Here is a 57671-nt window from a genome sequence, read left to right as displayed (position 1 = left end):
CGTGCAGCCGCCGCATCGCGTGCAGGGCACGGCGGTGTTTCTCACGGCGCGGCCCGACGCGGTGCCTCACGCGTTGTTGCACAACCTGCTGCACAACCAGGTATTGCACGAGCAAGTGGTATTGCTGACGGTGGTTTACGAAGACATTCCGCGGGTGCCTGCGGCGCGGCGTTTTGAGGTGGATGCGTACGGCGAAGGCTTCTTCCGCGTCATCCTGCACTTCGGCTTTACCGATGAGCCGGACGTGCCTGAGGCGCTGAAGCTGTGCCATCTGGACGATCTGGATTTCAGCCCGATGCGCACCACCTACTTCCTCAGCCGCGAGACGGTAATCGCCTCACGCATCCGCGGCATGGCGCGCTGGCGTGAAGGCCTGTTTGCGTTCATGTTGAAGAACGCCAACGGCAACCTGCGCTTCTTCAAGCTCCCGGTAAACCGCGTGATCGAGCTGGGCACCCAGGTCGAGATGTAAACCGCTGTAAAACGGGAGCCGGCAATCGGCTCCCGCGTTCCTTTCTGAACCCTGTGCGATCCAGCGTTGTCGACTAGGCTCAATGCACTGTTGTGTAGACGAGTGCCCACAGAACGCCCAAGAGGTGCGCCATGAGTCAGCTGCTCGAACCCTATACCCTGCGTCAATTGACCCTGCTCAACCGCATCGCCGTGTCGCCGATGTGCCAATATTCATCCGACGATGGCCTGGCCAATGACTGGCACCTGGTGCACCTCGGCAGCCGCGCCGTCGGCGGCGCCGGGTTGATTTTTACCGAAGCCACGGCGGTAACGGCCGATGGCCGCATTACTGCTCAGGACTTGGGCCTGTGGAACGACGCGCAGATCGAACCGCTGCAACGCATCACGCGGTTTATTGCCGCCCAAGGCGCAGTGGCGGGCATCCAGTTGGCGCATGCCGGGCGCAAGGCCAGCACTCATCGGCCGTGGATCGGCAAGCACGGCAGCGTCAAGCCGGAAGACGGCGGCTGGGTGCCGGTCGGCCCGTCACCGATTGCCTTCGACCCCAATCACACGCAGCCAACGCAATTGGATGAAGCGCAAATTCAGCAAGTCATCGCCGACTTTGTGGCCGCCGCCAAGCGCGCTCTGACCGCCGGTTTTGAGGTGGTGGAAATCCATGCCGCCCACGGTTACCTGCTGCACCAATTTCTTTCACCGTTGAGCAACCAGCGTCGGGATCAATACGGCGGTTCCTTTGAAAACCGCATTCGGCTGGTGCTTGAAGTGACCCAGGCCGTGCGTGACGTCTGGCCTGAGGACCTGCCGCTGTTCGTGCGTGTGTCGGCGACGGACTGGGTGGAAGACGGCTGGAACCCGGATGAAACCGTCGCGCTGGCGCGGCACCTGAAAGACCTCGGCGTGGACCTGATCGACGTGTCCTCGGGTGGTACCGCCGCCAACGCGGAAATCCCCGTCGGCCCCGGTTACCAGACGCGTTTTGCCGAGCGTGTGCGCAAAGAGTCGGGCATCGCCACCGGCACCGTGGGCATGATCACCGAGCCGGCGCAGGCCGAACACATCTTGCGCACTTGCCAGGCCGACATTATTTTCCTGGCGCGTGAGCTGTTGCGTGACCCGTACTGGCCGCTGCATGCCGATGATGACTTGGGCGGGCGCAAGGCGGTCTGGCCGGCGCAGTACCAGCGCGCGACGCATCGCGATCAGCCGATTCATGAGTCTGATCTAAGGGATTGATACGACGCGCGCTGCACCCAGAAACCCACCTTTGTCCGGTGGGTTTTTTATTGCCTCTCTCGTAGGAAAAGTCTGTAGGTCATTGTTACTCAAGCGATTTATTTAAGTTAATACTCTAAAAAAATCCCACGCGTGATGAGATTGTTTCTACTCTTAGGGTAAGTCTGATTGTTGGCCCAGCAAGCAAGGCTGTCGGTAACGGTCACGCGCCTCAGGGGACGCGGGCGATGGGCGCCAGGAGTCTTTTTGTTATCAGGAGAAACAGTCCATGGCCAAGTCGTATGGTGTAGCGGGTGAACTGGTGGTCTTTTTGACCCGCAGGGTGTTCGTGCGGGCTCGACGGTTAAGTTCGGACGAGGCTGAAATGCTCGCGCAGTACCGCGCCCTGAACGTGAGCGATCAGGTGGCGATGCGTTATCTGATTGGTGCGATGAAGAGCGTGTCGCGGTTCTGAACCGCGCAGTGGTGAACGCTAGGAGCGCGCATGCGCGCTCCTAGCGTGTGTATCAGGTGTACTTGCGCTTGTCCGGCGCAGGCGGGAAGTACTGGTACAGCCAGGTCTCACTCAAGGTGCGGTCCTGGGTGCGAATAAACAGCCGCAGCTCCACCGGTTCCACGCTGTCGCTGGTCGGGTACCAATCGAACAGAATGCGGTAGCCCTTGATGTTATCGAGTACCAGCACGCTGAAGTCTTTGACTTCACCGTGGGAGCAGGTCACCACCGGCTCGATCCCGGTGCCGGCCGGCAGGCGATCCAGGCCGCCGCCTTTGAAGTCCACGGCAAACCGGCGTGCCCACACCTCGGGGTAGTGTTCGCCCGGTGCCCAACCTTCGGTGAAACCGCCCATGCCGGAACGGGTCGCGTCGACCTGCGCCAGCGGTGTACTCACCGGTGGCAGCGCGCTCCAGTAGAGCTTGTAGCCATAGTTCAGCGAGTCGCCGGCGGCCACCGGTTTTTTCGGGGTCCAGAAGGCCACGATGTTGTCCAGGGTTTCGCCGGTAGTCGGGATTTCGAGCAGGTCGATCGAGCCTTCGCCCCACGCCGTCGTCGGTTCCACCCACAGGCTGGGGGCGCTTGCTGTACCAGTCCGACGGTGTCCTGGTAGCTGGCGAACTCATGGTCGGTCTGCACCAGGCCGAAGCCTTTCGGGTCGGTGTCGGCAAATGCGTTGAATTGCAGCTTGGCCGGGTTGTTCAGCGGGCGGCAGATCCACTCGCCATTGCCGCGCCACATCGCCAGGCGGTCTGAATCGTGGATTTGCGGGTGAATGGTGTCGCACATGCGCCGCTCAGCGGTGCCGCAGCTGAACATGCTGGTCATGGCGGCGATGCCCAATTGCTCGATGGCGGTACGCGCATTGATATGCGCGTCGATGGCCATCACGACCTGGCTGGCCTGGCAGTCGATGTCGAAGCGGTAGGCGCCGGTGGCGCTCGGCGAGTCGAGCAACGCGTAGACCACAAAACGCGTGGCGTCCTTGGCCGGGGTTTCGAACCAGAACTGCGTGAAGTCGGGGAATTCTTCGCGTTTTTTCGCGTAGGTGTCAATCGCCAGGCCGCGAGCGGAGAGGCCGTACTGGCCGCTGGCATCCACCGCGCGAAAGTAGCTGGCGCCGAGGAAAGACAGCACGTCATGGCGATCCAGTTCCGGTGCCTTGAACAGCTTGAAGCCTGCAAAACCCAAGTCGCCGGTCAGCTGCTTGGTGTCCACCGTGGTTTTTGCGTAGTTGAACAGCGACGGGCGGAAATGCACTTCGCGCGCCTCACGCGTCTTGGGGTCGACACTGTGCATGCGCACCGGCGTCTTGAAGCCCATGCCGACGTGGAAGAATTGCACGTCGAGTTGGCCGTTCAATTCCTTCCACAGTGAATGGTTGCCGTCGTAGCCGATGGCGTTGAAGTTCAGCGGCGTCATGCTCGCCAGCGTCGGCGGCAGCACCTGTTTAGTGTCTTTATAAGCCGTTCCGGCGAGTTGCTTGGCCTGGGCTTTGAGCGATTCGAAATCGAAGGCCACGGCCTTGCCATCGGCGGCGCGGTTCCCCGCCCAAGCCTGCGCAGCCAACAGCCCGCTGGCCGACAAACCGGTGTAAGCCGCAATGGCCATGGACGCTTTGAGCAAATTCCTGCGGTGCATAGAGACAACCTGTCGTGAGCAAATCCCGCGCCGTTCCTGGCACGTAATGGATCAGAAATTACGGTTCGGACATGCCTTCGGCCAAACGCAACGGACTATAAACAGACGCCAGATAGCTTAAGCGGTTCGATGCTGTAGGAAAATTGCTTGATAGCAGTGTGTGGGCGATGCATATGAAACAAGATTTTTCAGGCTCGCTTTCAAAGCGGCGCACGCTTCAGACGATCTCGCAAGCCCAATGCAGTCAACTGTGGGAGTGGGCTTGCTCGCGATGCAGGCACCTCGGTGCATCAGGCGTACCGAGTTGATGCTATCGCGAGCAAGCCCGCTCCCACAGAAAGCCAATCTGCTTGGCGGGTTACATCTGGAAGCACTCTAGATCTCGGCTTTTTGGCACTTAGTTTTACGCTGGGGGCCTATTGGTCCTACGAACCCAAGTGTCTGGAGGCTGTGAATGAATACCCGTGGATTGCTTGATCAGTTGCTCAAATCTGGCCAGGACATGCTGCAAAACAAAGCCGGCGGCCAGCGAAAGTCCGATGATAAAGGTGCCCTTGGCGGATTGCTCGGCGGTGGCGGGCTAGGCAGTTTGCTGGGCGGCGCGGGCGGTGGCGCGCTGGCGAGTGGGGCCATGGGGCTTTTGCTGGGCAGCAAAAAAGCGCGCAAATTCGGCGGCAAGGCCCTGACGTATGGCGGGTTGGCAGCGTTGGGGGTGATCGCCTATAAAGCCTACGGCAACTGGCAGGCGCAGCAGGCCAATGCTCCCCACGGCGAGCCGCAAACCATCGACCGCTTGCCGCCGGCGCAGGTTGAGCAACACAGCCAGGCCATTCTTAAAGCCCTGGTCGCAGCGGCCAAGGCTGACGGGCATGTGGACGCGCGTGAGCGGGCGCTGATCGAAGGTGAATTGACCAAGCTCGACAGCGATAGCGAGCTGCAAAGCTGGCTGCATGCGGAGTTGAACAAGCCTTTGGACCCGGCCGATGTGGCACGCGCGGCGGCCACCCCGGAAATCGCCGCCGAGATGTACATCGCCAGCGTGATGCTGGTGGACGAAGAAAACTTCATGGAAAAAGCCTACCTCGACGAACTGGCGCGGCAACTGAAACTTGACCCCGGATTGAAGGCCGAGCTGGAAAAACAGGTGCGTCTGAACTAATAACTATCTGCCGTGCCACATCTACATGTGAGAGGGGAGCTTGCTCCCCTCTCACATTTTGCATTCTGTGAACGCTGCAGCAAAAGCTGTTGATTAATGAAGGCTTCTGCTCAGCTATACTCCCCCTCATTTGAATGGCACTTCGAGGAATTACTGTGAAGAACTGGACCTTGCGCCAACGGATTTTGGCGAGCTTTGCGGTCATCATCGCGATCATGCTGCTGATGGTTGTGGTGTCCTACTCACGGTTACTGAAGATCGAAACCAGTCAGGTGGCCGTCCGTGACGATGCGGTGCCAGGGGTTTACCTAAGCTCGATCATCCGCAGCGCTTGGGTCGACAGCTATTTGCTGACCATCGATGTCATCGGCTTGCGCGACGACAAAACCCTCACCAATGCCGACAAGGCGGACTACAAGTCCTTCGAAGCGCGCATTCAACAACAAATGGCCAGCTACGAAAAAACCGTCTATGTACAGGCGGATCGGGCGGAATTCGATAGTTTCAAGGCCGCGCACGTCGCTTACAACAAGGTCCTTGCGGATGTAGTCGAGCGCATCGAGGCGAAAGACTTGCCCGGCGCCCGCAAGTTGTTGACGGAAAAACTGACGCCGATCTGGACCGAAGGCCGGATGAAACTCAACGACATCATCGCCGAAAACAAGGGCGTCGCCGACAATGCGACCGCCGCCATTGATGACGCCGTTGCCTCCGCCAAAATCAGCATGTTCGTGTCCCTGGCGTTCGCCATCTTCGCCGCCGCGCTCTGCGGCTTGCTGCTGATGCGCGCGATCACATCGCCCATGCAGCGCATCGTCGCAATCCTCAGCACCATGCGCGACGGCGACCTCAGCAAGCGCCTGAATCTTGAGCGCAAGGACGAATTCAACGCGGTCGAAACCGGCTTTAACGACATGATGACCGAGCTGACGGCCCTGGTGTCCCAGGCCCAGCGCTCTTCGGTACAGGTGACCACCTCGGTGACCGAGATTGCCGCCACGTCCAAGCAACAACAGGCCACCGCCACCGAAACGGCAGCCACCACCACCGAGATTGGCGCGACGTCACGGGAAATCGCGGCAACCTCCAAGGACCTCGTGCGCACCATGACCGAAGTGTCCAGCGCCGCCGACCAGGCCTCGGTTGCCGCAGGTTCCGGCCAGCAGGGCCTGGCGCGCATGGAAGAAACCATGCATTCGGTGATGGGCGCCGCAGACCTGGTGAACGCCAAGCTGGCGATCCTTAACGAGAAGGCCGGCAACATCAACCAGGTCGTGGTCACCATCGTCAAGGTGGCCGACCAGACCAACTTGTTGTCGCTCAATGCCGCCATCGAGGCCGAGAAGGCCGGTGAGTACGGTCGCGGTTTTGCGGTGGTCGCCACCGAAGTGCGGCGACTCGCCGACCAGACCGCCGTGGCCACTTACGACATCGAGCAGATGGTGCGTGAGATCCAGTCGGCGGTGTCGGCGGGCGTGATGGGCATGGACAAGTTCTCCGAAGAGGTGCGCCGGGGCATGTTCGAAGTGCAGCAAGTGGGTGAGCAACTCTCGCAGATCATCCACCAGGTACAGGCCTTGGCGCCGCGGGTGTTGATGGTTAACGAAGGCATGCAGGCCCAGGCCACCGGCGCCGAGCAGATCAACCACGCGCTGGTGCAACTGGGCGATGCCAGCAGCCAGACCGTGGACTCACTGCGCCAGGCCAGCTTTGCGATTGATGAACTGAGCCAGGTTGCGGTCGGTTTGCGCAGCGGCGTGTCGCGTTTCAAAGTCTGATGAGCGAATTCGTGGCTAAACGCGTCGGCGCACCCGCAGCCAAACAGGTGTTGTTCCTGACGTTCCACATCGGTGGCGAACGCTACGCCCTCAAGGCCACGGACGTCGCCGAGGTGCTGCCACGCTTGCCGCTAAAACCCATCGCCCATGCGCCGGAGTGGGTGGCCGGGATCTTCGCCCATCGCGGCGCGCTGGTGCCGGTTATCGATCTGTGTGCGCTGACCTTTGGTCAACCTGCCCAGGCGCGCACCAGCACGCGGCTGGTGCTGGTCAATTATCAGCCGCAACCCTGGGTTGAAGCGCGCTGGCTGGGGTTGATTCTGGAACAAGCGACGGACACCCTGCGTTGCGAACCCGGCGAGTTCAAACCGTATGGCCTGGACAACCGCGAGGCGCCGTATTTGGGCTTGGTGCGTGAAGATGCACTGGGTTTGACGCAATGGATTGGTGTGAATGAACTGCTCACGGAGCCCGTTCGCGCCTTGCTGTTCTCCGCCGAGTTGAGCCTATGAGCAACGACGCGCGCTTGTTCGCCTTCCTCAAAGAACGTATCGGGCTGGATGTCGCGTCGGTCGGTGAGGCGATTATCGAGCGCGCGGTGCGCCAGCGTATTCAGGCCATCAACGCGCAGACCGAGGATGATTACTGGCAGCGGCTGCAATGCTCGCATGACGAGCAGCAGGCGCTGATCGAAGCGGTGATCGTCCCCGAAACCTGGTTTTTTCGTTACCCCGAATCGTTTGCGACGCTGGCACGGCTGGCGGTGGCGCGTCTGGCCGAGATCAAGCAGATGCGTGCGCTGCGCATTCTCAGCCTGCCGTGTTCCACCGGCGAAGAGCCGTACTCGATCGCCATGGCCTTGCTGGATGCAGGGCTGGCGCCGCACCAGTTCAAGGTGCTGGGGCTGGATGTCAGCCCCCTGTCGGTGGAACGCGCCAAGCGCGGGGTGTATGGCAAGAATTCTTTTCGCGGCAGCTACCTCGAGTTTCGCGAGCACCACTTCACCGAAGAGGCTGACGGTTATCGCATCAACGACCGGGTGCGCGAACAAGTGCGTCTGCAGGTCGGTAACCTGCTTGATCCTGCGTTGCTGGCCAATGAGCCTGCCTATGATTTTGTGTTCTGCCGCAACCTGCTGATCTACTTTGACCAGCCAACCCAAAAGCAAGTGTTTGACGTGCTCAAGGGCCTGACCCACGTGGACGGCGTACTGTTTATTGGCCCCGCCGAAGGTAGCTTGCTGGGGCGTCATGGCATGCGCTCGATTGGCATACCGCAATCTTTTGCCTTCAGCCGGCATGTCGAGCCGGTCAAGCCTGAGCCTGCGCCCGTATTCCCGTTGGTGCCGATGCCTGCGCCACGCAACACGCCGCCGATGCCCAAGCCGCGCCCGTTCAGCACCGTCACCGCCCACGTGGCGCCGATCAAGGCGCCGCAAACCGAGGCTGGTGACCTGCTCACGCGTATTGCCACGCTGGCCAACGAAGGCAAAAGCGCCGAAGCCCGTGCTGCCTGTGAGCATTATTTAACCAGCCACCCGCCGGTCGCCCAAGTGTTTTACTGGCTGGGGCTGCTCAGCGATGTGGCGGGCAATGCTCTGGAAGCTCAGGGCTATTATCGAAAAGCCTTGTACCTGGAACCCCAGCATCCGCAGGCCTTGATGCACCTGGCCGCGTTGCTTGAGTCTCAGGGCGACAGTGCGGGGGCGCGCCGTTTGCAGGCGCGGGCCGCGCGTAGCGAGCGAGCCGACAGTGAGTCCAAACCATGAGTAGCCCAGACGCGCTCGATACCGCAGGCCTTAACCTGACCCTGGCCGACACGCACGCCATCGACGATTGCTGGAACCGCATCGGCATCCATGGCGACAAGTCCTGCCCGTTGCTGGCAGAGCATATTCATTGCCGCAACTGCTCGGTGTATTCCGCCGCCGCCACGCGCTTGCTCGACCGGTATGCCTTGCAGCAGGATGACCGCCGCCCGCAGGCGGCTGCCGAGCTCGGCACCGATGTGCTCACCCGCTCTCTATTGATGTTTCGCCTCGGCGAAGAATGGCTGGGTATCGCCACGCGTTGCCTGGTCGAAGTGGCGCCGCTGCAGCCGATTCACTCGCTGCCGCATCAACGTTCGCGGGCGCTGCTCGGCGTGGCCAATGTGCGTGGCGCGCTGGTGGCGTGCCTGTCGCTGGTGGAATTGCTCGGCCTGGACGCAACCAGTAACGGCGCCACTGGCGGACGGATCATGCCGCGCATGTTGATCATCGCCGCGCTGGATGGCCCGGTGGTGGTGCCGGTAGATGAAGTCGACGGCATTCATGCCATCGATGAGCGCACCTTGAATGCTGCGTCCGCCTCCGGCGCCCAAGCCAGCGCGCGCTATACCCAAGGTGTGCTGCAATGGAAAGGCCGCAGCCTGCGCTGGCTGGACGAAGCGCAATTGTTGTCCGCCGTGACCCGGAGCCTCACATGACCCCCGACCAGATGCGCGATGCCTCGCTGCTGGAGCTGTTCAGCCTGGAAGCCGACGCGCAAACCCAGGTATTGAGCGCGGGCTTGCTGGCGCTGGAGCGCAACCCGACACAGGCCGACCATTTGGAAGCCTGCATGCGCGCCGCGCACTCGCTGAAGGGCGCAGCGCGGATCGTCGGGGTGGACGCCGGGGTCAGCGTGGCCCACGTGATGGAGGACTGCCTGGTCAGTGCGCAAGAAAGCCGCCTGTACCTGCAACCCGAACACATCGACGCGTTGCTGCAAGGCACCGACCTGTTGATGCGCATCGCGACCCCCGGCAACGACGTGGGGCCTGCGGACATTGAAGCTTATGTGGCGCTGATGGAGCGCTTGCTCGCCCCGTCGCAACCGACCGCTAAAATCGCGCCACCGCCAGCGCCCGCAGTTGAGCCGACTGCGGCGCCGCTTTTAGAAACGCCGCCGCCTGTGTCCCAGTCCCACCCCGAGCCCGAGCCTGCGGCGCCCGTCACCCCCTCGCCGCCGCGCCAGAAAAAACGCATCACCGAAGGCGGCGAACGCGTCTTGCGTGTGACCGCCGAGCGTTTGAACAGCCTGTTGGACTTGTCGAGTAAATCCCTGGTCGAAACGCAGCGGCTCAAGCCTTACCTGGCGAGCATGCAGCGCCTCAAACGAATTCAAAGCCACAGTGTTCGCGCTTTGGACACGCTGGACGGCCAACTCAAGGCCCTGGACCTGAACCTCGAAGCGCAGGAGGCGCTGGCCGATACCCGTCGGCTGTTGAGTGAGGCTCAGGCGCTGCTGGCGGAAAAAACCGCCGAGCTGGATGAGTTTGGCTGGCAGGCCGGGCAGCGCGCCCAAGTGCTGTATGACACTGCACTGGCATGCCGCATGCGGCCTTTCGCCGATGTGCTGGTGGGGCAAGCGCGCATGGTCCGCGACCTCGGCCGTAGCCTCGGTAAACAGGTACGCCTGGAAATCGAAGGCGAAAAGACCCAGGTTGACCGCGACGTGCTGGAAAAACTCGAAGCGCCGCTCACGCACTTGCTGCGCAACGCGGTCGACCACGGCATCGAGATGCCCGACCAGCGCTTGCTGGCCGGTAAACCCGCGGAAGGGCTGATCCGCCTGCGCGCCTCCCACCAAGCCGGTTTGCTGGTACTGGAACTGAGCGACGACGGTAACGGCGTCGACCTGGAGCGCCTGCGCGGTACCATCGTCGACCGGCACCTGTCGCCGCTGGAAACGGCGTTGCGCCTGAGTGAAGAGGAGCTGTTGACGTTCCTGTTCCTGCCGGGTTTCAGCCTGCGCGACACGGTCACCGAAGTGTCCGGGCGCGGCGTCGGCCTGGACGCGGTGCAGCACATGGTTCGCCAACTGCGTGGCGCGGTGGTGCTGGAACAGACGGCGGGGCGCGGCAGTCGCTTCCACCTGGAGGTGCCATTGACCCTGTCGGTGGTGCGCAGCCTGGTGGTGGAAGTTGGCGAAGAAGCCTACGCGTTCCCCCTCGCGCACATCGAGCGCATGCGCGACTTGGCGCCCGACGACATTGTGCAGTTGGAAGGCCGTCAGCATTTTTGGCACGAAGGCCGCCACGTCGGTCTGGTTGCCGCCAGCCAATTGTTGCAGCGCCCGCCGGGGCACAACGTGCAAGAGACGCTTAAGGTGGTGGTGATCCGCGAGCGCGATGCGGTGTACGGCATTGCGGTGGAACGCTTTATCGGGGAACGCACGCTGGTGGTGTTGCCGCTGGATGACCGGCTGGGCAAGGTTCAGGATATTTCCGCAGGCGCCTTGCTCGACGACGGTTCGGTGGTGTTGATCGTCGACGTTGAAGACATGCTGCGTTCGGTCGATAAGCTGCTCAACACCGGCCGCCTGGAGCGCATCGCCCGACGCAGCCAACAGGCTACCGAAGCACCGCGCAAACGCGTGCTGGTGGTGGACGACTCGCTTACCGTGCGTGAGTTGCAACGCAAACTGTTACTTAATCGTGGTTATGAAGTGGCTGTTGCTGTGGATGGCATGGACGGCTGGAACGCATTGCGCTCCGAAGACTTCGACCTGCTGATTACTGACATTGATATGCCTCGTATGGACGGTATTGAATTGGTCACACTCTTGCGCCGTGATAGTCGCCTGCAATCGTTGCCGGTGATGGTGGTGTCGTATAAAGATCGCGAAGAAGACCGGCGCCGTGGACTTGACGCCGGCGCCGACTATTATCTGGCTAAAGCCAGTTTCCACGATGACGCCTTGCTGGACGCCGTGATGGAGCTGATTGGAGGCGCCCGGGCATGAGGATCGCGATCGTCAATGACATGCCCATGGCGGTAGAAGCCCTGCGCCGCGCGCTGAGTTTTGAGCCTGCGCATCAGTTGGTGTGGGTCGCCGCCAATGGCCTGGAAGCGGTGCAGCGCTGCGCGGAAGTGACCCCGGATTTGATCCTGATGGACCTGATCATGCCAGTGATGGATGGCGTAGAAGCGACCCGGCGGATCATGGCTGAAACGCCGTGCGCGATCGTGATCGTCACCGTAGACCGCCAGGCTAACGTCAGCCGCGTATTCGAAGCCATGGGCCATGGCGCACTGGACGTGGTTGATACACCGGCGTTGGGCGTGGGCAACCCCAGGGACGCGGCGGCGCCGTTGCTGCGCAAAATTCTCAATATCGGCTGGCTGATCGGCCAGCGCGGCAGCCGCGTACGCGCCGAAACCGCGCCCCAGCGCAGCGCGGGCACACGCCAGAGCCTGGTGGCGATTGGTTCGTCGGCGGGCGGCCCGGCTGCTCTGGAAGTGCTGCTCAAGGGTTTACCGCGCGACTTTCCCGCGGCCATTGTGCTGGTGCAGCATGTGGACCAGGTGTTCGCAGCCGGAATGGCCGAATGGCTGAGCAGCGCGTCCGGCCTGCCGGTGCGCCTGGCGCGCGAGGGCGAGCCACCACAAACCGGGGTGGTGCTGCTGGCCGGCACCAACCATCACATTCGCTTGTTGAAAAATGGCACGCTAGCCTATACGGCAGAGCCTGTGAACGAAATTTACCGGCCTTCGATTGACGTGTTTTTTGAAAGTGTCGCCAGCTACTGGAATGGCGACGCTGTCGGTGTATTGCTGACCGGCATGGGGCGCGACGGCGCCCAAGGGCTCAAATTGCTGCGTGAACAAGGATGTTTGACCATCGCCCAGGATCAGCAGAGCTCGGCGGTGTATGGCATGCCCAAAGCGGCGGCGGCAATTGATGCCGCTGTTGAAATTCGCCCATTGGACAGAATTGCGCCCCGATTGCTGGAGGTCTTTGCAAAATGATCAATAACTTCCGCAGTGCCGGCTTGCAGGTAGTAATTCAGGTGACTGCAAATGAATGATTTACAGCTCGACGATTTCAAGAACGACGAAAATGCCGCCATGGTGTTGCTGGTCGACGACCAGGCCATGATCGGTGAAGCCGTGCGGCGCGGCTTGTCCCACGAAGAAAACATCGATTTTCACTTTTGTGCCGACCCGCATCAAGCGATTGCCCAAGCCATTCGCATCAAGCCCACGGTGATCCTGCAAGACTTGGTGATGCCCGGTCTGGACGGCCTGACCTGGTGCGCGAGTACCGCAACCACCCGGCCACGGCGAATATCCCGATCATCGTGCTGTCCACCAAGGAAGACCCGCTGATCAAAAGCGCAGCGTTCTCCGCTGGCGCCAATGATTACCTGGTCAAGCTACCGGACAACATCGAGCTGGTGGCGCGCATTCGCTATCACTCGCGGTCCTACATGACCCTGTTGCAGCGGGATGCCGCGTATCGTGCGCTGCGCGTCAGTCAGCAACAGTTGCTCGACACCAATTTGGTGCTGCAACGCCTGATGAACTCCGACGGCCTTACCGGGCTGTCCAACCGCCGTCACTTCGACGAATACCTGGAACTGGAATGGCGCCGCGCCATGCGTGACCAGAACCAGCTGTCGTTGCTGATGATCGACGTGGACTTCTTCAAGACCTACAACGACAGCTTCGGCCATGTGGAAGGCGATGAAGCCTTGCGCAAAGTCGCTGCCACCATCCGCGAAGCCAGCAGCCGCCCCTCGGACCTGCCGGCGCGTTACGGCGGCGAAGAGTTTGCCCTGGTGCTGCCGAACACCTCGCCGGGCGGCGCACGCCTGGTGGCGGAAAAGCTGCGCATGGCAGTTGCCGCGCTCAAGATCCCGCACATCGCCCCGGCTGAGGGCGCAAGCCTGACGATCAGCATTGGCTTGTCGACCATCACGCCACAACAAGGCAGCGATTGTCGGCAACTGATCATGGCGGCGGACAAGGGCTTGTACACGGCCAAGCATAACGGGCGTAATCAAGTAGGCATCGAATAACCCAACGCCGCACCCACTTCAACGGTGGGAGCGGGCTTGCTCGCGATGGTCTTTCATTCAACCCGTGCGTTGACTGACACACCGCTATCGCGAGCAAGCCGCCACATTGGATCTTCAGGATGGTTGCTAGCTAAGTAAAAATGCTGTGTTATTGAACGAAAAAGTCCGCCAGCAGTATTGAATTGATGACGGAGGTTTATTGAGTACGTTATTCTGCTTTAAAACCCGGCTTGGCATTCGCACTTAGCCACTCTTTGACAAATCTTAAAATTCCTTCAGTGCCTTCGTATCCAGTCTCTGGATAAAAAACTATATCGCTCTTTTTTGGATGGTCTACTAGTATTTCAAACTGTTTTAGCCAGTTATCCAGATATTCTTCAAGCTTGTCTCCCTCGGCTCCTGAGTTATTTTCAAAAAAAGAATTAAGGAACTCGAGGAACTCTCTTTCTGTGTAGTCTTCCAATTTTTCTTTATGCTTCATGATGGGTCCTCCCTTTTTCAAGTCGAAGTGCGCGGTGCAGCTCCGCGTGTCTTCTGGGCGTGACGATTATAAGGTTGTCGATGTTGTATAGCTCGCCACCGTACTCCAGGGGTATAACATGATGGATTTCAAATTTTTTGTTTTCACCCAAATGCTCTTCAAGTGGAGCATAGGGGGATAGCCCTTGACTTGCAATGTACTTGTTGTGCGGCAGGAAATCGCTCATTAATAGTAGGTCAGCACTTACAGTTTTCCAAAGCGCTTCTCGAAACTCCCTCCAGTTTTTGAATGTTCTGCCTCTCAGTTGGTCAGCCACTTGCAATGGGATAGAAGCTCCTTCATTCCCAGGAGCGGTTCCCAGCCAAACACCTGTCACGAGTTGTCCATCACCCGTTGCCACCCCCGGATCCTCACGCCTATCCCTGAACATCAGATAGATAGGAGGCAATCCTGAATCGGTGGGGAATATCGTTATGAAGTCATCAAAGCTTGCGGCGCTGATTCCCGGAAACCAATCAATTCTGCCCTCAACCGGAGTGACCGTAGCACCCGCGTAAACGTGCGGCTCCGGCTGATCAACGGGCAGTGTTGTTGAGCTGTCCCCGGGATCAACGATAGGTGTCCACGTTAACGTTCTGGGTGGAACATCATTTGTAGTGACGGTGTACTTCTTCTGTGCTGAATCATAGGTTGCAGCAACCACCCTGACCTTAGAGGGCACGCTTATGCCGTCGGTATGGACCACAAAGACTTCAGACCGCCCATCTGCAGCCGTCTTCGAACTCATTCGAACCGCAAGGTCGACAGTGCCCTTGACTGCGGCGGTTATCGTTGACTCGTTGAGGTCTGTCACAAAGTTTGAAACTGGAATGCCCAGTGCATATCGCTCAGGAAGTTCGCCGTTGGCCAGTTTGGGTGAATAGATCAGAGCAGAGACCCCGATAAACAAGCCGCTTGCGCTACTGGCTGCGAATTCTGCCAATGCGACTACTGCCGCGCGAATTGCGGCTTGGAGAGTGACTGTAATTCCTTCTGTTGTAGCAATGGTTCCTACTGAGGTCATGACCACCGCTTGAGTCGCGGCGGTTGAGACCGACGTGCGGAATGTATTTTCCTCTCGTCCCGAATCAATACGCGCCAACGCTGCTGCTATCTCTTGCGCGCGTTCTGTAAGATCGCCGAGCGCATTCGAAGCGTTGATCAGATACCTGACGGACTCTGACTTCAGCACAAAGTCGTGATGGCTGAGCCATCTCACCCCAAGCGCGGTATTCTGCTGCAGATAAATGAGCTGTTTGAGCCCCTCAAGCTCGGGTTTGCTCAGAGGCGGTGTAACCAGTGGATTGGTTGCGGGATAGTAAATGATGAGCCCATTGCGGTTACGGGCGAGTGGGGGGTCAACAGGCCTGATAGCAGCCATCGTGTCTTCGATCATTTTGTCCAGCGTGTTTTTGTAAAGCATGAGGGTTTGGTCGGGTGGCAAGCCAACGATAGAATCCGCAAGGGAGGCCAATTCGACCTGCAAAAACTCGGGCAGTAATTGAACGTAAATGTCCAACTCAACTGCCAGGGTTTTAAGGTATTCATTTTGTAGGTTTGACCAAGCAGGCTCCGTCTCGGTAATGGATGCCTCCAACTGCTTCCGGTTTTCCGCCAGCATTGAAAGTTTTTCTGCCACTATTTCTATAGAAAGTGAAAGTGCCTTCAGCTCTTGTGCGGCCGTCCAGACGGCGTCGTAAAGCGTGTAAGTATCGGCCAGTTTTGTTATCGGGTCAGAACCCGCAAGCGTTTCGCGCAGCTTTGTAGTTGTTAAATTTTCCATTAGGTAAAATGGGTTCTGGTCATAGAGGCCATACATCACCGGAGCGGTGTTGTTGTAGGTGGTTTTTTTGGCATGGATGAATGTTAATGCGATTTTTTGATCTAGAACTGCTGACTCTCTTTCGGTGAGTGGTTGCTCAGCCTTCCCGGCGTGCTGCTGCTCTTCGAGTTCGCGCTCGGTCTGAATATTGAGCGTTGCAAATCGCTTGCTGTACGCTGCATCAATCAAGGATTGGTTGTATTTTTGCTCTCCAATGAAATCCGCTGTGGTGCTGGGGAAGTCGAACTGCTTGAATCTGGTCGGGTCGCCCTCGCCTCGACGCGGTCCTTCCTGAAGGCCCCAACCATCGCCGTTCCCACTGTAACCACCGCCTTCGCCGCCCCAATAAGTGTTTCGCCTTCCGGCCGTTATTATCGTTGGTTTTATTTCTAAAGGCTGCCCGGGTTGCCACCCTTGTTGTGCCATGTTGTCTCTCCCTTTTGGAGTGATCTAATGTGTAGGCGTGCGTGCGCTGACGAACACGTAATACGTACGTCGCTATGGCTTAACTTAATTAAGTTCAATAAGAGCGCAAGTAGCTGGCTTTTTGATATGCTTTGAAGTGGGTGGGAAGCTTTGTAAGACGGGTCTGATGCTTGAGTGTTAATGTTCTTGCTTGTTTGTAAGTAACGTCCTAAGACGTTTTGTGTGATGTTTAACTGACTGTTTTTATTAAAGTCGGTTTTGGCTGTATTTTTTTATAAGTGCTCTATGCGTTGGTTTTTATTGATCTTGATTTTTTTGCTAAACAGATGAACGGTATGTTTTTTGGCAGGCGTTAGAGGTTGAGTCAGCTATCTGAAGCACTGCCCGTCGCTGGCAAGCTCAGCTTTCGCTGACCGCTCTGCTTCAAAGAGGGCTGCGCCGTCTTGGCGTATTTGACCAAGCGGGCTGCCGCTGCCGCCCGTTTGTCGTTATACTCGCAGGCTTTCAAAAGTTCGCCAACGAGTGCTGCCCGCCATGGAAATCAACCCGATCCTTAACACCATCAAGGACCTGTCCGAGCGCTCCGAAACTATTCGGGGGTATCTTTGACTACGATCAAAAGCATGAGCGTCTGACCGAAGTCAATCGCGAGCTTGAAGATCCGGCTGTCTGGAACAAACCTGAATACGCCCAGGAACTGGGCCGCGAGCGCGCTGCGCTGGCGCTGATCGTCGATACGCTCGACGAATTGAACACCGGTCTGGGCGATTGCCGCGACCTGCTGGACATGGCCGTTGAAGAAAACGACGAAGGCGCAGTGGGCGATGTCGTCGCCGAGCTGGCCCGTCTCGAGGAAAACCTCGCCAAGCTTGAATTTCGCCGCATGTTCAGCCACGAAATGGACCCGAACAACGCCTACCTGGACATCCAGGCCGGTTCCGGCGGCACCGAAGCCCAGGACTGGGCCAACATCTTGTTGCGCATGTACCTGCGCTGGGCCGACAAACGCGGCTTCGACGCGACCATCATGGAACTGTCGGCTGGTGAAGTCGCCGGTATCAAGGGCGCGACCGTGCACATCAAGGGCGAATACGCGTTTGGCTGGTTGCGTACCGAGATCGGCGTGCACCGCTTGGTGCGCAAGAGCCCGTTCGACTCCGGCAACCGTCGCCACACCTCGTTCTCTGCGGTGTTCGTCTCGCCAGAGATCGATGACAAGGTCGAAATCGAGATCAACCCGGCCGACCTGCGCATCGACACCTACCGCTCCTCCGGTGCCGGTGGTCAGCACGTAAACACCACCGACTCGGCGGTACGTATTACTCACGTGCCGACCAACACGGTGGTCAGTTGCCAGAACGAACGTTCCCAGCACGCGAACAAGGACACCGCCATGAAAATGCTGCGGGCCAAGTTGTACGAGCAGGAAATGCAGAAGCGCAACGCCGCTTCCCAGGCGCTGGAAGACACCAAGTCGGATATTGGCTGGGGTCACCAGATCCGTTCGTATGTGCTTGATGCGTCGCGGATCAAGGATCTGCGCACTAACATCGAACGCAGCGATTGCGACAAGGTGCTCGACGGTGATATCGACGAATACCTGGAAGCCAGCCTGAAATCGGGCCTGTAAAAAAGACTGCAAGCGCCGGGGGGACGCCTAGTTCCTCGCCGGACGATCCCCGGCCGCAGGCCGGGGACAACGAACCTGATGGAAAATTTAAAGACATGAGCGACCAACAACTCGACCAGGCCCTGCAACAGGAAGAAAACTCCCTGATCGCCCTGCGCAAGGAAAAGCTTGCTGCCGAGCGCGCCAAGGGCAATGCCTTCCCCAACGACTTCCGCCGCGACGCTTACTGCGCAGACTTGCAGAAAACCTACGCGGACAAGACCAAGGAAGAGCTGGCAGAGGCTGCGATCCCGGTCAAGGTGGCAGGTCGCATCATGCTCAACCGTGGCTCGTTCATGGTGATCCAGGACATGTCCGGGCGCATCCAGGTCTACGTCAACCGCAAAACGTTGCCGGAAGAAACCCTGGCCTCGGTGAAAACCTGGGACATGGGCGACATCATTGCAGCAGAAGGCACCCTGGCGCGCTCCGGCAAGGGCGACCTGTACGTTGAAATGACCAGCGTGCGCCTGCTGACCAAATCCCTGCGCCCACTGCCCGACAAGCACCACGGCCTGACCGACACCGAGCAGCGTTACCGCCAGCGCTACGTTGACCTGATCGTCAACGAAGACGTACGCCAAACGTTCCGCGTGCGTTCGCAAGTCATCGCCCACATCCGCAGCTTCCTGATGCAGCGAGATTTTCTCGAAGTCGAAACGCCGATGCTGCAAACCATCCCCGGTGGTGCCGCAGCCAAGCCTTTCGAGACCCACCACAACGCGCTGGACCTGGAAATGTTCTTGCGCATTGCGCCGGAGCTGTACCTCAAGCGCCTGGTGGTCGGCGGTTTCGAAAAAGTTTTCGAGATCAACCGTAACTTCCGTAACGAAGGCGTTTCGACGCGTCACAACCCTGAATTCACCATGTTGGAGTTCTACCAGGCTTACGCCGACTATGAAGACAACATGACCTGACCGAAGAGCTGTTCCGCGAACTCGCGCAGCTTGTACTCGGTACTACCGACGTGCCGTACGGCGACAAGGTGTTCCACTTCGGCGAGCCGTTCGTGCGTTTGTCGGTGTTCGATTCGATCCTCAAGTACAACCCCGAGCTGAGCGCTGACGACCTGACCGACATCGACAAGGCTCGCGCTATCGCTAAAAAAGCCGGCGCCAAGGTGCTGGGCTTCGAAGGCTTGGGTAAATTGCAGGTGATGATTTTCGAAGAGCTGGTGGAGCACAAGCTCGAACAGCCGCACTTCATTACCCAGTACCCGTTCGAAGTGTCGCCGCTGGCCCGTCGCAACGATGACAACCCGAACGTCACCGACCGTTTCGAGCTGTTCATCGGCGGCCGCGAAATCGCCAACGCCTACTCCGAGCTTAACGACGCCGAAGACCAGGCCGAGCGCTTCATGGCGCAGGTGGCCGACAAGGACGCCGGCGACGATGAAGCCATGCACTACGACGCCGACTTTGTGCGCGCCCTGGAGTACGGCATGCCGCCGACGGCCGGTGAAGGTATCGGCATCGACCGCCTGGTGATGTTGCTGACCAACTCGCCGTCGATCCGCGACGTGATCTTGTTCCCGCACATGCGGCCACAAGCGTAACCGTAGCGAAATCCGAAGCCGCCTTTTATAAGGCGGCTTTTTTATGTGGCGTCTTTAAGCGTCAAGCAAACAGCGCCAGGTTTTGATCTTTTCAAGGATGGGTGTCGTGAACCGCGTAATGGCTCAAGAAGGCGCCGCCGGCATTGCCGCGGCCGTGGCTGAAAGCGTCCAGTACCAGGGCCGCAAGGCCAGCCGCCGGGGCAGCGAGCAGCGCAGGCAAGAGATTCTCGATGCGGCCATGCGCATTGTGGTGCGTGATGGCGTGCGCGCCGTACGCCATCGCGCGGTGGCGGCGGAGGCGGGTGTGCCGTTGTCGGCCACCACCTACTACTTCAAAGACATCGACGACTTGCTCACCGACACCTTCGCCCAATATGTAGAGCGCAGCGCCGCCTTCATGGGCAAGCTGTGGGTGCGCAACGAAGGCCTGCTGCGCGAGATGGTCGCCTATGGCGACGGCGGCCCGCAGTCGCGCGCGCAGTTGGCCGATGACATTGCGCGGCTCACGGCCGACTATGTGCTGCGCCAACTGACCAACCGGCGTGAACACCTGATGGCTGAGCAGGCTTTTCGCCAGGAAGCCCTGTTGAACCCGCGCCTGGCCGAACTGGTGCGCTCCCATCAACAGATTCTGTTGCAAGGCACCGAGCAGTTTTTCAAGGTATTGGGTTCGCGCGAGCCGCAACAGGATGCCAAAGTGTTGACGGCGATAATCGGTCGGATGGAATATCAGTGCCTGCTGGGTGGCCAGGAGCCTTTGACCGGTGAGGAGATGCTTGAGATTCTCAAGCGTTACATGCATTTGGTGTTGGCCTCGGTATAGGGGTATGTGATGAAAGCCTGGCGTGTTGCGGTAATCGCGTTGTCGTTCATGTGGCTCAGCGGTTGCCTGGTGACGTTCAAGCACCCGCTGCCGGCCCATGAGGCCGCGCCGGATGAACTGCTCGGCCATTGGGCGAGCAAAAATGCCTGGGGCGAGCCGCTCAACCTGCAAATCACGCGTGCCGGTGACCACCGTTACAAAGCCGTGAGCTACCCTGAAGCCAAGCCGGGCCAGCGTGATGAATACCTGTTCAGCGTCTCGCGGCATGGTAGCCGCTGGTACCTGTCGGCGCCTTTGCCGGCCAGGTTCGGTGGGCATTACCTTGTGGCGGGCTTCGAGTTCGACGAAAAGCACGACTTGGTGGTCTATAACCTCGATCTGGAGCAGATACATCAAGCCATAGGCCAGCAGGCGCTGCAGGGCAGCACTGTGGAAACCGTTGAGGGCGCCGGCGTAGTGGTCGACAGCCCCATGGCCCAGGTATTTGCCTACCTGGATGACCCGGCCAATGCCGATGTGTTCGTTGAAGCCGTGCGCTACCAGCGTGCGGGCAAATAACGTTTAAAGAGGAAGCACCGGGTGGACGATTACCAGCAGACGATACGCGCCTTGTCCGATCGAATTGTGCTGGCGCAAACACCGATTCGCGTGCTCGACGCCGTCAAATGGGACGAAAGCATTCGCCAGGGGTTTCTCAAGGGCAAGGGCAAAGTGATGCCAGCCGTGGACCGTGACTACTACCTCAACCGGCCGTTGTCGTTTGACTCCAGCGCGGTCAAGCTGGAATTCCAGAACATTGAGCGCGACATCACCCGCCGCCTCGGCCAGTTCAGCCCGGTGGGGCAGATCATGCGCCGCATGTGCCGCGAATATCGCATGGTGGTGCGCATGCTCGAAGCGCGCGGCACCGAAGACTTTGGCCTGATCTCCCAGGAACTCTACGGCGCCGCCTCGGATGCGTTCCACGCCGGCGACCCGACCTTGGCCGACTTGGGCATGATGATGTCCGACTACCTGAACCAGATCGACGGCCGTGGCGACCTCAAGGACGAAGCCAAAACCCTGACCGCCAAGGACGCGGTGGCTTTATTGCAAACCCGCTTGAACAAGGTATTTGGCGAGGCCGAAGAAACCATTCGCGTGTTTGAGTCCGACGGTATTGTTGCCGACGCGGCGGCGGGTGCCGACTACATCAAGATTCGCGCCGACGCGATGTTCAACGACCGCGACGTGCGCGCCCTGGAAGTACACGAGGGCCTGGTGCACGTCGGCACGACCCTCAACGGCCAGAACCAGCCGATCTGTACCTTCCTTTCCAAAGGCCCGCCGTCGTCCACCGTGACCCAGGAAGGCCTGGCGATTTTGATGGAGATCATCACCTTCGCCTCTTACCCCAGCCGCCTGCGCAAACTGACCAACCGCACCCGCGCGATCCACATGGTCGAGGAGGGCGCCGACTTCCTGCAGGTGTTCGATTTCTTCCGCGAACAAGGCTTTGAAATGGCCGAAAGCTACGGCAATGCCAGCCGCGTGTTCCGTGGCTCGACGCCGACGGGGCTGCCGTTTACCAAGGATTTGTCCTATCTCAAGGGCTTTATCATGGTCTACAACTACATTCAGTTGGCCGTGCGCAAAGGCAAGCTGGAACAAGTGCCGTTGCTGTTCTGCGGCAAGACCACGCTGGAAGACATGCGCACCCTGCGCCAACTGGTCGATGAAGGCCTGGTGGTGACGCCCAAGTACCTGCCGGAACAGTTTCGCGACATGAACGCATTGGCGGCTTGGATGTGCTTCTCCAACTTCCTCAACCACTTGAGCCTGGACCGGATCGAGGCGGATTACTCGAATATCCTTTAAACGATATTCCTGAACAAACCGAGTCAAAACTGTGGGAGCGGGCTTGCTCGCGATCGCGGTGTATCAGTAACAGATGCGTCGACTGACCCGCCGCCATCGCGAGCAAGCCCGCTCCCACAGTTGACTTTCAACCCATTCACGAGGCTTCAACGGATGAGAATCCTCGGCATTCTTTGCCTGCTACTCACGCTGAACGGCTGCAGCTCCCTGCTGTTTTACCCCGAGCCCGGCTTGCCGTTCACGCCGCAAAAAGCCCACTTGGCGTACCGCGATGTCACCCTGACCAGCGCCGACGGGGTGAAACTTCACGCCTGGTGGCTGCCGGCCAGACCGGGTGTGCCGGTCAAAGGCACGGTGCTGCACCTGCACGGCAACGGCGGCAACCTTGCCTGGCACTTGGGCGGCAGTTGGTGGTTGCCCGAGCAGGGTTACCAAGTGCTGCTGCTGGACTATCGCGGTTACGGCTTGTCCGAGGGCAAGCCGTCATTGCCGGCGGTGTATCAAGACATCGATGCGGCCTTTCGTTGGGTCGACACGGCGCCTGAAACACAGCATCTGCCGCTGATCGTCCTCGGCCAAAGCCTGGGCGGCTCATTGGCGGTGCATTACCTGGCAGCCCATCCCGAGCGCCAAACCCGGCTTAAGGCCTTGGTGCTGGACGGCGTTCCTGCCAGTTATCGTGACGTAGGACAATTCGCCCTGAGCACCTCCTGGTTAACATGGCCGTTCCAGGTGCCGCTGTCCTGGCTGGTGCCGGACGGCGACAGCGCTATCTACGCCATGCCGCAACTGACCGGCGTGCCGAAGTTGCTGTTCCACAGCGTGGATGACCCGATCGTGCCGCTGGCCAATGGCATCCGCCTGTACCAGGCTGCGCCGCCGCCCAGGGTGTTGCAGTTGACCCGTGGCGGCCACGTGCAAACCTTTGCCGACAAGACCTGGCAAACCGTAATGCTGCGCTATCTGGACGACCCGCAGCACTTCAATGGCCTGCGGCGGCTGGGTGAGATTCCCAACTACCCGGTTCCCAACGTTGAGTCATTAGAGCACCCGCAATGAGCGAAGAACGCAACATGATCCCGCTGATTCTGACCGGCATAGGCACCATCATCGGCACCGTCGGTTGCCTTTGGTACTACGGCTACCTGCACTTCGCCAAGCCCGACGATGCCTTGCTGCTCAGCGACTTCACCTTGCTCAAGACCGTGCCGGGTCAAGACTACAAAATCTCCCTGACCCCGGCCGCGCAAGTGGCGCAGTGCATTGACGGTGTGCTGGTGATGTTCGACACCGAGCAAAAAGGCCTGAGCGGCGTACTGGTGAACAACAAGAAGCAGGCCGTGCGCTGCCTGGGCCAGGAAACACCCAAGCTGCAGGAATAGCGCGCACCAGCGGTCAAATGTGTCATTGCACAAGTATCTGGAACCGTTTCGCGTAAGAAGCCACTGAATGACGTGTCAGTGTTACTGATGATTACTTACGACTAACTGATCTGGGAGTGTGATGATGGATATTAGTGCGATTGGCAAAATGCTCGCGATGGCCGGCGGCCAGGCAAAACTGGATCAGGGCGGTGATGAAGGCGCCGAGAAGCAGGGCGCCGAGAAGCAAGACAAACAAGACCCGCTCAAAATGCTTATGGACATGTTGTCCAAAGCATCGGGCGGCGCCAAGGGCGGCGGCTCCGAAGGCTCAGGCGGCTCAGAAGGCCAGATGAATCCCGAGGCGCTGGAAAAAATGATGGGTGGGCGTCAAGGCATGGAAGCCATGATGCCGGGTGACGACAACAACCGCAAAGTCGAAGCCTGACAATAAAAAAACCCACCATAAGGTGGGTTTTTTATCGAGCGTCAATCAATCAGTTAGCGACGGACGAGCGTGGCTTAACCGGTTGGTTGTCGTTGGAAATGGTCACTTCAACGCGGCGGTTCATGGCACGGCCCGATACGCTGCCGTTGTCGGCAACCGGGTATTCCTTGCCGTAACCCTGGGTCACGATGCGCGAAATATCCACGCCTTGTTGAGCCAGTGCACGCTGTACGGAAGCAGCACGACGCTCAGACAGGCTCTGGTTGTACGAGTCGGAACCGGTGCTGTCGGTGTAGCCTTCGACGATCACTTTACGGTCCGGGTTGTCGCGCAGGAACTGAGCCAGCTTGGTGATGTTGACCAGGCCGCTGGATTTCAGGTCGGACTTGTTGGTGGCGAACAGCACGTCACCGAAGGTTACCAGCGTACCGCGATCAGTCTGCTTGGCGTTCAAGCTGTCTTGCAGTTGCTTGATCTGCGCATCACGCGCTTGCAGCAGGGCACGCGCACGTTCGTCACCCGCGTTTTTCAGCTTGGCTTCGGATTCGCGCAGGGAGATGGTGTCCTTGGCGACTTCAACACGCTGGTTGGTCAGGTAGGCCAGTTGGTCGACCTTCTTCTCGTCTTCCTTGTCGCGGTAAGCCTTGTCGGCTTTGTCCAGCCACTCGCTGGCGTCTTTGGTTTCCAGCGCCGCAAGCTTGGTCGCTTGTGGGTTGGTTTGCAGGGCCGAGAAGTTAGTCCGTGCGTTTTCCAGGTTCGCGTTTGGCGGGGTGGAACAGGCCGCCAGGGCAACGCTCATCGCCAGCAGGGCAGGGATCATCAATTGTTTACGCATAGTCGTGTCGTCCTTTCAATTCGATATCGGGTGCAGTGCAATCAGGTGCGGCGGCTTATTGCTGCTTGATAACAGCTGGGCGCATGCCTTCCTGACGCAGCTCCTGAACAGCTTTCTGCGAGTCTTTCACAGCCTGGTCAGCCTTGGCTGCCTGAGACTTGCGCTCAGCAACACGGGCATCCCACTCGGCTTGTTCAGCCAACTGGCGAGCCTTGTCGTAGTTCTTGTCATGCATCGCGATTTCGGCTTCTTTGAGCTTGTCCTGCGCCGACTTCATCTCAACCGCTGCGTACTCGGTGCCGCCTGCGCTGACAGCGCTGTTGACGGCCGACTGAGTCACCGCATATTGCTCGGTTGGCGGGTTGCCGGCGCAGCCAGCCAGAACGAAGCTGGTGCCGATTGCCAGCGCGGCCAATTTGAGCCCGCGCAGGTGGTTAAACGAGGATTTGGCAGTGCTGGTCTTCATCGTCTTCAACTCCATTAGATAACTCCTGAAATACATCAAAATCCATCTCAGTTGATCAGCGCTTGCAGGCCCGGCGATTACGCGCATGACGCCTGTTCAAACGGCCGTTCCAAGTGATGGCTTACTGGCTGTGACCGGAGGCTTTTTTCAAAAGTTCAGCCGAGATGGCAATTCGCCGAAAAAAATATCTGACTGAATGGTCAATGTTTAAAAGTTGGAACTTTCGCCGTGCGCGGCTGTACGCCGAGCCTGCATTTGCTGCTGATTTTGGAGGTTTTCAGGGGTGGGTGCTGGTCGCACGTTTGCATCTTATCGTTGGCTGCGAGTCTGGGGCTGACGCTGCCCACCGCGTCACTCGGCCAGATTTTCACCGGGCCTTCGGCGGTGCATGTTCGGAAAATTCCGCATGGTTTTTCAGAGATGCCCTACGCCACGGCTGAGATTTTTTGTAATACGGTTTTCGGCTGACGAAAAGGAGTGTTACGTATGACAAACCGAGGTGACATGACCATCAGCGGCGAGGCTCAAGGACCGATTTCAGTGGGCTGTTCGCCCCACGATTCGATCGGTAATACCTGTGAGTCTGACCCTACGGATCATAGCTCGTGGGGCGAAGAGGGATGAACCCGAACCGTTATGAGATTTGGGACGTCAACAGCGCGGCGGGCAAGTTGATTGCGCAGGGGCTGACGGTCAGTACTCTGCATCTTGCCCACGGTATTTCGCGCATGCAGTTCAATCGGGAAGTTGCCTATTACGCAAAGCGTATTGCCGATGATGTCGCTACGGGCCATATGACCCCTGACCAGGGCATACAGGCCATTCTGCAAGAACAGCGCGAACTCTTGAGCCAAGCGCATTCCTTGGCCCGCAAAGGTCAGGACGCAATAACCCGTTCGGTTAAGCGCATTCCGCTGATCATGCTCACTCAGCCCCTGTTAAAACCCGACCCTGAACGGTTGTTGCGGTTTGCTCATGCTCAATACCTTAGAGATAGCTCAACTACGCAAGACGCAACCCATGCCGATTATCCCTCACCGTCCTCCGAAGATTTAAAATTTTTCCCCCGCGAGCGATGGCCTGAGCCGATCCAGCTCCACGAGCCGGGGTTTTACATTGTTCTCAAAAGCACAACGGCGGATGAATTAAAGGCTCAGTTATTTGCCTCTCCTGACCCCGCTGTTATTGCCAAATTCAAAGCGCTTAACCCGAATTTGGATCAGGTAAAAGCGGGCCAGATGATCGTGCTCAGTGACCCCAATAACTACAGTTGTACGTATGAAGAAACGGTACTGATGGAAGCGGCGGCAAATGTGAATAAGGCGCTTCAGGATCTTTCACCAGACGAGGCCGACTTCCTGGCTCGCCATCGTGACGAGTTTGAATCCTTTTTCAAATACGGGTCTACCGCTGCCGGCGTTGGCGTCGCCATTTTTGCTTCGAACCTTGAGAAAGTACAAGCGTCGCTGCGCGACATTGAAGCCTTGCACCAGCGCGCCTTCCTGCGTGACGGGCATCTGCGGTCACCTGAGTTTTTTGCCGAGCGTAAGCGTTTGTTTGGCCAGCTCGATAGCAACCTCACGTGGCTCACCAAAAAGGGTATTGGTTTCCCCGATCATCCGAACCTTAAGAGTGCTTTGGGAATTTCAAGTCGTAGCTTGGTACATCGCTGGAGCAAAGCGGGTGCACCCACTCAGATTCCTGGTTATGCAACGCATATGGATGGGGTCGCAAAGGCTGCCAAATACGTCAAATACGGCGGATGGCTAGGCACTGCAGCAGGTGGCGGCGCCTCTTACATCAAGGTTCAAGACGTGTGCGCTTCGGGCAATACAGAGGCATGTAAGAAGGTGAAATACACAGAAAGTGGAGCCTTTATAGGCGGGATTGCGGGTGGCGCTGCAAGTAGTGCGTTTTTAGGAGCCAGTGCGACGGGTACTGTCTGTGTAGCACTTGGGGCGCCTACTGCCGGGATAGGTGCGCTTGTCTGCGGCTTGGTGGTAATCGGAGTGGGCTCTTTTGCAGCGGGGGCGGTTATCGGCAAGGCGGGTGAAAATCTAGGGGAAGTAATTTACGAGGTTACGAAGTGAGTATAAGCACCGCTCAGAAAGTTTACCTCTGTGTCGGTTTGATAGGTTTTGGAGGTTTATTCGTTTTTCTAGGCCTTGCGTTGCACCTCGCCTATACCAAGATGGAGCTGATGTTGAGCCATCTAAAGAACTGTCCCGCTGTAATGATCCGAGCCCCCTTTAAGAGCGCAGGCACTTGGGGGCGGATGTTCGTTCTGGGTGCAATAATGGGTGTCATGACAGTGCCTCGTCTCTATCTGCGCGATGGAGGGGCGAGTAGCGAGGACCTGAAAAACTTCCCTGCCCGCCTTAAGCGCAAACTGATTGTAGTGCACTGGGGTGGCGTTTCGTTTCTATTGATACTGTTTGGACTTTGGGCCGTTGACGCACTCGGCTTTGTCTAGTCGACCCTGTACCCATGCAGAGGAGAGCTTGTGTTCTTGTCTTACACTATGAACTCACCAAAAAGCCCCTCGAAAGGGGCCAGCGTTCACTCGGCGTCAGCTATTGGTCAGCATGGACTTGTGAATCTTCTGTTCAGCTTCGACGTAAGCGGGTGTCTTGCCTGCGTCAGCAAAAATATCTTCACCTTCTTCGACTCTAATAACCTCAGATCCCTTTACGTAAGGAATGGCCTCCTCGGCTTCCTTAATAGAGGTGGAGAGTAGTGTCGCAGTGATTGTGGATTCAGACAGGCCATAGACCTCAGCGAATGCTTTTATTTTCACCAGGTCGGCTTTGTGGATCGATACGTTTATCTCAACCAGATCTTGAGCTTCTGCACCTTTCTCTTCCCAGTTATTCAGCAGCTCTTGGAAAGTCTTCATGATTGATCCTCAGTTCGCTGAAAGCCACGGTTCCCGATGCTTGCAGGTTGTTTAGAGTTTTTTCTGTTGTGCTCGCCTTCTTCGTACGGCGCATCACCTTCCTCACCCATGGCCACCTCAATAAAGCCTGTAATGGCGGGCGGTGATGAGTGACCAGCCGCCTGCGTGGATAACGCGGCGGCTCACTGTTGAGACTAGCTGCAAGCCGCAAGGTTTAAAGTGGTTTGCGTTCGGCCTTGTCAGAAATCGATGCGGGCGGCACTCTGGAAGGCCTGCGCGTCCCGGATTTCTGGCTGGAGATTGGCTGATGAGTGATATCGATGCACGCTTGCGTGAGGATGTTCACCTGCTGGGTGAACTGTTGGGCAACACCATTCGAGAGCAGTACGGCGATGATTTTCTCGACAAGATCGAGCAAATCCGCAAAGGCGCCAAGGCTGACCGCCGCGGTGCGGGGGCCGAGCAGGCTGCGGGGGAAGAACTCAGCGCCAGCTTGAACCAACTGCAGGAAGATGAGCTGTTACCGGTCGCGCGAGCGTTTAACCAGTTCCTTAACCTGGCGAATATCGCCGAGCAGTACCAGTTGATTCATCGGCGCGATGAGTCGCAACCGGCGCCGTTTGAATCGCGTGTATTGCCGGAGTTGCTCGCCCGCCTGCAAGGCGAGGGGCACAGCAATGAATCCTTGGCGCGGCAGTTGGCGCAGCTGGAGATTGAACTGGTGCTCACCGCCCACCCGACCGAAGTGGCGCGCCGCACGCTTATCCAGAAATACGATGCGATTGCCGCGCAACTGGCGCTGCAGGATCACCGCGACCTCACCACCGCCGAGCGCGAGCAGATCCGCGAACGCTTGCAACGGCTGATCGCCGAGGCGTGGCACACCGAAGAAATCCGCCGCATCCGGCCCACGCCGGTAGACGAAGCCAAATGGGGCTTTGCGGTGATCGAGCATTCGCTGTGGCAGGCCATCCCGAATTATTTGCGCAAGGCCGACCAGGCGCTGCACGCCGCCACCGGCTTGCGCCTGCCACTGGAGGCGGCGCCGATTCGCTTTGCCTCGTGGATGGGCGGCGACCGTGACGGCAACCCGAATGTCACCGCGCCGGTCACCCGCGAAGTACTGTTGCTGGCGCGTTGGATGGCGGCGGATTTGTATTTGCGTGACGTCGACCACTTGGCGTCCGAGCTGTCGATGCAGCAGGCCAGCCCGGCGTTACAGGCCAAAGTCGGCGACAGCGTCGAGCCCTATCGCGCCGTGCTCAAGCAACTGCGCGAACGCCTGCGCGCCACCCGCCAGTGGGCGCACACGGCATTGACCGCGCCGACTCCGGCGCCTGCCGAAGTGTTGCAAGACAACCAAGACCTGCTCGCCCCGCTGCAACTGTGCTACCAGTCGCTGCACGCGTGCGGCATGGGCGTGATTGCCGATGGCCCGTTGCTCGATTGCCTGCGCCGTGCGGTGACCTTTGGCCTGTTCCTGGTGCGCCTGGATGTGCGTCAGGATTCCAGTCGACACTCGGCGGCCATGACTGAGATCACCGATTACTTGGGCCTTGGCCGCTATGAGGACTGGGATGAAGCGGCGCGCATCAGCTTCCTGATGAATGAATTGGCCAACCGTCGACCGCTGCTGCCGGGTTATTTCAAACCCTCGGCAGACACCGCCGAGGTATTGAATACTTGCAAGGAAATTGCCGCCGCACCGGCCGCGTCGCTCGGCTCGTACGTTATTTCCATGGCGGGCGCCGCGTCCGATGTGCTGGCGGTGCAGTTGCTGCTTAAAGAGTCGGGCGTGCAGCGGCCAATGCGCGTGGTGCCGTTATTCGAAACCCTGGCCGACCTGGATAACGCCGGGCCGGTGATGGAGTGCCTGTTGCAATTGCCGGGCTATCGCGCGCGGTTGCAAGGCCCGCAAGAAGTGATGATCGGCTATTCGGACTCGGCCAAGGACGCCGGCACCACCGCCGCCGCCTGGGCGCAATACCGGGCGCAGGAGCGTCTGGTGGATATTTGCCGCGAGCAGCAAGTGGAGTTGCTGTTGTTCCACGGTCGCGGCGGCACCGTTGGCCGTGGCGGTGGCCCGGCGCACGCAGCCATCCTGTCACAGCCGCCTGGCTCGGTGGCGGGGCGCTTCCGTACCACCGAACAAGGCGAGATGATCCGCTTCAAGTTCGGCCTGCCGGACATCGCCGAGCAAAACCTCAACCTGTATTTGGCGGCCGTGCTGGAAGCCACCTTGTTGCCACCGCCGCCGCCAGAGCCGGCTTGGCGGCATTTGATGGATGAATTGGCGGCCGATGGCGTCAGCGCGTACCGCGCGGTGGTGCGGGAAAATCCGCAGTTCGTCGAGTATTTTCGCCAGTCCACGCCCGAGCAGGAACTCGGTCGCTTGCCGCTCGGCAGTCGCCCGGCCAAACGGCGTGCAGGCGGTATCGAAAGTCTGCGCGCTATCCCATGGATCTTCGGCTGGACCCAAACCCGCCTGATGCTGCCCGCCTGGCTCGGCTGGGAAGCGGCATTGAGCAAGGCGCTGGAACGCGGCGAAGGCGAGTTGCTGGGGCAAATGCGTGAGCAATGGCCGTTCTTCCGTACGCGCATCGATATGCTGGAAATGGTGCTGGCCAAGGCGGATGCCGACATCGCGCGTTTATATGATGAGCGTCTGGTGCAGCCTGACTTGCTGCCATTGGGTGCGCACTTACGCGACCTATTGTCGCAGGCGTGCCGTGTGGTGCTTGGCCTGACTGGCCAGTCGCAACTGCTGGCGCATAGCCCGGATACGCTTGAGTTCATCCGCTTGCGCAACACCTACCTCGACCCGCTGCACCTGTTGCAGGCCGAGTTATTGGCGCGTTCGCGGTTGCAGGAAGCTGCGCAAGACAGCCCTCTGGAACAGGCGCTGCTGGTGTCCGTGGCCGGTATTGCCGCCGGTTTGCGCAATACCGGCTAAGGTTTCTTGCGTGTTCTCAAAGGCTTGCAGATAAACAATGACGGCCGCCCCGAAATGGGCGGCCGTTATTTAAGGGCACAGGTTGCACTCAGGCACACCTTGGCGATGAGTCAGGCATGGCGGCGGTTCCTGCGACTTTCGGCGGCTTGTGTGGTTACGGCCCGCTGTGTATCTTGATCAGCCTTTGGCCGTTTGATCGGCCTGGTTTCAGATTTTTATACACCCTATTTTTACGAGATTGGCCCCACGCGGCGAATCCGAGCGTCATCTCTATAAAAAATTGAGGAGCACATCGATGCGCGTCATTCTGCTGGGAGCTCCCGGGGCCGGTAAAGGTACTCAGGCAAAGTTCATCACTGAAAAATTCGGCATTCCACAAATCTCCACTGGCGACATGCTGCGCGCTGCCGTCAAGGCAGGCACCGAGCTGGGCCTGATCGCTAAAAGCGTGATGGACAGCGGCGCCCTGGTGTCTGATGACCTGATTATCAACCTGGTCAAAGAACGCATCAGTCAGGACGACTGCAAGAACGGTTTCCTGTTCGACGGTTTCCCACGCACCATTCCACAGGCTGAAGCCCTGGTAAAAGCTGGCGTAGAGCTGGATGCGGTGGTTGAAATCGCGGTTGAAGATGAAGAAATCGTGCAGCGTATTGCCGGTCGTCGTGTTCACGAGGCCTCGGGCCGCGTGTACCACACCGTCTACAACCCGCCAAAGGTTGAAGGCAAAGACGATGTGACCGGTGAAGAGCTGGTACAGCGCAAGGACGACACGGAAGAAACCGTGCGTCATCGCTTGTCGGTCTACCACTCGCAGACCAAGCCGCTGGTGGATTTCTACCAGAAGCTGTCCGCTGCCAATGGCAAGCCGAAGTACAGCCACATCCCTGGCGTTGGCTCGGTAGAAGCCATCACCGCCAAGGTGCTGCAAGCACTGAGCTGATCGAACCATCGGTTTTGCGTACAACGGCCCGCTTGCGGGCGTTGTTGTTTATACTGGCGCAATTTTTTTCGACTTGGACACCTACACCGATGAGCACCCTGCTGGCCCTGGACACCGCGACTGAAGCTTGCTCCGTTGCCTTGCTGCATGACGGCAAGGTCACGAGCCACTACGAGGTGATCCCGCGCCTGCACGCGCAAAAGCTGTTGCCGATGATCAAGCAACTGCTGGAAGACGCAGGCACCACCTTGTCTGCCGTGGATGCCATCGCGTTTGGCCGTGGCCCGGGAGCGTTTACCGGCGTACGTATCGCCATCGGCGTAGTGCAGGGTTTGGCCTTTGCGCTGGAGCGCCCGGTGCTACCGGTTTCCAACCTGGCCGTGCTGGCTCAGCGTGCCCTGCGTGAGCACGGCGCCACGCAAGTGGCGGCGGCCATTGATGCACGGATGGATGAAGTGTATTGGGGCTGCTACCGCGAGACCGCGGGCGAAATGCGCCTGGTGGGTGTTGAAGCGGTGCAACCGCCGCAGGCGGCGGTTTTGCCGGATGATGCCCGTGGTGACTGGTTCGGCGCAGGCACCGGCTGGGGTTACGGCGAGCGCATCAACGTGCAATTGGTTGGCCAGGACGCCGCAATGCTGCCGCATGCCGAAGACCTGCTGACGCTGGCACGCTTTGCCTATGCGCGCGGCGAAGCGATTGCCGCCGACCAGGCCGCACCCGTTTACCTGCGCGATAAAGTCGCGCAAACCAAAGCCGAGCGCGGCCTTTAAAATCACCAATCGTCAGAATTTGCCGCAGTTTTTAAACCTTTTACAAATTATGTGTTCTAGTTATCACCAGAGCATTTGCGCGCCATGGAAAGTGCCGCTAAATTGCCACCATTGATACCGAGTCTGCACGTATGCGTATAGATGGCTTTTCCTCACAGTCCTACCCCCTCAAGCGCAAGCCCCGCAAGGCGAACGTCACGGTAGACGAGTCCGTCGAAGATTCGCCGGACTTCATCGAGGTTGCCTCCGGCACGCAGTCCAACGGCCAAAATGCCGGCAGCGCGCGGATCAGCGGCCTGCCAGCACGTCAGCAAGACATGGTCTTCCCCCGCTCCATGAGCAAAAGCGTTGCCACCGCCCTGGCCAGCTACCTGACCACCGCCGGCTTTGTCGAATGGGATATGGAAGTACTCGGTCTCGACATCCACATCTGATGCGCCTGCCTTACTACATTGGTTGCCCGTCCTGGAGTGAAAACGCCTGGCGCGACTACCTGTACCCGGCCGATGCACGCGCAGGCGATTACCTCGCGCTGTACTCCCAAGTGTTTAACGCGGTTGAAGGCAATACCACTTTTTATGCTCGCCCCTCGGCCGCCACCGTGCAGCGCTGGGCCGACATCATGCCTGAAGATTTTCGCTTCACGGCCAAATTCCCCGGTGACATCAGCCATGGCGGCGACTTGCGCGAGCAGTTGCCGGCGGCAGAAGGTTTTGTCGGTTTGATGAGCCCGCTGGGTGAGCGCGTTTCGCCGCTGTGGCTGCAATTGTCGGCAAACTTTTCACCGCAACGCCTGGGCGAGCTGGCCGGTTTTATCGATGCACTGGACCGCCCGCTGGCCGTGGAAGTGCGCCACCTGGAGTTCTTCGCCAAAGGCGAGGCCGAGCGCGCGCTTAATCGCCTGTTGCGTGACCGTGGCGTCGAGCGCATCTGCCTCGACTCGCGCGCCTTGTTCAGTTGCACGTCGACCTCGGCTGCGGTGCTGCATGCGCAATCGAAAAAGCCCAAGGTGCCGCCGCGCCCAGCAGCCTTGACGCAGTTCCCCCAAGTGCGTTTTATTGGCCATCCTGAGCTTGAAGCCAACGACCCGTTCCTGAACCCGTGGGTTGAAAAGGTGGCCGGTTGGGTCGAAGAAGGGCGCAGCCCTTACGTATTTCTGCACACCTCGGATAACCGCCTCGCCGCGCAACTCGCGCTGCGTTTTCATCACAAGATGATGGCGCGTCTGCCAGGTTTGCCACCGCTGCCGACGTTGCATCGAGAACCCGAAGTGGAGCAACTGGGGTTACTCTAAGGCCCTTTCCCGCCAGGAGTCAGTCATGGATGCCCAAACCCTTCGCGCCGAAACCTTCAAAGCATTGCATTCGCGTGACCGCGCGTTCGTGATGCCCAACCCGTGGGATGCAGGCTCCGCCATCATGCTCGCCAGCCTCGGCTTTGAAGCCTTGGCCACCACCAGCGCAGGCTATGCGTTCAGCTTGGGGCGGCCGGATGCGGAAGGCGCGTTGTCGCTGGAAGACACCTTGGTCAATGCACAGATGATCGCCAACGCCACCGCGCTGCCGGTAGCCGCCGACCTCGAAAACGGCTTCAGCGATACGCCCGAAGGCTGCGCGCAAACCATCCTGCGCGCCGCTGCCACGGGGATCGTCGGTGGCTCCATCGAAGACGCCACGGGCATCGCCGACGAGCCGATCTACGCGTTTGACCTGTCCGTTGCGCGCGTGGAAGCGGCTGTCGCCGCTGCGCGCAGCCTGCCATTTGATTTCACCCTCACCGCCCGCGCAGAAAACCTCCTGCACGGTCGACTGGATTTGCCCGACACCCTTCGCCGCCTGCAAGCCTACGCCGAAGCCGGCGCCGATGTGCTGTATGCGCCCGCTTTACGCAGTGCCGAAGAGGTGCTGGCGGTGGTCAAGGCGGTCGCGCCCAAACCAGTGAATGTGTTGATGTCCGGCGGCTTGAACCTCAGCGTGGCGCAGTTAAGCGCGATGGGCGTGCGGCGCATCAGCGTCGGCTCGGCGATGGCCTTGGCGGCGTATGGCGAGTTCTACCGGGCGGCGCAGGAGGTTTACACGCTGGGCACCTTTACCTTCACCGAGCGCAACATGCCATTCAGCCAAGCCAACCAATTCTTCAAGGGTTAAGCCGTGCGCTTCAGCCACCTGATGAGTGCGCTGTTGCTGCTGGCTGGCGCACTGGTGCTGGGGGTTTGGCGCGGCTGGGTGCCGTTGCCGGATGACTGGAACCCGTGGGCGCCGCTGGACGTGCGTGCCAGCCCGAACCTGCTGACGCGCTTCAAGCTCGGCCGCTTGCAGGATGATCCGGCGCTGTGCGACCACGTGCTGAAAACCTCCGGTTTACGCGTCAGCCATCAGGCCGATACGCCTGCGAACAGCGCGTGCCCATTGCGCAATGTGTTGCGCGTGCAAGGCGCGACGTCGGCTTGAGCAGCAGCTTTCTGGCCAGTTGCCCGCTGGCCGTAGCGTTTGCCCTGTTTGAACGCCACAGCCTGCAACCAGCGGCCCAGGCGGTGTTCGGCCAGGCGGTGACGCGGGTCGATCACTTGGGCAGCTTCGCCTGTCGTAATATCTACAACCGCGCAGAGGGGCAACTCAGCCAGCATGCCTCGGCGAACGCGCTGGACATCGCAGGCTTTCGCTTGGCGGACGGGCGCACTATCAGTGTGCTCAAGGATTGGCCGGGGCAGGGCGACAGCGCGCGCTTTTTGCGCCAGGTGCGTGACGGCGCCTGCGATGATTTTAATGGGGTGTTGAGCCCGGACTACAACGCGGCCCATCGCAACCATTTTCACCTGGACATGGGGCGTTGGTGGGTGTGTCGCTGAAGGCGCTTAGGCGGCCAGGCGCAGGTTGTGGGCGATCAGTGGGCGCGCCCAGTGGGCGTCAAAATCCAGGGCCTTTTGTTGCGCCAGCAGTTCTTCGCTCGGGTAGGGCGTGGCCGGTGCGGGCAACAGGTCCAGTTCAAATTCGGCAATCGGCAGGTGCAGGGCGCGCGGTGCGGGTGCCGGGCCAGGCTGCGGCAGCGGTTGGCCAGAGGTCAACACGATGGGGCGAACCCAGCCGCTTTCGAAATTCTGCTGGCGTTGCTGGGCGATGATTTCTTCTGCGGGGAACGGCGTGGCAGCCGGCGGCAGCAACTCGGTGTCGAATTCGGCGATCGGCAGGAACAGCGGCTCAGGTGGCGCGACCTCGGTATCTTTTACGTCGCACTCACGCTGGGTAAGGATTTGCGTCAACAGGTCGGCGCCTTCGCTGGGTTCTACCGCCGGGTCAACCGGCGCAGGTGCATTGGCTGCGAGCGCACCCGGCGTAGCGCCGAGCTGCTCGGCCAAGGCCCGGGCGAAGAAGTCCTGCCACACATGACTCACCCCGGCCAGCGCTTGAGTGTTGCGCAGGCCGTAATGGTTGTGGGTCGGCAGTACACCGATGGTTAGGGGAAGAATGTCTGACATTTTTTTCGGTCGACGCTCAGCTCTGGCAAAATACCTGACTGTTTTTTTTATCGGCCGCTTTTGGCCGATCCTTAATATTTTTGAGCGTAGCGATTGATGAGCGAACAACCAGCGGCCAGCCGCATTCGGGTCGAGGCCTTGGCCGAAGGTTTCCAGGCGCGCGCGCAACAGTGGGCCGACCAGCTTGGCCTGCCTTTGCAATTGGAGGCGGCCGAGTTTTCCCTGCAAGTCGGCGAGCACGGCCTGCAATTGCAGCAACTCGGGCCTGAGGCGCCCGGCCCGGTCCGCGTCGACTTTGTTGAAGGCGGCGCGGCGCACCGGCGTTTATACGGCGGAGGCAGCGGGCAGATGATCGCCAAAGCCGTCGGCATTGCCCAAGGCGTACGCCCACGCGTGCTGGACGCCACGGCGGGCCTGGGCAAGGACGCCTTCGTGCTGGCCAGCCTGGGCTGCCAGATTAGCCTGATCGAGCGTCAACCATTGATCGGCGCGCTGCTTGAAGACGGCTTGGCACGCGCTGCCGAGGATTTTGAAGTGGCGCCGATCGTAGCGCGCATGCAGTTGCTCAAGGGCAACTCGATTGACGTGATGCTCAATTGGCAAGGCGAGCCGCCGCAGGTGATTTACCTGGACCCGATGTTCCCGCACCGTGAGAAAACCGCGCTGGTAAAGAAAGAAATGCGCCTGTTCCGTCCACTGGTGGGCGATGACCCGGACGCACCGGCGCTGTTGGCCGCCGCACTGGCCCTGGCCAGCCACCGCGTAGTGGTCAAACGCCCGCGCAAGGCGCCCTGCATTGACGGGCCGAAGCCGAGCCATGCGCTGGATGGCAAGTCCAGCCGGTATGACATCTATCCGAAGAAGGCGCTAAAACCCTGAGTCATCATGGGGCTGAGGCCTCGGCGCAGGCAAGCCGACTCCCTCTCTCAAGTTGATGTGGGAGGCTTGCTGCCGATGGCGGTGTGTCAGATAAGTATTTTTAAACTGACCCTCCGCGATCGCGAGCAAGCCCGCTCCCACACGAAGCAAACCGGCTGTTTATTTCAGGCCCGCTTTTGATTCAACGACTTCAGGTGCGGTAGCCGCGCATAAACAACCCCACCACATCCCGCACATGCGCCTCGGCGTCTGCCTCGCTCAACTGCCCGCCGCACCCATACAGCAAGCGAAAATTCGCCGTGCCCTTGAGCATGCAAAAGAAGTGCTCAGCCGCCTTGAACGGTGCGTCGATACTCAGCGCGCCGCTCTGGTTGATGCGGCTGAGCAGGCGCTCCATGCCCAGTAGCATGCGCATCGGCCCCGCGTCGAAGAAAATCTGCGAAAGCTTCACGTCCTGACTCCCGGTGGTCATCATCAGGCGATGCAGGTTTACCGACTCCTCGCTGTTGATCAGGCGATGGAAGCCTCGCGCGATATTCAGCAACACCGTTTCGACCGGCATGCCCTCGGGCAGATCGAAATACATCACCGGCAACTGTTCCTCGCACGTCGCCACCACTGCAGCGGTAAACAACGTCTCCTTGTCGGCGAAGTGGCTGTAAACGGTGAGTTTCGACACGCCGGCCTCAAGGGCCACGGCGTCCATGCTGGTGCTCGCGTAGCCGTTGCTCAAAAACAGAATTTTCGCCGCTTCGAGGATTGCCTGGCGTTTTGCCATGTCCTTGGGGCGCCCGGGGCTGTTGGTGTTTACAGGATTGTCGGACATTTTTACCTTTAATACTGGACTGGCGAGTTTGGTATTAATAACATACTGGCCAGTATAATTATTCCAAGCACCCATTGCGAAAGGTCCTTCAGCATGCGCAGCACGTTCCTGCCCTTTGCGTTGCCTGTCAGCCTGGTTCTTTTTTTGGCTGCGTGCGGCCATGAAGAAGCGGCCCCGACCACCCTGCGCCCGGCCATGGTGGTGCAACCGCAGCCCACGGCGCAGGCGATGGACAGTTTTCCTGGCGAGGTACGTGCCCGTTACGAGCCGGACCTGGCCTTTCGCATTGGCGGTAAAGTCAGCAAACGCCTGGTGGAGGAGGGCGAACGGGTCAAGGCTAACCAGCCGCTGGCCGAACTCGACCCCCAGGACGTGCGCCTGCAACTGGAGGCCACCCGCGCCCAAGTCGCCGCCGCGCAGGCCAACTTGAGCCTGGTACGCGCCGAACGTGACCGCTACAAGACCTTGATGGACCGTCAGATGGTCAGCCACTCGCAGTACGACAATGCTGAAAACCTCTACCGCTCAGGTGAAGCGCGCCTGAAGCAGATCAAGGCCGAGTTCGACGTGTCGAGCAATCAGGCGGGTTATGCCGTATTGCGCGCACCGCAAGACGGTGTGGTCGCCAAGCGCGCGGTGGAAGTCGGCCAAGTGGTGTCTGCCGGCCAAACCGTATTCACCCTCGCCACCGACGGTGAGCGAGAAGTGCTGATCAGCCTGCCCGAGCAAGGCTTCGGCCGGTTCAAGATTGGCCAGCCGGTGTCGGTCGAGTTGTGGAGCCAGCCCGACCAGCGTTTTGCCGGGCGCATTCGTGAACTGTCACCCGCCGCCGACCCTAAATCGCGCACTTTCGCCGCACGTGTCGCGTTCACTGGCGGCAAAGTCCCTGCCGAACTTGGCCAGAGTGCGCGTGTGTTCATTCAGGCTGACGGCGTGATTGCGCTGTCGGTGCCGCTGTCGGCGCTGAGCGCAGAGAACGGCGCGTCCTACGTCTGGCGCGTGCAGCCGGACAACACGCTGAAACGCACCCCGGTGCGCATCGGTGCCTTTGGCGAAAAAACCGTGCCGGTGCTGGAGGGCTTGGCTGCGACGGATTGGGTGATCGCGGCGGGCGTGCACGTCCTCCACGAGGGCCAGCAAGTGCGCCCGGTGGATCGCGACAACCGCGTGGTGAATCTGGCGGCCAAGGAGTAATCCCCGATGCGTTTCAATCTTTCCGAATGGGCGTTGCGTAATCGCCAGATCGTACTGTTCCTGATGATCCTGCTGGCGGTGGTCGGTACTCTGTCCTACACCAAGCTGGGGCAAAGCGAAGACCCGCCGTTCACTTTCAAGGCCATGGTGATCAAAACCAACTGGCCCGGGGCCACGGCCCAAGAGGTGGCGCGTCAGGTCACCGAGCGTATCGAGAAAAAACTGATGGAGACCGGCGAGTACGAGCGCATTGTTTCGTTCTCGCGCCCCGGCGAATCGCAGGTCACCTTTATGGCCCGTGATTCGATGCACTCATCGCAAATTCCCGAGCTGTGGTACCAGGTGCGCAAGAAGATCAGCGATATTCGCCAGACCTTGCCGCCGGACATTCAGGGGCCGTTTTCAACGATGAATTCGGCACCACGTTCGGCAACATCTACGCCCTGACGGGCGACGGTTTCGATTACGCCGTGCTCAAGGACTACGCCGACCGCATCCAGATTCAACTGCAACGCGTACCGGATGTGGGCAAGGTTGAGCTACTCGGCCTACAGGACGAGAAGATCTGGATCGAGCTGTCTAACCTCAAACTCGCCACGCTCGGCCTGCCATTGGCGGCGGTGCAGCAGGCGTTGCAGGAGCAGAACGCCGTCTCTACGGCGGGCTTCTTTGAAACCCCGAGCGAGCGTGTGCAACTGCGTGTGTCGGGCAACTTCAAGACGGTTGAAGAAATCCGCAACTTCCCGATTCGCGTCGGTGACCGCACGTTCCGTATTGGCGACGTGGCCGAGATTCAGCGGGGTTTCAATGACCCCCCGGCACCGCGCATGCGTTACATGGGCGCGGACGCCATCGGGCTGGCGGTGGCGATGCGTGACGGCGGCGATATTCTGGTATTGGGCAAGGCGCTTGAAGCCGAATTCGCACGGTTGCAGAAGAACCTTCCGGCTGGCATGGAACTGCGCAAGGTGTCGGACCAACCGGCGGCGGTGAAAACCAGCGTCGGAGAATTCGTCCAGGTGCTGGCGGAGGCGTTGGCCATCGTGCTGCTGGTGAGTTTCTTCTCGCTCGGCATGCGCACTGGCATGGTGGTGGCCCTGGCGATTCCGCTGGTATTGGCGATGACCTTTGCCTGCATGTATTACCTCGGCATCGGGTTGCACAAAATTTCCCTCGGCGCACTGGTGCTGGCGTTGGGCCTGCTGGTGGATGACGCCATCATCGCCGTGGAAATGATGGCGATCAAAATGGAGCAGGGCTACGACCGGCTCAAGGCTGCCAGCTTCGCCTGGACCAGCACGGCGTTCCCGATGCTCACCGGCACATTGATTACGGCAGCGGGCTTTCTGCCGATTGCCACCGCGCAATCGAGCACCGGCGAATACACCCGCTCGATTTTTCAGGTGGTGACCATCGCACTGCTCGCCTCATGGGTTGCTGCCGTGGTGTTCGTGCCGTACCTGGGAGCAAAACTCCTGCCGGACCTGGCGAAAATTCATGCGGCCAAACATGGCGCTGACGGGCCTGATCCCTATGGCACACCCTTCTACCAGCGCGTAAGAGGTTTGGTCGAATGGTGCGTGCGCAGGCGCAAAACCGTGATCATCCTCACGCTGTTGTTGTTTATCGGCTCGGTCGCGCTGTTCCGCTTTGTGCCGCAACAGTTTTTCCCGGCCTCGGGTCGACTCGAGCTGATGGTCGACCTGAAACTGGCTGAGGGCGCTTCCCTGAGCAACACCGCCGAGCAGGTCAAACGCCTGGAGGCCTTGCTGCAGGAACACGCCGGCATCGACAACTATGTGGCCTACGTGGGCACCGGTTCGCCGCGCTTCTACCTGCCGCTGGACCAGCAACTGCCAGCGGTCAGCTTTGCGCAATTTGTGGTGTTGGCGAAGACCATCGAAGAGCGCGAAAGCCAGCGCACATGGCTGATCGAAACCCTTAACGAGCAATTCCCCGCGCTGCGCTCGCGTGTCACGCGCCTGGAGAACGGCCCGCCCGTGGGTTACCCGGTGCAGTTTCGAGTGACCGGCGAGCACATCGAACAAGTCCGCGCCCTGGCGCGCAAAGTGGCGGCCAAAGTTCGCGAAAATACCCACGTGGTCAACGTGCACCTGGACTGGGAAGAGCCGAGCAAGATCGTCTACCTCAATATCGACCAGGACCGCGCCCGCGCACTCGGCGTGAGCACCGCCAACCTGTCGAAATTCCTGCAGCGTTCACTCACCGGGGCCACCGTCAGCCAATACCGCGAGGACAACGAGTTGATCGAAATCCTCATGCGCGGCACCGTGCATGAACGCACCGAATTATCGCTGCTGCCCAGCCTGGCGGTGCCCACCGACAATGGCAAAAGCGTGGCGCTGTCGCAGATCGCCACCCTCGAATATGGTTTTGAAGAGGGCGTCATCTGGCACCGCAACCGCCTGCCGACCGTGACCGTGCGCGCCGACATCTACGGCAAGGAACAACCGGCGACGTTGGTGCAGCAAATTCTGCCGACCCTTGCCGACGTGCGCACCGAACTGCCCGACGGCTACCTGATTGAAGTGGGCGGCACCGTCGAGGACTCCGCGCGTGGCCAGAACTCGGTCAAGGCCGGCGTGCCACTGTTTATCGTGGTGGTGCTGACGTTGCTGATGCTGCAACTGCGCAGCTTTTCGCGCACTGCCATGGTGTTTCTGACGGCACCGCTGGGCTTGATCGGCGTGACCTTGTTCCTGCTGCTGTTCCGCCAGCCGTTCGGCTTTGTCGCCATGCTCGGGACCATCGCGCTGTCAGGCATGATCATGCGTAACTCGGTGATCCTGGTGGACCAGATCGAACAAGACATCAACGCTGGCCTGCCGCAATGGCAGGCAATCATCGAAGCCACCGTCCGACGCTTCCGGCCGATTGTGCTGACAGCCCTGGCGGCGGTGCTGGCGATGATTCCGCTGTCACGCAGCGTGTTCTTCGGGCCGATGGCCGTGGCGATCATGGGCGGATTAATTGTCGCGACGGCGTTGACGCTATTGTTCCTGCCTGCGCTGTATGCTGCGTGGTTTCGAGTCAGGAAGGAAACTCGGCACGTATAAGCAAACAGTTCAATAACAGGGCGCGTGGCTATAGATGCATGCGCCCGGTAGTGTTTAAGTTTGATACAGGCAAGTAGGAAAGGGCCGACAGTCAATGGCTGCTATTAACGGATGCCTAACTCTCGCAGGGTTGTTTAGAATGTGGGTAGTTTCGTCACGACTGTTTTTATAATGGATGTATGTGTGTCAGCCAGTGCTGTAATTTTTTGCAGTGCAAGGTCCAGGTGGCTAACAGATGCGATATAGAGATGGCAGACGAAACTGTCGTCGCCAGTGATTTTGTAACACACCACGCATTCAGGCATTTGCGCGAGTAACCGTTCAACCGCCTGGAACTTCTCCGTAAAGGGTTTAACCCTTACCAACGCTTGCAAGGCATAGCCCAAGGCCTGGGCACCCAAGGCAACGCTGAACCCGCTGATGACGCCTGAGACTTCCAGGCGCTTGAGGCGTTCGCTGCAGCCCGGCGCAGACAAGCCGACTTGACGACTCAGCGCGCGTATCGACATGCGCGCGTTCTGGTGAAGGGCAAGAATAATCGCACGGTCAATCGGGTCTGGTTTTTTACCGCTCTTTGGAAGCTTTTTCATTAGATGGACCTTACGAACATTGATGAAATAGCGGGAAAATCTTACATACCACAGAACCCTCAGAAAATAATGGATTTTTTGAAAAGGACTGCCTATTGTTTTGCGGCCAGTCTCTATTTCAACTTGATTTATTTTTCGAGGAATTGAAATGAACGACGCACTTGATGAAGCGTGTTTGCAGCAATATCACCATGCCAACTTTCCTGAGGAAGAGGTTTTGTCGCTGCGTCATGAGTTCTCCCGTAACGGATTTATAAGGGTGCGCGATATAGTCGATGATGCGTTGCGTGAAAAGGTAACGGCTGAAGTCAATGATTTGATCGACCGCCAACTTGAGCGCCGTGACTTGCACTTGGCAACCACCGACAACACACCGCGATACATGAGTGTGGTGCGCAGCGAGTTTATCGCTGAAAACAGCCCGTTGATCAATGCGCTGTCGAAGTCTGCCGTACTGCTCGACACCTTGTCGCTGATTGCCGGTACGAGGGTTGTCGCGTCTGTCTCCAGGGACGAGGAGTATCTGATCACCAAGCAGGAGCGCAAAGGTGATACCCACGGGTGGCATTGGGGTGATTACAGTTTTGCGCTGATCTGGATTATCGAAACGCCTTCTGTCGCCAAGGGCGGGATGCTGCAATGTGTGCCTCATACCTCGTGGAATAAATCCAACCCCCGAATCCACGAACTGTTGTGCAGTAATCCGATTGCGACCTACGGCTTCAAGACGGGGGATATTTATTTCCTGCGCACGGATACCACGCTGCACCGCACCATTCCACTCAATGAGGATGCCACTCGAATCATCCTCAACATGACGTGGGCGGCTGAAAAAGATCTCACCCGGCACCTTCACGGCAATGATCGCTGGTGGGAAGACCAACACGTAGAGGCTGCAAAAAAAACCACTTGAAAAACGCGGGTCTGGTTGTCACGTGACTCCATGGGATGCAAGTCATGCACGATACTGAATGTCTCCAGCACGCCAGCACCTTACTAAAAGAGGCGCAATCACACGCAGCCATGGCCGAACTGGTCAAGGCAGCAGTGGTTCGAAACGAACGGTGGCGCGGGCAGCAATGCATCAATCTTGTCGCCGCCGAGTCGCCCACCAGCCCGAGCGTGCGCGCGTTGCTGTCGAGTGAAGTCGGTACGCGTGCATCGGGCGGGCATATCGGACGTGACAACCGTTTTTTTTCCGGCATGAAGCATATCGATGAGTTGGAATCGCTTTGCGTGGAGCTGTTGAAAGTCACGTTGCGCGCTCGGCATGCTGATCATCGATTAATGGGCGGTATGGCAGCCGTACTTGCGGCGTACACGGCGCTGGCCCGTCCCGAAGACAACGTCATGACGGTGCCGGTGATCAGGGGCGGTGACACCAGCAACCGAACCAACGGGCCGCCCGGTGTGCGTGGGCTCAAGGTCTGGGACATTCCTTTTGTGCACAAGACTGCAGAAATCGACCTCACGCGCTTTAGTGAAGTGGCGCAGACCCTGAAACCGGCGTTGGTTGGGTTGGGTATGACACTGACCCTGTTCCCGCTCCCGGTGGCCGACATCAAGGGAATCGTTTCACCCTGGGGTGGAAAGGTCTATTTCGATGCAGCTCATCAATTGGGCTTGGTCAGTGCCGGAATGTTTCAAGACCCGTTGGCAGAAGGCGCTGACCTCATGACCGGCTCCTCCGGCAAAACGTTCAGTGGCCCGCAGGGCGGAGTGATGGTGTGGAACGATGGCGCATTAACCGCGCGGCTGCACGATGCTATTTTCCCCACCCTGACTGGCAGCCATCAGATCAACCGCGTGGCGGCGCTCGCCGTGGCAGCCACCGAGATGCTGGAGTACGGGCAGACTTATATGAAACAGGTGGTGAGTAACGCGCAGGCGCTGGCCATGCATTTGGATCGCAGGGGCGTGACCGCCTTCTATCGAGAGCAGGGTTACACCCGAACCCATCAGATCGTGATTGATTCAAAACCCTTTGCCAGCGGCCGTGAGGCGGTGCAGCGGCTCACGGCCGCCAATATCATAACCAACGAAATGCCGCTGCCTTGGGACACGGATCCGTACAACGAAACAGGCATTCGGCTGGGCACCGTCGAGGTTACCCGCCTGGGTATGAAGGCGCCGGAAATGGCCTGGATAGCCGAGCAAATTGCCAAGGTGCTGTTGCACAACGCGGACCCGATGGCCATTGCTGATAGCGTGATCGATTTTATGAAGAACCACCGGACTGTCTACTACTGCCACGAAAACGGACTGCCCCGCTAAGTCGGTACCCGCGGTGCTGCAGAGGAGACGTATATGCCCGAACCCCCCATTTACTCAGCGGTATTGACCTTCACCGTCGCAGCCATCGTCTTACTCGCCAGCCCCGGACCCGCCACCCTGGCATTGGCGGCGAGCGGGGCGGCCTATGGCATGCGGCGCTCTGTTCAGTTTTTCGTCGGGATCACGGCAGGGCTGGCGATCTCGATGGCGTTGGTGGGCACGGGGCTCTATGTGGTCTTGCACCGCTTCCCGGTGCTGGCCACATCACTGACGGTCGTTTCGATTGTTTATATTTTATGGCTGGCATTTCGCATTGGTACTGCGCCGCCCCTCAACGAGGAACACGCTGCGGCCACGCCGGGCTGGGGCGCAGGCTTTGTGTTGGGTGTCGCGAACATCAAGGCGTATGCCGCGTTTGCGGCGTTGTTAGGCAGTTTCACCTTGGGCGCGACACCTGCTTGGGAACAGGCTGCAAAGGCGCTGATCTGTCTGTCGGTGTGTGTGGTTTTCGACTTTTTATGGCTGTTTGCGGGCAGCAGGATGCGCAGGTTGTTTATCCACCCCACTTGGAGTCGACGACTTAACGTAAGCTTCGCGATTTTGATGGTAGCAACGCTTGCCTGGTCATTCACGTTGGCGTCGTAGTGCTATCGATAGATGGAAAAAATGCATGTTCAGCCGAGGACTATCTTCATGTTTGCGACCGTTTCTGCGCTGGTGTTGCTACTGGTCGTACCTGGGCCGACAAACACCCTGTTAATGCGCGCTGGGGTGCTGTTTGGGTTCGCTGCTTCGTGGCGCATGGCGTTTATCGAATGCTTGGCTTATCTGCTTCAAGTATCTGTTTGGGGCGCGGCGCTGTTCTATTTATCCGCCTGGTCGCCATGGGCTGTGAAAGCCGCGCAGTTGGCGGCTGTCTGCTACCTGCTGCAACTTTCCTACACGCTCTGGCAACGCAACAACGCCAGCGTGGAGTCGAGCCACGATCGTTTCGGCGGCGTGTATTTCTTCTGGCTCACGGTGATGAACCCGAAAGGCCTGTTGATCGCTTCGTTTATCGCGCCGATCGGTGCATTTGCCTCGCTACAGGGTTATGCCGGGTTTATGGCCACGCTGGCGTTGGTGGTGATACCGGTAGGGTCGGCCTGGATTGTGTTAGGCAGTCGGTTCGAAGGGGTTGAAAAGACGTGGCTTACGCCGTTGAAAATCAATCGGGCAACCTCCGTGGCCATCTGCTGTTTTGCCACGCTGATGCTGGGGCGACTGGCGGGCTCGGTTATTCACTGATTTACATGACGATGCAAACCGGCATCTCGGCATTTGGAACGTTAAATCTTTTCACTCCACTCAGAATTGCCTGATGGACAGGCGCGGGTTTCGACTTCGCCATTTGGCGGTCGGACCTATTTCAATCAGTTTACGGAGTGTCAAATGTCGATTTTTTCTGCTATTGCGGCTTTTAAAGGTGCGTTTCTCGGCGCTTTGCTGGCCAATAAATTCTCTAACAGGGAATCTGAATACGCCGCGCCGCGGAAGCCGGAGTGTGGTGGTGGCGGTAGTTATCGTCCTCGCCCTGAGATATACCAAGCGAGTTTGGCGCAGGTCTGCCCAGCCAAGCCGCATCATGGCGAACCGCACCGTACAGAACTGCACGCACACCCGGTCCATGAGCATCAAGTGGCCTATACGATGTACTCACTTTTTACGCTGAGCCGTTGAGACACTTAGCCTGAAACAACTGCGCAAGGCCCGTTATCAGCGGCCTTGGCGCAGTGATTGAGTGTTTGCCGTGGCGGGTTACAACGCGCCGAACACCTTCTTCGCCAAGCTGGTGGCCGCAGCCGCCGGGTTCTTGCGAATGGTCTCTTCCTGTTGCGCGATCATCTTGAACAAGCCGTCCAGCGCCTGTTCGGTCACGTAACTTTCGACGTTGGCGCTTTTGGCATCAACCGCGCCAAACGCGGCAGCCTTGCCGGCCAGTGCGTTGTACTGTTGAGCAACGCCAACCTTGTCGGTGGCGGCCTTGACGATCGGCAGGAACTTGGCGCGAATTTCTTCACGGCTGCTTTTGTTCAGGTACTGGGTAGCCGAGTCCTGGCCACCGCTGAGGATGCCCTTGGCGTCGGTCACGCTCATGTTTTTCACCGCATTGACCAAGATCGGTTGCGCTTGGGTCACGGCGGTTTCAGCCGCCTTGTTCATGCTGGTTTCGAGTTGAGTGACCTGATCGCCCATGCCAAACAGTTTCAGTTTATCGGCGACTTTGCCGAGCTTGCCGGGCAGGCCGATTTTTACCTCGGGGTTGTTGCTGAAACCACCGGGAACGCCCAGTTGTTTCACGGCGATCTGTGCGCCTTGGGTGAGTGCATCTTTGAGCCCGCCGCTGGCATCACTTTGTGACAGGCTGCCAAGGTTCAAGGCCATGGCATTGGCGCCGAGCAGCAGGCCGGCACACAGGGCCGTAAGGCGAAGGGAGTTACGGAGCATGAGCGCTTCCTTTTGATCTGACGTGTGGTCTGGAGAACATCAGTGGGCGACCGGATCAACCCGCACGCGCAGCGGTTGAGGGTCTTGGCCGTTGAGTTGCACGGTGTGCCGTTCGGTGGTGACAAACAGTAGCTTGCCGTCCCGTTCGATGCGAGCGCTCACCGAGTACGTGTGGCCCGGCTTGACCTGAGCGGGGTCGTAGCGCAGGTGAAACGCCAGTGGCACCTGCCCTTTGATCGGGCCGTTTTGTTGCGCCAGGGTCATGGCTGGGGCGTCCATCAGCGACACATCCAGCAAGCTGACACTCAACGTGGCGTCGGGCGGCAGCGCACTGCGTTGCAGGTAAAACACTTCGCCATCGAGGTTGCCCTTGGGCGCAGGCGTCATCGATTGGCAGGCTCCGAGCAGGGCGGTCAGGCCCAATAGAATGATTTTTTTCAACGTGCGGCTCCTTTTCAGCGGCGCCGGAATTTACCCGGCGCCTCGTTAAATCTAGCGGCTTTCTTGCAAGGTGAGCGGCTCAGGTTCGACCGGCGCCTCGACCGCGCCGTCGACGCGGTGCAAGGCGACTTGGCGGATCGACAAGCGAATATCCGCCGGCAGCACGCGTTTTGCCGCACCTTCAGCCAGTTCGCCAAGCATGTCGTGATAGCTCAACTTGCCCGCTTCGTCGCGGCGCAGCACATCTTGCTCCAGCAACGTCTGAATAAAATGTCGGAAAAGGCTTTTGTCGAAGAACTCCGGGGCATTCAGGCCATGCAGGATCGACAGGCGCTGGGCCATGATCGTGCACAGGTCTTCCAGCTCTTCGGCGCTGATGCTGTTGCGGCCGCTGTTGAGCAGCAGCGAGATCGCCATGTAAAAACGTTGCAGGGTCTGGGCGATGCTTTTGGACAGCAGCGTCAGCAGCACAAAGTGCCGTGAACTCGGGGCCGGGCGCAGGTACACCTGGTTTTCGAAGCGCAGCAGGCCTTGTTCGACGAAAGCCTCCAGCCATTGGTCGACCACTGCGTCCAACGCCTCCAGCGACCAGCGGATAAACAGCTCCGATTGCAGGTACGGGTACAGCGCGTGGGTATAGCGCAGGATCTGTTCGCGGCTCATCCGCGAGCTGCTTTGGAAGAAGCTCGCGAGCAACGCGGGCAGGGCGAAGATGTGTAGCACGTTGTTGCGGTAGTAGGTCATCAGGACGGCGTTTTGCTCGTCCAGGTACAGAATCTTGCCCAACGCGTCGCTCTGTTCCGACAGCAGGTCCATGTCCTTGACGTGTTTGATCAGCGCCAGGCCGTCGCCTTCCGGCAAGGTGGTATGCGGCGAGTACGGCACGCGGCGCAGCAGCGCCAGGTACAGGTCCAACTGGCGCGCCATGGCCTGTTCATCCAGCGCCAGCCGCGTGGTGGAGAGCAGCGCCAGGGCCACCAGGTTAACCGGGTTCACTGCGGCGGCTTCGTTCAGGTGGCGCGCCACCTGCTCGCTGAGCCGATGCGTGGTTTGGTTGAGCCACGCAGGTTTATAGTTCGGGCCAAGCTCTTGGGTGCGCCAATCGGGCTGCTCGGCATCAAGAAACTCGGCCAGCTTGATCGGCTCGCCGAAGTTGACCGCGACTTGGCCAAAGCGCTGCTTGAGCGCGCCGACCACTTTGAAAATATCGAAGATCGACTCTTTCTTCTTGCTCGCGCCGCGCAGCTCGCCGAGGTAAGTACGGCCTTCCAGAACGCGTTCGTAGCCGATGTACACCGGCACGAAGACGATCGGCATGCGCGATGAGCGCAAGAAACTGCGCAAGGTGATCGCCAGCATCCCGGTTTTGGGTTGCAGCATGCGCCCGGTGCGTGAGCGCCCGCCTTCGACGAAGTACTCCACCGGGAAGCCCTTGGTGAACAGGGTGTGCAGGTATTCGTTGAACACCGAGGTGTACAGCGGGTTGCCCTTGAAGGTGCGGCGCATGAAAAACGCACCGCCACGGCGCAGCAGGCTGCCGATCACCGGCATGTTCAGGTTGATGCCGGCGGCGATATGCGGCGGCGTCAGGCCGTTTTTGAAGAGTAAATAGGACAGCAGCAGGTAGTCGATATGGCTGCGGTGGCAAGGCACGTAAATCACCTCGTAACCCTGGGCAACCTGTTGCACGCCTTCGATGTTGTTGACCTTGATGCCGTCGTAGATTTTGTTCCAGAACCAGCTCAGCACCACTTCAAGGAAACGGATCGCGGTGTAGGTGTAGTCCGAGGCGATCTCGTTGCCGTAGCGCAGGGCCTGGGCCTTGGCTTTTTCCGGGGTGATTTTCTGGCGCTCGGCCTCTTCCAGGATGGCCTGGCGCACCAGCGGCATGTTGACCAAGCCTTTCACCAGGTTACGGCGGTGCGACAGGTCGGGGCCGATCACTGCGGTCTTCAGGTTACGAAAGTGCACACGAAGGATGCGTTGGGCCATGCGCACTGTCCGTTCGTGACCTTTATTGTGCTCGATCAATTCACGCAGGTTGATAGGCGCGGAGAATTGCACGCGGGTCTTGCGACCCAAAATCAGAATGCTCAGCAACCGGCGCAGGCGCCCGGTCACGGCCCAGCTGTCGGCAAACAGCAGTTTCCACGGGCTGGACTCGCTTTCGGGCGACTGCCCCCAGAACACGCTGACGGGAATGATTTGTGCATTCTCTTCGGCGTGCTCGGTCAGGGTGTTGACCAGGCGGGTCAGGGTTGGCGGCGCGCCGCGCTTGTCTTGGCGGCCTAGCCAGTCCGGCTCGGGCGTGAGGTAAAAGAACGCCGCAGGTTCCATCAGCGGGCCCACCGATACCGGCAACACCGGGCGCGGCAGGCCGGCCTTGGTGCACTCTTTATCGACCACCGACAATTCGCTGAGGGAGGGTGATTGCAGCACATAAAACACCGGCCGGCTGCGGTCCAGGTTAAGGGTGAGGGACGACTGGTTGATGGTCTCCGACCGAACCCAGAGGTACAACAGTCGGCGCAAGGTGCCAAACACCAGACGGCGGAACGGAGAGCGGGTCATAGGCGTGCTGCTTGAAGTGGAAAAAACCGAGCAGGCGCTCGGGCGGGTAGTGTGCCGTATTCGCCGAAAATCGGCAAAAAAGCGGCGATATAAACTTGAGTTGATGGTTTTTGAGCCTGTCTTATACTCGGCAGTTCAATGCGAGCGACTCAACAATAAAAAGCATGTGGGAGTAAAAAAATGGCAACGCGCGAAATCGGCAATGTGAAGTGGTTCAACGATGCAAAAGGCTATGGGTTTATTCAACGCGAAGACGGCAAGGATGTGTTTGTGCACTACCGCGCCATTCGCGGTGATGGCCACCGTTCGTTGGCCGAAGGCCAGCAGGTGGAGTACGCCGTGGTAACCGGCGAGAAGGGGTTACAGGCCGAGGATGTGGTCGGGCTGTAAAGCTCACCACTGAACCCCTGTGGGAGGGGCTTGCTCCCGATAGCGGTGTGTCAGTCAACACCTGGAGTGACTGATACTCAGCCATCGGGAGCAAGCCCCCTCCCACATTTTGATTGGGTTCACGATCCTGGTTTAAGCCGTTTTCCAGGTGATCTGCTCTTCACCGTCTGCGCTGATGCGAATCCAGGTGTCGGCACTTTCTTCGCCTTCCTCCTCAACCCAGCTGCCCGGTGCGCAACGCACTTCGACGTTCAGCGCGGCAAACGCGGCGCGGGCGCAGGCGATGTCGTCGTCCCATGGGGTCTGGTCGCTTTCCAGGTACAGGCTGTTCCATTTGCCCACGGCTTTAGGCAGCCAGGTCACCGGCACGCTGCCGGCCTTGCACTTGTAGGTCTGGCCTCGCTGGACCCAGTCGGTGCACGGGCCCAGGGCGGCGCCCAGCCAGGCGGCGATGGCCTTGTAGTCGACGTCGGCGTCTTTCAGGTAAATCTCAATATCAGGTTGGCGCATGGATGTTCCTCGTTGCGGGATTCGAAAATCCATTCGCGGATGCATAAAAGTCGGTTATTGAAGCACGAAATAATCGTAGCGCATCGACACCGTGACCTGCAGCGGCTCGGCCGCTTCAATCACCTCGTTACGCCGTTCGGCGCTGGCACGCCAGCCGTGGGGCGTCATGGCCAGCAGGTTGGCGCGGTCTTTGGGTTCAGCCAGGCTCAGCGTGAACTCAAGGGTTTCGCTGTGCGCCAGGCTCATGCCGTCCGGCACCAGCGCCAAGTGCTTGTCGTCGGTGTACTCGCGCACTTCGTCGTACAGGCGCTCGCGCAATTGCATCAGGTGGCCGGCGGTGGGGCCGACCTTCATCAAGCCGCCGCCGGGGCTGAGCAGGCGTTTGGCCTCATCCCAGTCCAGCGGGCTGAACACACTGGCGAGGAACTGGCAGCTCGCATCGGCCAGCGGTACACGCGCCATACTGGCGATCAACCAGGTCAGCACCGGGTTGCGTTTGCACGCGCGCTTGACCGCTTCTTTGGAGATGTCCAGCGCATAGCCGTCGGCGTGGCGCAGGGCATCGGCAATTTGCGCGGTGTAATAGCCCTCGCCGCAACCGATGTCTACCCAGCGTTGCGGCGCGCGCTCGGCGGCCAGCTCGGCCAGGCGCTTGGCCACAGGCGCGTAGTGCCCGGCGTTGAGGAAGTCGCGGCGCGCCTCGACCATCGCGAGGTTATCGCCTGGGTCGCGGCTGTTTTTGTGCTGCACCGGTAACAGGTTCAGGTAGCCCTGGCGGGCCCGGTCGAAACGGTGCCCGGCCGGGCAAACGACGCCATTCTCGACGGCGTTGAGGGGGGCACTGCAAAGAGGGCAAGCGAGCATCAGGCGAGCAACTTGATCAGGGTCTGGTAATAGATTTCGGTGAGCACATCGAGGTCGCTGGCCAGGATGCGTTCGTTAACCTGGTGAATCGTCGCGTTGACCGGGCCCAGCTCCACCACTTGGGTGCCGAGGGTGGCAATGAAACGCCCATCCGACGTGCCGCCGCTGGTGGAGGCTTTGGTGTCACGGCCGGTGATCGCTTTGATGCTCGCCGACACCGCATCCAGCAGCGCGCCCGGTTCGGTGAGGAACGGCAAGCCCGACAATGCCCATTCTACGTGCCAGTCCAGGCCGTGCTTGTCGAGGATTGCCGCAACGCGCTGTTGCAGCGCTTCAACGGTGGACTCGGTGGAGAAACGGAAGTTGAACACTGCTGTCAGGTCACCGGGGATCACGTTGGTGGCGCCGGTGCCGGAGTTGAGGTTGGAGATCTGGAAACTGGTCGGCGGGAAGAATGTGTTGCCGTCATCCCAATGCTCGGCGGCGAGTTCCGCCAGCGCAGGTGCGGCCAGGTGAATCGGGTTCTTCGCCAGGTGCGGGTAGGCCACGTGGCCTTGTACGCCGCGCACCGTGAGGGTAGCGCCGAGCGAGCCGCGACGACCGTTCTTGACCACGTCGCCGACCAGCGCAGTACTCGACGGTTCGCCGACGATGCACCAGTCGAGGCGCTCTTTACGGGCTGCCAGACGCTCAATCACGGCCTTGGTGCCGTGGTGCGCCGGGCCTTCTTCATCGCTGGTGATCAGGAAGGCCACCGAGCCCTTGTGGTCCGGGTAGTCGCCGACGAAACGCTCGGCCGCTACCAGCATCGCCGCCAGGCTGCCTTTCATGTCTGCTGCGCCACGCCCGCAGAGCATGCCGTTGTCGTCGATCAGCGCGTCGAACGGGTCGTTCTGCCAAGCCTGCACCGGTCCGGTTGGCACCACGTCAGTGTGCCCGGCAAAGCACAGCACCGGGCCAGCGTGCTTGCCGTGGGTGGCCCAGAAGTTGTCCACATCTTCGATGCGCATTGGCTCAAGCGCAAAACCGGCGTCGCCCAGGCGCTGCATCATCAGCTTCTGGCAGTCGGCGTCGATCGGCGTCACCGAGGGGCGACGGATCAGGTCGATGGCGAGTTGAAGGGTCGGCGAAAGGTCGGCATGGGCCGTCATGGGGAAACTCCGGAAGCGTGTGATGGGCGCAGGACGAATATGGAATACACAACCTGAATGGGCGCAGACTCAATGTGGGAGCTGGCTTGCCTGCGATGCAGACGCCGCGGTCTGGCAGGTACGCCGCGGCGATGCCATCGCAGCAAGCACTCCCACAGGAAGCAGGGCTAGGCCAAGTCTTGCAAAACGGCCGTTATCTTATAGCAAAACGGCGACCAGAGGCCGCCGTTTAGTGCATTGCGCAAGTTTTTACACGGCCGTTACCGGCTGAGCCTTCACCGCAGGTTTTGGCAGCGACGAGAGGAACGCCATGATCAACGCCGCCACGTACGGCAGCGATTGCACCAGCAGCATCACCACCCAGAAGCGCATGTCATTGCTCGGCAGGCCTTGCACCAGGTAAATCCCCAGCGCCGCGCCCCACAACAGCAGCATGATGAACATTTCTTCGCGGGCTTCGGAAATCGCGACCCAGAAGCCGTGGTTATCCGCATTTTTAGGTGTACGAAAGAACGGAATACTGGTGGTGAAGAAGCCATACAACACCGCTTTCGCGATGGTGTGCGACAACGCCAACCCGGCCAGTGCTGCGCAGAACGCGTCCTTAAGGTTCACGCCCATCGCACGACGGTAGAGGAAGATGATCTTGCCCACCTTGAACACGAACAACGCCAGCGGCGGAATCGCGAAAATCAGCAGCGGCGGGTCGACACGGGTGGGCACGATGATCATTGCCGCCGACCACAGCAGGGCGCCGACGGTGAAGAAGATGTTCATGCCATCCGCCACCCACGGCAGCCAGCCCGCGAGGAAGTGATAGCGCTGGCCACGGGTCAACTCGGTGCCCTTGCCGCGCAGCAGGCTTGCGGTGTGACGCTTGATGATCTGAATCGCGCCATAGGCCCAGCGGAAACGCTGTTTCTTGAAGTCGATAAAGGTATCCGGCATCAGGCCCTTGCCGTAGCTGTCGTGGTAATACGCCGCCGACAGGCCTTTCTCGAACACGCGCAGGCCAAGTTCGGCGTCTTCGCAGATGCACCAGTCAGCCCAACCGAGTTCTTCGAGCACCGAGCGTCGGGTCATGGTCATGGTGCCGTGCTGGATAATCGCGTCGCGGTCGTTACGCGTGACCATGCCGATATGGAAGAAGCCTTTGTATTCCGCGTAGCAGAGCTTCTTGAAGGTGCTTTCGTTCTGGTCGCGGTAATCCTGCGGCGACTGCACCACGGCGATTTTCGGGTCGGCGAAGTGCGGCACCATGTGCTTGAGCCAGTTCGGCGACACGCAGTAGTCCGAGTCGATCACCGCGATCACTTCGGCGTCCTTGGCGGTGTGCGGAATCAGGTAGTTCAGCGCGCCGCCCTTGAAACCGGCCAGCGGCGCGACGTGGAAGAACTTGAAGCGCGGGCCGAGGGTTTCGCAGTAGTCGCGCACCGGTTCCCACACCGCCGGGTCTTTGGTGTTGTTGTCGATGATCAGGACTTCGAAGTCCGGGTAATCGAGGGCGGCCAGGGCGTCGAGGGTCTGTTTGACCATCTCCGGCGGCTCGTTGTAGCACGGCACATGAATCGACACTTTCGGGCGGTAGTGCGAATCGCCTTCCACCGGCAGGAATTCGCGCCGGCGCTTGTGGGTCCACACCGCTTCCGCCAGTTCATGGGCTTCGGTCAGCAATACGATAAACACGCCGAGGGCGCCGAGTGCCAGCAAGAAACCAACGGTGAGGCTGAACCAGGTGCTGTATTGCTGGCTGTAGTCGTAGCCGATCCACACCAACACCGACCCGCACAGGAACGCGATAAAGGTCAGGAAGGTACGGCCACGCTGGCGCAGGGCCGAGCCGTCGATCATCAGCAAGGTCAGCGACAGCAGCGCAAGCACCACCGAGCCGATGGCCAGCACGCGCCACTGCGGAATCGCGACCACCGGGCCTTCAAAGTTGAATTTTTGCTGGCGCGCGGCGTTGTACACGCCCCAATAAGCGCCGGCCGAGCCTTCGTCACTGACTTTCCACGGCTGATCGAAGGCCTCGATCACGAAGTAGTTGTAACCCTGGCGGTTGAGCTTGTTGACCAGCGTGCGCAGGTAAATGGCCTGGTCAGCGGGGGAGGTTTCATTACCACCGCGCATGCGTCCGTTACTCGGCCAGCCAACTTCCGACAGCAGCAACGGCTTTTTCGGGAAAAGTTTTTTCAGATCCCGGGCACGGTCGAGTACGTATTGGCCAGCCTTGTCCATCGGGATAAATTCCCAGAACGGCAGGATGTGCGCGGCAATCAGGTCGACGTGCTTGGCCAGTTGTGGGTACTTTTCCCAGATGTGCCATTGCTCGGAGGTGGTCACCGGCACTTTCACGGCGGCGCGCACCCGGTCGAGCAGCACGATCAGCGCTTCAGGGGTGATTTCTTCACGGAACAACGCTTCGTTGCCGACCACCACCCGCACAACGCTGCGCGAGCTATTGGCCAGTTCGATGGCACGCTGGATCTCGCGCTCGTTGCGTTCAAGGTCCGGGCTGATCCAGATCCCCAGCGTTACGCGCAGGCCGAACTCTTCCGCCAGCTTGGGGATGTCTTGCAAGGTGCCGTCGACCGAATAAGTACGGATGTTGTCCGTCAGCTTGCTCATGATCGCAAGGTCTTGACGCATCTGGTCGTCGCTGGGGTACTGGTCTTTCTGCGGGTATTGCCCTTGCTGGAACGGCGAGTAGGAAAACCCGGAGATCTGCTCAGGCCAGTTAGGGGTGGTAACCGGGCGGTTGATCAGCGCCCAGAAGCCGGTGAACAGCGCAGCAATTGCCAGCACCACCACCAGGTTGAGTCCAAATTTACGCGATGCCATAGCTGTTTCGGGTTCCAAAGGGTGTGGAACGAAAAGAGGTGCCGGCCTGCGCCGAACGGCGCGCATCCTACACCGGCGCTTCCATGAGCGTACAGCAGGCCAGGAAAAACCGCACATTGGGCAGCGAAAGTTCATCTAAGTTCTTAACTTGTAGCGTGTAGCTTAAAACTTGTGGCCGCGTAGCCCTATAATGCGCGCCGGTTTTTGGGGTAATGGTCATGAGCACAGAAGATCCGCGATTTGCAGGCGTTGCCCGCTTGTATGGCATTGAAGGCCTGGAACGCTTGAAAGCGGCCCACGTGGCGATCGTCGGCGTCGGCGGCGTGGGCTCTTGGGCGGCGGAAGCCATCGCCCGTTGCGGGGTGGGCGAGATTTCGCTGTTTGACCTGGACGATGTCTGCGTGAGTAACAGCAACCGTCAGTTGCACGCGCTGGACAGCACCGTGGGCAAGCCCAAGGTCGAAGTGATGGCTGAGCGCTTGCGCGGCATCAACCCCGATTGCACGGTGCATGCGGTGGCGGATTTTGTGACCCGCGACACCATGGCCGAGTACATCACGCCGAATATCGATTGCGTGATCGACTGCATCGACGCCGTTAACGCCAAGGCCGCGCTGATTGCCTGGTGCAAGCGCCGCAAGATTCAGATTATTACCACCGGCGGTGCGGGTGGGCAGATCGACCCGACGTTGATCCAGGTGTGTGATCTGAACCGCACCTTCAACGACCCGCTGGCGTCGAAAGTGCGCTCTACGTTGCGCCGTGACTACGGTTTTTCGCGCACTGTGACGCGGCATTACAGCGTGCCGTGTGTGTTTTCGACCGAGCAACTGCGTTACCCCAAGCCGGACGGCAGCATCTGTTTGCAGAAGAGCTTTGTGGGGGACGGGGTGAAGCTGGACTGCGCGGGTGGGTTTGGCGCGGTGATGATGGTGACGGCGACCTTTGGCATGGTGGCGGCGACTAAAGCCGTGGACAAGATTGTGGCTGGGGTGCGCAGGCCTTCGGAGCGGGTTAAAACCGTTTAGACCGACATGGGGACGTGCCGCCGCGGCACAGCAGACGACCTGAGTGGTTGAAGTGGATCAAACGCGCTTTTGTGGGAGCGGGCTTGCTCGCGATGGCGGTGCGTCAGATAAGTATTTTTC

Annotated in this window: 48 protein-coding genes and 5 pseudogenes (1 of these 53 running past the window's edge); 37 read left to right on the top strand and 16 right to left on the bottom strand. The window is 59.5% G+C overall.

Features of this window, described 5'->3' with window-relative positions:
* From F0169_RS14380 to F0169_RS14370, 3 genes are all read left to right on the top strand, one after another.
* Positions 1-472 carry the end of a potassium transporter Kup gene (locus F0169_RS14380; protein ID WP_122252113.1) on the top strand. 1430 nt of this gene lie to the left of the window's left edge, so 472 of the gene's 1902 nt are visible here — the last part of the coding sequence; its start codon lies beyond the left edge, outside the window; its stop codon occupies positions 470-472.
* A gap of 131 nt (positions 473-603) precedes the next feature.
* A complete protein-coding gene (locus tag F0169_RS14375) occupies positions 604-1710 on the top strand; it encodes an NADH:flavin oxidoreductase/NADH oxidase (RefSeq protein WP_152746890.1) in 1107 nt (368 codons plus the stop codon).
* A gap of 268 nt (positions 1711-1978) precedes the next feature.
* Positions 1979-2164, top strand: coding sequence for a hypothetical protein (locus tag F0169_RS14370; RefSeq protein WP_058413657.1), 186 nt, complete (start codon positions 1979-1981; stop codon positions 2162-2164).
* Between the two features lie 52 nt (positions 2165-2216).
* Here the strand turns inward: F0169_RS14370 and F0169_RS14365 are convergent.
* Positions 2217-3844 (bottom strand): annotated as a pseudogene (locus F0169_RS14365) (glucan biosynthesis protein D).
* A gap of 454 nt (positions 3845-4298) precedes the next feature.
* On the opposite strand from F0169_RS14365, the gene F0169_RS14355 reads away from it, so the two are divergent.
* The 8 genes and pseudogenes from F0169_RS14355 (at position 4299) to F0169_RS14320 (ending at position 13606) form a co-directional block, all read left to right on the top strand.
* Complete coding sequence (locus F0169_RS14355) at positions 4299-5003, top strand: tellurite resistance TerB family protein (protein ID WP_152746889.1); 705 nt, start codon at positions 4299-4301, stop codon at positions 5001-5003.
* Positions 5004-5137: 134 nt separating this feature from the next.
* Positions 5138-6781, top strand: a complete 1644-nt coding sequence (locus F0169_RS14350; RefSeq protein ID WP_152746888.1) for a methyl-accepting chemotaxis protein — start codon at positions 5138-5140, stop codon at positions 6779-6781.
* Entirely contained in the window at positions 6781-7293 is a 513-nt protein-coding gene (locus tag F0169_RS14345) for a chemotaxis protein CheW (RefSeq protein ID WP_152746887.1), read from the top strand. The genes F0169_RS14350 and F0169_RS14345 overlap by 1 nt, the downstream gene beginning before the upstream one ends.
* Positions 7290-8549: a CheR family methyltransferase gene (locus F0169_RS14340; RefSeq protein WP_152746886.1), complete on the top strand. Its 1260-nt coding sequence runs from the start codon at positions 7290-7292 to the stop codon at positions 8547-8549. Before F0169_RS14345 ends, F0169_RS14340 begins: the two co-directional genes overlap by 4 nt.
* The gene (locus F0169_RS14335; RefSeq protein WP_122252106.1) at positions 8546-9247 is read left to right on the top strand and encodes a chemotaxis protein CheW; all 702 of its coding nucleotides are present in this window, start codon (positions 8546-8548) and stop codon (positions 9245-9247) included. Before F0169_RS14340 ends, F0169_RS14335 begins: the two co-directional genes overlap by 4 nt.
* Positions 9244-11547 carry a hybrid sensor histidine kinase/response regulator gene (locus tag F0169_RS14330; RefSeq protein ID WP_152746885.1) on the top strand — a complete coding sequence of 768 codons (2304 nt, stop codon included), beginning with the start codon at positions 9244-9246 and terminating at the stop codon, positions 11545-11547. Before F0169_RS14335 ends, F0169_RS14330 begins: the two co-directional genes overlap by 4 nt.
* Positions 11544-12554 (top strand): chemotaxis response regulator protein-glutamate methylesterase, encoded by a 1011-nt coding sequence (gene cheB / locus F0169_RS14325; protein WP_058413649.1) that lies wholly within the window; start codon positions 11544-11546, stop codon positions 12552-12554. The genes F0169_RS14330 and cheB overlap by 4 nt, the downstream gene beginning before the upstream one ends.
* A 51-nt stretch (positions 12555-12605) precedes the next feature.
* Positions 12606-13606: pseudogene (locus F0169_RS14320) on the top strand (diguanylate cyclase).
* Positions 13607-13814: 208 nt separating this feature from the next.
* On the opposite strand, the gene F0169_RS14315 reads toward F0169_RS14320, so the two are convergent.
* The gene (locus tag F0169_RS14315) at positions 13815-14087 is read right to left on the bottom strand and encodes a bacteriocin immunity protein (RefSeq protein WP_152746884.1); all 273 of its coding nucleotides are present in this window, start codon (positions 14085-14087) and stop codon (positions 13815-13817) included.
* The gene (locus F0169_RS14310) at positions 14077-16374 is read right to left on the bottom strand and encodes an S-type pyocin domain-containing protein (protein ID WP_152746883.1); all 2298 of its coding nucleotides are present in this window, start codon (positions 16372-16374) and stop codon (positions 14077-14079) included. Before F0169_RS14310 ends, F0169_RS14315 begins: the two co-directional genes overlap by 11 nt.
* Positions 16375-16908: 534 nt before the next feature.
* Here F0169_RS14310 and prfB point away from each other — a divergent pair.
* The 8 genes and pseudogenes from prfB (at position 16909) to F0169_RS14270 (ending at position 24087) form a co-directional block, all read left to right on the top strand.
* A protein-coding gene (gene prfB, locus F0169_RS14305) for a peptide chain release factor 2 (protein WP_099236123.1) occupies positions 16909-18004 on the top strand; the annotation gives its coding sequence in 2 pieces (ribosomal slippage) (positions 16909-16980 and positions 16982-18004; 1095 coding nt in all).
* Positions 18005-18099: 95 nt separating this feature from the next.
* Positions 18100-19598 (top strand): annotated as a pseudogene (gene lysS, locus F0169_RS14300) (lysine--tRNA ligase).
* Between the two features lie 106 nt (positions 19599-19704).
* Positions 19705-20421: a TetR/AcrR family transcriptional regulator gene (locus F0169_RS14295; protein ID WP_099236125.1), complete on the top strand. Its 717-nt coding sequence runs from the start codon at positions 19705-19707 to the stop codon at positions 20419-20421.
* Positions 20422-20430: 9 nt separating this feature from the next.
* Positions 20431-20979, top strand: coding sequence for a hypothetical protein (locus F0169_RS14290; RefSeq protein WP_152746882.1), 549 nt, complete (start codon positions 20431-20433; stop codon positions 20977-20979).
* A gap of 21 nt (positions 20980-21000) precedes the next feature.
* Positions 21001-22278, top strand: a complete 1278-nt coding sequence (locus F0169_RS14285) for a flavohemoglobin expression-modulating QEGLA motif protein (protein WP_058413643.1) — start codon at positions 21001-21003, stop codon at positions 22276-22278.
* Between the two features lie 153 nt (positions 22279-22431).
* Complete coding sequence (locus tag F0169_RS14280) at positions 22432-23337, top strand: alpha/beta hydrolase (RefSeq protein ID WP_152746881.1); 906 nt, start codon at positions 22432-22434, stop codon at positions 23335-23337.
* On the top strand, positions 23334-23660 hold the full coding sequence (locus tag F0169_RS14275) for a PA3694 family proteiin (RefSeq protein ID WP_152746880.1): 327 nt from the start codon (positions 23334-23336) through the stop codon (positions 23658-23660). The genes F0169_RS14280 and F0169_RS14275 overlap by 4 nt, the downstream gene beginning before the upstream one ends.
* A 124-nt stretch (positions 23661-23784) precedes the next feature.
* Entirely contained in the window at positions 23785-24087 is a 303-nt protein-coding gene (locus tag F0169_RS14270) for a hypothetical protein (RefSeq protein WP_241679124.1), read from the top strand.
* Between the two features lie 49 nt (positions 24088-24136).
* Here F0169_RS14270 and lptF read toward each other — a convergent pair whose 3' ends face one another.
* Together lptF and F0169_RS14260 are read right to left on the bottom strand one after the other, a co-directional pair.
* The gene (gene lptF / locus F0169_RS14265) at positions 24137-24922 is read right to left on the bottom strand and encodes a lipotoxin F family OmpA-related lipoprotein LptF (RefSeq protein WP_058413639.1); all 786 of its coding nucleotides are present in this window, start codon (positions 24920-24922) and stop codon (positions 24137-24139) included.
* A 55-nt stretch (positions 24923-24977) separates the two neighbouring features.
* Positions 24978-25403 carry a DUF4398 domain-containing protein gene (locus F0169_RS14260; RefSeq protein ID WP_058413638.1) on the bottom strand — a complete coding sequence of 142 codons (426 nt, stop codon included), beginning with the start codon at positions 25401-25403 and terminating at the stop codon, positions 24978-24980.
* A gap of 605 nt (positions 25404-26008) precedes the next feature.
* Here F0169_RS14260 and F0169_RS14255 point away from each other — a divergent pair.
* A complete protein-coding gene (locus F0169_RS14255; RefSeq protein ID WP_152746879.1) occupies positions 26009-27478 on the top strand; it encodes a hypothetical protein in 1470 nt (489 codons plus the stop codon).
* Positions 27479-27957: 479 nt separating this feature from the next.
* Here F0169_RS14255 and F0169_RS14245 read toward each other — a convergent pair whose 3' ends face one another.
* A complete protein-coding gene (locus F0169_RS14245) occupies positions 27958-28284 on the bottom strand; it encodes a hypothetical protein (protein WP_058413636.1) in 327 nt (108 codons plus the stop codon).
* 307 nt (positions 28285-28591) lie between these two features.
* Here F0169_RS14245 and ppc point away from each other — a divergent pair, with 307 nt between their 5' ends.
* The 7 genes and pseudogenes from ppc (at position 28592) to F0169_RS14210 (ending at position 35801) form a co-directional block, all read left to right on the top strand.
* Entirely contained in the window at positions 28592-31237 is a 2646-nt protein-coding gene (ppc, locus tag F0169_RS14240; RefSeq protein WP_152746878.1) for a phosphoenolpyruvate carboxylase, read from the top strand.
* Between the two features lie 295 nt (positions 31238-31532).
* A complete protein-coding gene (gene adk / locus F0169_RS14235; RefSeq protein ID WP_058413634.1) occupies positions 31533-32180 on the top strand; it encodes an adenylate kinase in 648 nt (215 codons plus the stop codon).
* 89 nt (positions 32181-32269) lie between these two features.
* The gene (tsaB, locus tag F0169_RS14230) at positions 32270-32953 is read left to right on the top strand and encodes a tRNA (adenosine(37)-N6)-threonylcarbamoyltransferase complex dimerization subunit type 1 TsaB (RefSeq protein WP_152746877.1); all 684 of its coding nucleotides are present in this window, start codon (positions 32270-32272) and stop codon (positions 32951-32953) included.
* A 131-nt stretch (positions 32954-33084) separates the two neighbouring features.
* The gene (locus F0169_RS14225) at positions 33085-33387 is read left to right on the top strand and encodes a hypothetical protein (RefSeq protein ID WP_058413632.1); all 303 of its coding nucleotides are present in this window, start codon (positions 33085-33087) and stop codon (positions 33385-33387) included.
* Positions 33387-34247, top strand: coding sequence for a DUF72 domain-containing protein (locus F0169_RS14220; RefSeq protein ID WP_152746876.1), 861 nt, complete (start codon positions 33387-33389; stop codon positions 34245-34247). The genes F0169_RS14225 and F0169_RS14220 overlap by 1 nt, the downstream gene beginning before the upstream one ends.
* 25 nt (positions 34248-34272) lie before the next feature.
* The gene (locus F0169_RS14215; protein WP_152746875.1) at positions 34273-35100 is read left to right on the top strand and encodes an isocitrate lyase/PEP mutase family protein; all 828 of its coding nucleotides are present in this window, start codon (positions 34273-34275) and stop codon (positions 35098-35100) included.
* Between the two features lie 21 nt (positions 35101-35121).
* A pseudogene (locus F0169_RS14210) lies at positions 35122-35801 on the top strand (extensin-like domain-containing protein).
* Positions 35802-35807: 6 nt separating this feature from the next.
* Here the strand turns inward: F0169_RS14210 and F0169_RS14205 are convergent.
* Positions 35808-36428, bottom strand: coding sequence for an energy transducer TonB (locus tag F0169_RS14205; protein WP_152746874.1), 621 nt, complete (start codon positions 36426-36428; stop codon positions 35808-35810).
* Positions 36429-36524: 96 nt separating this feature from the next.
* On the opposite strand from F0169_RS14205, the gene F0169_RS14200 reads away from it, so the two are divergent.
* Complete coding sequence (locus F0169_RS14200; RefSeq protein WP_058413627.1) at positions 36525-37307, top strand: class I SAM-dependent methyltransferase; 783 nt, start codon at positions 36525-36527, stop codon at positions 37305-37307.
* 190 nt (positions 37308-37497) lie between these two features.
* Here F0169_RS14200 and F0169_RS14195 read toward each other — a convergent pair whose 3' ends face one another.
* Positions 37498-38133: a TetR/AcrR family transcriptional regulator gene (locus F0169_RS14195; protein ID WP_152746873.1), complete on the bottom strand. Its 636-nt coding sequence runs from the start codon at positions 38131-38133 to the stop codon at positions 37498-37500.
* A 93-nt stretch (positions 38134-38226) separates the two neighbouring features.
* Between F0169_RS14195 and F0169_RS14190 the strand changes: the two genes are divergently transcribed.
* Together F0169_RS14190 and F0169_RS14185 are read left to right on the top strand one after the other, a co-directional pair.
* On the top strand, positions 38227-39327 hold the full coding sequence (locus F0169_RS14190) for an efflux RND transporter periplasmic adaptor subunit (protein ID WP_152746872.1): 1101 nt from the start codon (positions 38227-38229) through the stop codon (positions 39325-39327).
* A 6-nt stretch (positions 39328-39333) separates the two neighbouring features.
* A pseudogene (locus F0169_RS14185) lies at positions 39334-42404 on the top strand (efflux RND transporter permease subunit).
* Positions 42405-42538: 134 nt separating this feature from the next.
* On the opposite strand, the gene F0169_RS14180 reads toward F0169_RS14185, so the two are convergent.
* Positions 42539-42994, bottom strand: a complete 456-nt coding sequence (locus tag F0169_RS14180) for an Lrp/AsnC family transcriptional regulator (RefSeq protein WP_152746871.1) — start codon at positions 42992-42994, stop codon at positions 42539-42541.
* Between the two features lie 148 nt (positions 42995-43142).
* Between F0169_RS14180 and F0169_RS14175 the strand changes: the two genes are divergently transcribed.
* The 5 genes from F0169_RS14175 to F0169_RS14155 all read left to right on the top strand — a co-directional run bounded on the left by F0169_RS14175 (position 43143) and on the right by F0169_RS14155 (position 46987).
* Complete coding sequence (locus F0169_RS14175; protein WP_152746870.1) at positions 43143-43907, top strand: HalD/BesD family halogenase; 765 nt, start codon at positions 43143-43145, stop codon at positions 43905-43907.
* Between the two features lie 44 nt (positions 43908-43951).
* On the top strand, positions 43952-45268 hold the full coding sequence (locus tag F0169_RS14170) for a serine hydroxymethyltransferase (protein ID WP_241679123.1): 1317 nt from the start codon (positions 43952-43954) through the stop codon (positions 45266-45268).
* Positions 45269-45331: 63 nt separating this feature from the next.
* Positions 45332-45913, top strand: a complete 582-nt coding sequence (locus F0169_RS14165) for a LysE family translocator (protein ID WP_241679122.1) — start codon at positions 45332-45334, stop codon at positions 45911-45913.
* Positions 45914-45925: 12 nt separating this feature from the next.
* Entirely contained in the window at positions 45926-46555 is a 630-nt protein-coding gene (locus F0169_RS14160; protein WP_241679121.1) for a LysE family translocator, read from the top strand.
* A 144-nt stretch (positions 46556-46699) separates the two neighbouring features.
* Positions 46700-46987, top strand: coding sequence for a hypothetical protein (locus F0169_RS14155; protein ID WP_152746867.1), 288 nt, complete (start codon positions 46700-46702; stop codon positions 46985-46987).
* Positions 46988-47065: 78 nt separating this feature from the next.
* On the opposite strand, the gene F0169_RS14150 is transcribed toward F0169_RS14155, so the two are convergent.
* From F0169_RS14150 to plsB, 3 genes are read right to left on the bottom strand one after another with little or no spacing between them, the layout of a single operon-like run.
* Positions 47066-47755, bottom strand: coding sequence for a DUF4197 domain-containing protein (locus F0169_RS14150; RefSeq protein ID WP_058413621.1), 690 nt, complete (start codon positions 47753-47755; stop codon positions 47066-47068).
* A 39-nt stretch (positions 47756-47794) separates the two neighbouring features.
* Entirely contained in the window at positions 47795-48196 is a 402-nt protein-coding gene (locus tag F0169_RS14145) for a YbaY family lipoprotein (RefSeq protein WP_152746866.1), read from the bottom strand.
* Positions 48197-48247: 51 nt separating this feature from the next.
* Positions 48248-50767, bottom strand: a complete 2520-nt coding sequence (gene plsB / locus F0169_RS14140) for a glycerol-3-phosphate 1-O-acyltransferase PlsB (RefSeq protein WP_152746865.1) — start codon at positions 50765-50767, stop codon at positions 48248-48250.
* Between the two features lie 180 nt (positions 50768-50947).
* Between plsB and F0169_RS14135 the strand changes: the two genes are divergently transcribed.
* On the top strand, positions 50948-51157 hold the full coding sequence (locus F0169_RS14135) for a cold-shock protein (protein ID WP_058413618.1): 210 nt from the start codon (positions 50948-50950) through the stop codon (positions 51155-51157).
* Between the two features lie 132 nt (positions 51158-51289).
* Here the strand turns inward: F0169_RS14135 and F0169_RS14130 are convergent, their stop codons facing one another.
* From F0169_RS14130 to F0169_RS14115, 4 genes are all read right to left on the bottom strand, one after another.
* Positions 51290-51667, bottom strand: a complete 378-nt coding sequence (locus tag F0169_RS14130) for a hypothetical protein (protein WP_058413617.1) — start codon at positions 51665-51667, stop codon at positions 51290-51292.
* 54 nt (positions 51668-51721) lie between these two features.
* Entirely contained in the window at positions 51722-52531 is an 810-nt protein-coding gene (locus F0169_RS14125) for a putative RNA methyltransferase (protein ID WP_152746864.1), read from the bottom strand.
* Positions 52531-53682, bottom strand: a complete 1152-nt coding sequence (gene dapE, locus F0169_RS14120; protein WP_058413615.1) for a succinyl-diaminopimelate desuccinylase — start codon at positions 53680-53682, stop codon at positions 52531-52533. The genes F0169_RS14125 and dapE overlap by 1 nt, the downstream gene beginning before the upstream one ends.
* Before the next feature lie 249 nt (positions 53683-53931).
* Entirely contained in the window at positions 53932-56523 is a 2592-nt protein-coding gene (locus F0169_RS14115; RefSeq protein ID WP_152746863.1) for a glycosyltransferase, read from the bottom strand.
* A 218-nt stretch (positions 56524-56741) separates the two neighbouring features.
* Between F0169_RS14115 and tcdA the strand changes: the two genes are divergently transcribed.
* Positions 56742-57551, top strand: a complete 810-nt coding sequence (gene tcdA / locus F0169_RS14110) for a tRNA cyclic N6-threonylcarbamoyladenosine(37) synthase TcdA (RefSeq protein WP_421556207.1) — start codon at positions 56742-56744, stop codon at positions 57549-57551.
* Positions 57552-57671: the final 120 nt, after the last annotated feature.

The sequence above is a fragment of the Pseudomonas kitaguniensis genome, assembly GCF_009296165.1.
GTDB classification, from domain to species: Bacteria; Pseudomonadota; Gammaproteobacteria; order Pseudomonadales; family Pseudomonadaceae; genus Aquipseudomonas; species Aquipseudomonas kitaguniensis.
Note: the sequence above shows the minus strand (reverse complement) of the source record. Positions and strands in the feature narration are given on the sequence as shown.

Bases quoted from the DNA above. Each gene is read 5' to 3' on its own strand.
- F0169_RS14375 (WP_152746890.1), top strand. From the start codon at position 604: ATGAGTCAGCTGCTCGAACCCTATACCCTGCGTCAATTGACCCTGCTC.
- F0169_RS14370 (WP_058413657.1), top strand. From the start codon at position 1,979: ATGGCCAAGTCGTATGGTGTAGCGGGTGAACTGGTGGTCTTTTTGACC.
- F0169_RS14355 (WP_152746889.1), top strand. From the start codon at position 4,299: ATGAATACCCGTGGATTGCTTGATCAGTTGCTCAAATCTGGCCAGGAC.
- F0169_RS14350 (WP_152746888.1), top strand. From the start codon at position 5,138: ATGGCACTTCGAGGAATTACTGTGAAGAACTGGACCTTGCGCCAACGG.
- F0169_RS14345 (WP_152746887.1), top strand. From the start codon at position 6,781: ATGAGCGAATTCGTGGCTAAACGCGTCGGCGCACCCGCAGCCAAACAG.
- F0169_RS14340 (WP_152746886.1), top strand. From the start codon at position 7,290: ATGAGCAACGACGCGCGCTTGTTCGCCTTCCTCAAAGAACGTATCGGG.
- F0169_RS14335 (WP_122252106.1), top strand. From the start codon at position 8,546: ATGAGTAGCCCAGACGCGCTCGATACCGCAGGCCTTAACCTGACCCTG.
- F0169_RS14330 (WP_152746885.1), top strand. From the start codon at position 9,244: ATGACCCCCGACCAGATGCGCGATGCCTCGCTGCTGGAGCTGTTCAGC.
- cheB (WP_058413649.1), top strand. From the start codon at position 11,544: ATGAGGATCGCGATCGTCAATGACATGCCCATGGCGGTAGAAGCCCTG.
- F0169_RS14315 (WP_152746884.1), bottom strand. From the start codon at position 14,087: ATGAAGCATAAAGAAAAATTGGAAGACTACACAGAAAGAGAGTTCCTC.
- F0169_RS14310 (WP_152746883.1), bottom strand. From the start codon at position 16,374: ATGGCACAACAAGGGTGGCAACCCGGGCAGCCTTTAGAAATAAAACCA.
- F0169_RS14290 (WP_152746882.1), top strand. From the start codon at position 20,431: ATGAAAGCCTGGCGTGTTGCGGTAATCGCGTTGTCGTTCATGTGGCTC.
- F0169_RS14280 (WP_152746881.1), top strand. From the start codon at position 22,432: ATGAGAATCCTCGGCATTCTTTGCCTGCTACTCACGCTGAACGGCTGC.
- F0169_RS14275 (WP_152746880.1), top strand. From the start codon at position 23,334: ATGAGCGAAGAACGCAACATGATCCCGCTGATTCTGACCGGCATAGGC.
- F0169_RS14270 (WP_241679124.1), top strand. From the start codon at position 23,785: ATGGATATTAGTGCGATTGGCAAAATGCTCGCGATGGCCGGCGGCCAG.
- lptF (WP_058413639.1), bottom strand. From the start codon at position 24,922: ATGCGTAAACAATTGATGATCCCTGCCCTGCTGGCGATGAGCGTTGCC.
- F0169_RS14260 (WP_058413638.1), bottom strand. From the start codon at position 25,403: ATGGAGTTGAAGACGATGAAGACCAGCACTGCCAAATCCTCGTTTAAC.
- F0169_RS14255 (WP_152746879.1), top strand. From the start codon at position 26,009: ATGAACCCGAACCGTTATGAGATTTGGGACGTCAACAGCGCGGCGGGC.
- F0169_RS14245 (WP_058413636.1), bottom strand. From the start codon at position 28,284: ATGAAGACTTTCCAAGAGCTGCTGAATAACTGGGAAGAGAAAGGTGCA.
- ppc (WP_152746878.1), top strand. From the start codon at position 28,592: ATGAGTGATATCGATGCACGCTTGCGTGAGGATGTTCACCTGCTGGGT.
- adk (WP_058413634.1), top strand. From the start codon at position 31,533: ATGCGCGTCATTCTGCTGGGAGCTCCCGGGGCCGGTAAAGGTACTCAG.
- tsaB (WP_152746877.1), top strand. From the start codon at position 32,270: ATGAGCACCCTGCTGGCCCTGGACACCGCGACTGAAGCTTGCTCCGTT.
- F0169_RS14225 (WP_058413632.1), top strand. From the start codon at position 33,085: ATGCGTATAGATGGCTTTTCCTCACAGTCCTACCCCCTCAAGCGCAAG.
- F0169_RS14220 (WP_152746876.1), top strand. From the start codon at position 33,387: ATGCGCCTGCCTTACTACATTGGTTGCCCGTCCTGGAGTGAAAACGCC.
- F0169_RS14215 (WP_152746875.1), top strand. From the start codon at position 34,273: ATGGATGCCCAAACCCTTCGCGCCGAAACCTTCAAAGCATTGCATTCG.
- F0169_RS14205 (WP_152746874.1), bottom strand. From the start codon at position 36,428: ATGTCAGACATTCTTCCCCTAACCATCGGTGTACTGCCGACCCACAAC.
- F0169_RS14200 (WP_058413627.1), top strand. From the start codon at position 36,525: ATGAGCGAACAACCAGCGGCCAGCCGCATTCGGGTCGAGGCCTTGGCC.
- F0169_RS14195 (WP_152746873.1), bottom strand. From the start codon at position 38,133: ATGTCCGACAATCCTGTAAACACCAACAGCCCCGGGCGCCCCAAGGAC.
- F0169_RS14190 (WP_152746872.1), top strand. From the start codon at position 38,227: ATGCGCAGCACGTTCCTGCCCTTTGCGTTGCCTGTCAGCCTGGTTCTT.
- F0169_RS14180 (WP_152746871.1), bottom strand. From the start codon at position 42,994: ATGAAAAAGCTTCCAAAGAGCGGTAAAAAACCAGACCCGATTGACCGT.
- F0169_RS14175 (WP_152746870.1), top strand. From the start codon at position 43,143: ATGAACGACGCACTTGATGAAGCGTGTTTGCAGCAATATCACCATGCC.
- F0169_RS14170 (WP_241679123.1), top strand. From the start codon at position 43,952: ATGCACGATACTGAATGTCTCCAGCACGCCAGCACCTTACTAAAAGAG.
- F0169_RS14160 (WP_241679121.1), top strand. From the start codon at position 45,926: ATGGAAAAAATGCATGTTCAGCCGAGGACTATCTTCATGTTTGCGACC.
- F0169_RS14155 (WP_152746867.1), top strand. From the start codon at position 46,700: ATGTCGATTTTTTCTGCTATTGCGGCTTTTAAAGGTGCGTTTCTCGGC.
- F0169_RS14150 (WP_058413621.1), bottom strand. From the start codon at position 47,755: ATGCTCCGTAACTCCCTTCGCCTTACGGCCCTGTGTGCCGGCCTGCTG.
- plsB (WP_152746865.1), bottom strand. From the start codon at position 50,767: ATGACCCGCTCTCCGTTCCGCCGTCTGGTGTTTGGCACCTTGCGCCGA.
- F0169_RS14135 (WP_058413618.1), top strand. From the start codon at position 50,948: ATGGCAACGCGCGAAATCGGCAATGTGAAGTGGTTCAACGATGCAAAA.
- F0169_RS14130 (WP_058413617.1), bottom strand. From the start codon at position 51,667: ATGCGCCAACCTGATATTGAGATTTACCTGAAAGACGCCGACGTCGAC.
- F0169_RS14125 (WP_152746864.1), bottom strand. From the start codon at position 52,531: ATGCTCGCTTGCCCTCTTTGCAGTGCCCCCCTCAACGCCGTCGAGAAT.
- dapE (WP_058413615.1), bottom strand. From the start codon at position 53,682: ATGACGGCCCATGCCGACCTTTCGCCGACCCTTCAACTCGCCATCGAC.
- F0169_RS14115 (WP_152746863.1), bottom strand. From the start codon at position 56,523: ATGGCATCGCGTAAATTTGGACTCAACCTGGTGGTGGTGCTGGCAATT.
- tcdA (WP_421556207.1), top strand. From the start codon at position 56,742: ATGAGCACAGAAGATCCGCGATTTGCAGGCGTTGCCCGCTTGTATGGC.